This is a genomic window from Pseudomonas sp. G(2018), assembly GCF_005502415.1.
Taxonomy (GTDB): domain Bacteria; phylum Pseudomonadota; class Gammaproteobacteria; order Pseudomonadales; family Pseudomonadaceae; genus Aquipseudomonas.
On record NZ_SCOO01000013.1, the window covers coordinates 1 to 57,671 of the forward strand.

General features: G+C 58.3%; 48 protein-coding genes and 2 pseudogenes (1 of these 50 running past the window's edge). 34 read left to right on the plus strand and 16 right to left on the minus strand.

The window, feature by feature from the left end; translation table 11 throughout:
• Nucleotides 1-175: 175 nt before the first annotated feature.
• The 3 genes from FFS64_RS14780 to FFS64_RS14790 all read left to right on the plus strand — a co-directional run bounded on the left by FFS64_RS14780 (nt 176) and on the right by FFS64_RS14790 (nt 2,247).
• Nucleotides 176-427: a hypothetical protein gene (locus FFS64_RS14780; protein ID WP_137805989.1), complete on the plus strand. Its 252-nt coding sequence runs from the start codon at nt 176-178 to the stop codon at nt 425-427.
• Nucleotides 428-790: 363 nt separating this feature from the next.
• Nucleotides 791-1,360 (plus strand): hypothetical protein, encoded by a 570-nt coding sequence (locus FFS64_RS14785; RefSeq protein WP_137805990.1) that lies wholly within the window; start codon nt 791-793, stop codon nt 1,358-1,360.
• Nucleotides 1,361-1,734: 374 nt separating this feature from the next.
• On the plus strand, nt 1,735-2,247 hold the full coding sequence (locus tag FFS64_RS14790; RefSeq protein WP_171017092.1) for an HNH endonuclease: 513 nt from the start codon (nt 1,735-1,737) through the stop codon (nt 2,245-2,247).
• A 243-nt stretch (nt 2,248-2,490) separates the two neighbouring features.
• On the opposite strand, the gene FFS64_RS14795 is transcribed toward FFS64_RS14790, so the two are convergent.
• Nucleotides 2,491-3,615, minus strand: a complete 1,125-nt coding sequence (locus FFS64_RS14795) for an HNH endonuclease signature motif containing protein (protein WP_137805992.1) — start codon at nt 3,613-3,615, stop codon at nt 2,491-2,493.
• A gap of 212 nt (nt 3,616-3,827) precedes the next feature.
• Between FFS64_RS14795 and FFS64_RS14800 the strand changes: the two genes are divergently transcribed.
• Nucleotides 3,828-4,535 (plus strand): hypothetical protein, encoded by a 708-nt coding sequence (locus FFS64_RS14800; protein WP_137805993.1) that lies wholly within the window; start codon nt 3,828-3,830, stop codon nt 4,533-4,535.
• 464 nt (nt 4,536-4,999) lie between these two features.
• On the opposite strand, the gene FFS64_RS14805 is transcribed toward FFS64_RS14800, so the two are convergent.
• Nucleotides 5,000-5,947 (minus strand): LysR family transcriptional regulator, encoded by a 948-nt coding sequence (locus FFS64_RS14805; RefSeq protein ID WP_137805994.1) that lies wholly within the window; start codon nt 5,945-5,947, stop codon nt 5,000-5,002.
• Nucleotides 5,948-6,108: 161 nt separating this feature from the next.
• On the opposite strand from FFS64_RS14805, the gene FFS64_RS14810 reads away from it, so the two are divergent.
• A complete protein-coding gene (locus tag FFS64_RS14810; protein WP_095194054.1) occupies nt 6,109-7,635 on the plus strand; it encodes a CoA-acylating methylmalonate-semialdehyde dehydrogenase in 1,527 nt (508 codons plus the stop codon).
• Nucleotides 7,636-7,645: 10 nt separating this feature from the next.
• On the plus strand, nt 7,646-8,533 hold the full coding sequence (gene mmsB, locus FFS64_RS14815; RefSeq protein ID WP_137805995.1) for a 3-hydroxyisobutyrate dehydrogenase: 888 nt from the start codon (nt 7,646-7,648) through the stop codon (nt 8,531-8,533).
• A 141-nt stretch (nt 8,534-8,674) separates the two neighbouring features.
• On the opposite strand, the pseudogene FFS64_RS14820 reads toward mmsB, so the two are convergent.
• The 5 genes and pseudogenes from FFS64_RS14820 to FFS64_RS14840 all read right to left on the minus strand — a co-directional run.
• Nucleotides 8,675-9,031: pseudogene (locus FFS64_RS14820) on the minus strand (helix-turn-helix domain-containing protein); the annotation flags it as partial.
• A gap of 178 nt (nt 9,032-9,209) precedes the next feature.
• Nucleotides 9,210-10,610: a GABA permease gene (gene gabP, locus FFS64_RS14825; protein ID WP_137805996.1), complete on the minus strand. Its 1,401-nt coding sequence runs from the start codon at nt 10,608-10,610 to the stop codon at nt 9,210-9,212.
• Between the two features lie 468 nt (nt 10,611-11,078).
• Nucleotides 11,079-11,429 carry a cupin domain-containing protein gene (locus FFS64_RS14830; protein ID WP_077048014.1) on the minus strand — a complete coding sequence of 117 codons (351 nt, stop codon included), beginning with the start codon at nt 11,427-11,429 and terminating at the stop codon, nt 11,079-11,081.
• 167 nt (nt 11,430-11,596) lie between these two features.
• Nucleotides 11,597-13,000 carry an amino acid permease gene (locus FFS64_RS14835; protein ID WP_137805997.1) on the minus strand — a complete coding sequence of 468 codons (1,404 nt, stop codon included), beginning with the start codon at nt 12,998-13,000 and terminating at the stop codon, nt 11,597-11,599.
• 105 nt (nt 13,001-13,105) lie between these two features.
• Nucleotides 13,106-14,008 (minus strand): LysR substrate-binding domain-containing protein, encoded by a 903-nt coding sequence (locus FFS64_RS14840; protein WP_137805998.1) that lies wholly within the window; start codon nt 14,006-14,008, stop codon nt 13,106-13,108.
• 144 nt (nt 14,009-14,152) lie between these two features.
• On the opposite strand from FFS64_RS14840, the gene FFS64_RS14845 reads away from it, so the two are divergent.
• Nucleotides 14,153-14,917: a sulfite exporter TauE/SafE family protein gene (locus FFS64_RS14845; RefSeq protein ID WP_137805999.1), complete on the plus strand. Its 765-nt coding sequence runs from the start codon at nt 14,153-14,155 to the stop codon at nt 14,915-14,917.
• A gap of 3 nt (nt 14,918-14,920) precedes the next feature.
• Here FFS64_RS14845 and FFS64_RS14850 read toward each other — a convergent pair whose 3' ends face one another.
• On the minus strand, nt 14,921-15,235 hold the full coding sequence (locus FFS64_RS14850; RefSeq protein ID WP_137806000.1) for a putative quinol monooxygenase: 315 nt from the start codon (nt 15,233-15,235) through the stop codon (nt 14,921-14,923).
• Between the two features lie 163 nt (nt 15,236-15,398).
• On the opposite strand from FFS64_RS14850, the gene FFS64_RS14855 reads away from it, so the two are divergent.
• From FFS64_RS14855 to FFS64_RS14890, 8 genes are all read left to right on the plus strand, one after another.
• Nucleotides 15,399-15,989, plus strand: a complete 591-nt coding sequence (locus FFS64_RS14855) for an NAD(P)H-dependent oxidoreductase (RefSeq protein ID WP_137806001.1) — start codon at nt 15,399-15,401, stop codon at nt 15,987-15,989.
• 60 nt (nt 15,990-16,049) lie between these two features.
• Complete coding sequence (locus FFS64_RS14860) at nt 16,050-16,961, plus strand: LysR family transcriptional regulator (RefSeq protein ID WP_137806002.1); 912 nt, start codon at nt 16,050-16,052, stop codon at nt 16,959-16,961.
• A 104-nt stretch (nt 16,962-17,065) separates the two neighbouring features.
• Nucleotides 17,066-17,959, plus strand: a complete 894-nt coding sequence (locus FFS64_RS14865; protein WP_137806003.1) for an NAD-dependent epimerase/dehydratase family protein — start codon at nt 17,066-17,068, stop codon at nt 17,957-17,959.
• A 135-nt stretch (nt 17,960-18,094) separates the two neighbouring features.
• Nucleotides 18,095-19,540 carry a SulP family inorganic anion transporter gene (locus FFS64_RS14870; protein ID WP_137806004.1) on the plus strand — a complete coding sequence of 482 codons (1,446 nt, stop codon included), beginning with the start codon at nt 18,095-18,097 and terminating at the stop codon, nt 19,538-19,540.
• 186 nt (nt 19,541-19,726) lie between these two features.
• A complete protein-coding gene (locus FFS64_RS14875; protein WP_137806005.1) occupies nt 19,727-21,076 on the plus strand; it encodes a gluconate:H+ symporter in 1,350 nt (449 codons plus the stop codon).
• A gap of 15 nt (nt 21,077-21,091) precedes the next feature.
• Nucleotides 21,092-21,952 (plus strand): MurR/RpiR family transcriptional regulator, encoded by an 861-nt coding sequence (locus FFS64_RS14880; protein ID WP_137806006.1) that lies wholly within the window; start codon nt 21,092-21,094, stop codon nt 21,950-21,952.
• A gap of 1 nt (nt 21,953) precedes the next feature.
• Entirely contained in the window at nt 21,954-23,435 is a 1,482-nt protein-coding gene (locus FFS64_RS14885; protein WP_137806007.1) for an amidohydrolase family protein, read from the plus strand.
• A gap of 94 nt (nt 23,436-23,529) precedes the next feature.
• The gene (locus tag FFS64_RS14890) at nt 23,530-23,898 is read left to right on the plus strand and encodes a glyoxalase superfamily protein (RefSeq protein WP_137806008.1); all 369 of its coding nucleotides are present in this window, start codon (nt 23,530-23,532) and stop codon (nt 23,896-23,898) included.
• A gap of 119 nt (nt 23,899-24,017) precedes the next feature.
• On the opposite strand, the gene FFS64_RS32195 is transcribed toward FFS64_RS14890, so the two are convergent.
• The gene (locus FFS64_RS32195; protein ID WP_372242174.1) at nt 24,018-24,881 is read right to left on the minus strand and encodes a methyl-accepting chemotaxis protein; all 864 of its coding nucleotides are present in this window, start codon (nt 24,879-24,881) and stop codon (nt 24,018-24,020) included.
• Nucleotides 24,882-24,923: 42 nt separating this feature from the next.
• Nucleotides 24,924-25,937: pseudogene (locus FFS64_RS32200) on the minus strand (methyl-accepting chemotaxis protein); the annotation flags it as partial.
• Nucleotides 25,938-26,198: 261 nt separating this feature from the next.
• Here FFS64_RS32200 and FFS64_RS14900 point away from each other — a divergent pair.
• Together FFS64_RS14900 and FFS64_RS14905 are read left to right on the plus strand one after the other, a co-directional pair.
• On the plus strand, nt 26,199-26,870 hold the full coding sequence (locus tag FFS64_RS14900; protein ID WP_137806010.1) for a histidine phosphatase family protein: 672 nt from the start codon (nt 26,199-26,201) through the stop codon (nt 26,868-26,870).
• A gap of 26 nt (nt 26,871-26,896) precedes the next feature.
• The gene (locus FFS64_RS14905) at nt 26,897-27,730 is read left to right on the plus strand and encodes a phosphatase PAP2 family protein (protein ID WP_137806082.1); all 834 of its coding nucleotides are present in this window, start codon (nt 26,897-26,899) and stop codon (nt 27,728-27,730) included.
• A 67-nt stretch (nt 27,731-27,797) separates the two neighbouring features.
• Here the strand turns inward: FFS64_RS14905 and rimJ are convergent, their stop codons facing one another.
• The 3 genes from rimJ to FFS64_RS14920 form a co-directional block, all read right to left on the minus strand.
• Nucleotides 27,798-28,385: a ribosomal protein S5-alanine N-acetyltransferase gene (rimJ, locus tag FFS64_RS14910; RefSeq protein ID WP_137806011.1), complete on the minus strand. Its 588-nt coding sequence runs from the start codon at nt 28,383-28,385 to the stop codon at nt 27,798-27,800.
• A 229-nt stretch (nt 28,386-28,614) separates the two neighbouring features.
• Nucleotides 28,615-28,818: a hypothetical protein gene (locus tag FFS64_RS14915; RefSeq protein WP_137806012.1), complete on the minus strand. Its 204-nt coding sequence runs from the start codon at nt 28,816-28,818 to the stop codon at nt 28,615-28,617.
• 86 nt (nt 28,819-28,904) lie between these two features.
• A complete protein-coding gene (locus tag FFS64_RS14920) occupies nt 28,905-29,375 on the minus strand; it encodes a cysteine hydrolase family protein (protein WP_137806013.1) in 471 nt (156 codons plus the stop codon).
• 269 nt (nt 29,376-29,644) lie between these two features.
• On the opposite strand from FFS64_RS14920, the gene FFS64_RS14925 reads away from it, so the two are divergent.
• The 10 genes from FFS64_RS14925 (at nt 29,645) to FFS64_RS14970 (ending at nt 44,933) form a co-directional block, all read left to right on the plus strand.
• Nucleotides 29,645-30,577, plus strand: coding sequence for an NAD-dependent epimerase/dehydratase family protein (locus FFS64_RS14925; protein WP_137806014.1), 933 nt, complete (start codon nt 29,645-29,647; stop codon nt 30,575-30,577).
• Nucleotides 30,578-30,637: 60 nt separating this feature from the next.
• A complete protein-coding gene (locus tag FFS64_RS14930; RefSeq protein WP_137806015.1) occupies nt 30,638-33,451 on the plus strand; it encodes a bifunctional glycoside hydrolase 114/ polysaccharide deacetylase family protein in 2,814 nt (937 codons plus the stop codon).
• Nucleotides 33,429-37,088, plus strand: coding sequence for a tetratricopeptide repeat protein (locus FFS64_RS14935; RefSeq protein ID WP_137806016.1), 3,660 nt, complete (start codon nt 33,429-33,431; stop codon nt 37,086-37,088). Before FFS64_RS14930 ends, FFS64_RS14935 begins: the two co-directional genes overlap by 23 nt.
• Before the next feature lie 28 nt (nt 37,089-37,116).
• Complete coding sequence (locus FFS64_RS14940; protein ID WP_137806017.1) at nt 37,117-37,635, plus strand: penicillin-binding protein activator LpoB; 519 nt, start codon at nt 37,117-37,119, stop codon at nt 37,633-37,635.
• Nucleotides 37,636-37,655: 20 nt separating this feature from the next.
• Complete coding sequence (locus FFS64_RS14945) at nt 37,656-39,005, plus strand: PelD GGDEF domain-containing protein (RefSeq protein ID WP_137806018.1); 1,350 nt, start codon at nt 37,656-37,658, stop codon at nt 39,003-39,005.
• On the plus strand, nt 38,983-39,972 hold the full coding sequence (locus FFS64_RS14950) for a HEAT repeat domain-containing protein (protein ID WP_137806019.1): 990 nt from the start codon (nt 38,983-38,985) through the stop codon (nt 39,970-39,972). The genes FFS64_RS14945 and FFS64_RS14950 overlap by 23 nt, the downstream gene beginning before the upstream one ends.
• The gene (pelF, locus tag FFS64_RS14955; protein ID WP_137806020.1) at nt 39,969-41,483 is read left to right on the plus strand and encodes a GT4 family glycosyltransferase PelF; all 1,515 of its coding nucleotides are present in this window, start codon (nt 39,969-39,971) and stop codon (nt 41,481-41,483) included. The genes FFS64_RS14950 and pelF overlap by 4 nt, the downstream gene beginning before the upstream one ends.
• Nucleotides 41,484-42,854 carry an exopolysaccharide Pel transporter PelG gene (gene pelG, locus FFS64_RS14960; protein ID WP_137806021.1) on the plus strand — a complete coding sequence of 457 codons (1,371 nt, stop codon included), beginning with the start codon at nt 41,484-41,486 and terminating at the stop codon, nt 42,852-42,854.
• A gap of 340 nt (nt 42,855-43,194) precedes the next feature.
• Nucleotides 43,195-44,145, plus strand: coding sequence for an enoyl-CoA hydratase/isomerase family protein (locus tag FFS64_RS14965; RefSeq protein WP_137806022.1), 951 nt, complete (start codon nt 43,195-43,197; stop codon nt 44,143-44,145).
• Nucleotides 44,146-44,213: 68 nt separating this feature from the next.
• Nucleotides 44,214-44,933: a hypothetical protein gene (locus FFS64_RS14970; RefSeq protein WP_137806023.1), complete on the plus strand. Its 720-nt coding sequence runs from the start codon at nt 44,214-44,216 to the stop codon at nt 44,931-44,933.
• Between the two features lie 399 nt (nt 44,934-45,332).
• Here the strand turns inward: FFS64_RS14970 and FFS64_RS14975 are convergent, their stop codons facing one another.
• From FFS64_RS14975 to FFS64_RS14990, 3 genes are all read right to left on the minus strand, one after another.
• Entirely contained in the window at nt 45,333-45,887 is a 555-nt protein-coding gene (locus FFS64_RS14975; RefSeq protein ID WP_137806024.1) for a hypothetical protein, read from the minus strand.
• A 343-nt stretch (nt 45,888-46,230) separates the two neighbouring features.
• Nucleotides 46,231-46,998, minus strand: coding sequence for an NYN domain-containing protein (locus FFS64_RS14985; protein WP_137806025.1), 768 nt, complete (start codon nt 46,996-46,998; stop codon nt 46,231-46,233).
• Nucleotides 46,999-47,538: 540 nt separating this feature from the next.
• A complete protein-coding gene (locus FFS64_RS14990; RefSeq protein ID WP_137806026.1) occupies nt 47,539-48,393 on the minus strand; it encodes a hypothetical protein in 855 nt (284 codons plus the stop codon).
• Between the two features lie 350 nt (nt 48,394-48,743).
• Between FFS64_RS14990 and FFS64_RS14995 the strand changes: the two genes are divergently transcribed.
• The 7 genes from FFS64_RS14995 to FFS64_RS15025 all read left to right on the plus strand — a co-directional run.
• Entirely contained in the window at nt 48,744-48,971 is a 228-nt protein-coding gene (locus tag FFS64_RS14995; RefSeq protein ID WP_137806027.1) for an AlpA family transcriptional regulator, read from the plus strand.
• A 505-nt stretch (nt 48,972-49,476) separates the two neighbouring features.
• A complete protein-coding gene (locus tag FFS64_RS15000) occupies nt 49,477-50,145 on the plus strand; it encodes an inovirus Gp2 family protein (RefSeq protein WP_137806028.1) in 669 nt (222 codons plus the stop codon).
• Nucleotides 50,146-50,325: 180 nt separating this feature from the next.
• Nucleotides 50,326-51,228, plus strand: coding sequence for a YafY family protein (locus FFS64_RS15005; RefSeq protein ID WP_137806029.1), 903 nt, complete (start codon nt 50,326-50,328; stop codon nt 51,226-51,228).
• Between the two features lie 4 nt (nt 51,229-51,232).
• Nucleotides 51,233-53,311 (plus strand): RecQ family ATP-dependent DNA helicase, encoded by a 2,079-nt coding sequence (locus tag FFS64_RS15010; protein WP_137806030.1) that lies wholly within the window; start codon nt 51,233-51,235, stop codon nt 53,309-53,311.
• Nucleotides 53,308-54,717: a DNA-processing protein DprA gene (locus FFS64_RS15015; RefSeq protein WP_137806031.1), complete on the plus strand. Its 1,410-nt coding sequence runs from the start codon at nt 53,308-53,310 to the stop codon at nt 54,715-54,717. Before FFS64_RS15010 ends, FFS64_RS15015 begins: the two co-directional genes overlap by 4 nt.
• Nucleotides 54,718-54,782: 65 nt before the next feature.
• Entirely contained in the window at nt 54,783-56,279 is a 1,497-nt protein-coding gene (locus tag FFS64_RS15020) for a class I SAM-dependent DNA methyltransferase (protein WP_137806032.1), read from the plus strand.
• A protein-coding gene (locus tag FFS64_RS15025) for a class I SAM-dependent DNA methyltransferase (RefSeq protein WP_137806033.1) crosses the window boundary here: on the plus strand, nt 56,276-57,671 show its 5' portion. It continues 131 nt past the right edge of the window; the window shows 1,396 of its 1,527 coding nt (coding positions 1-1,396); the start codon lies at nt 56,276-56,278; its stop codon lies off the right edge, out of view. Before FFS64_RS15020 ends, FFS64_RS15025 begins: the two co-directional genes overlap by 4 nt.

Consider the following 57,671-nt stretch of genomic DNA (forward strand, 5'->3'; position numbering starts at 1 on the left):
CGAGCAGCATCCGCACAGCGCTTTGAACTATCGCTCGCCGAGGGAATTCAGGCGTTTGGCAGCAGCATCAATTTAACAGGGAGTTGGTGTCCGGTTTTGTAGGGGCAAGTCCAGGTAGTAGCTAATTGATGCTGTAGTTTTCCGCTTTTCATCAACTCTTAAGTACGAGGTAGCTATGACGCTACGCAAGGCAATGACTTTATCGGTGGGTCTTCTATTTGTAGGCTTGATAGGTAGTTTGACTGTGTTTTTGGCAAAGTGCCTATGGCTGAGTCTCTCAGAAGGTAACTGGATAGTTGCGCGCTACATTGAAAATGATTTCCGGCGTGCTGTTGATTTTGGAGTCATGGCGGTTCTGCCTGGCTTAATCGCAATGACTGTCACTGGATGTTGGTTCTTGATTCACCGTTTCAACGATCCGACTTAATTTCATGGTTGTCGAGCTGGAAGTCCTCGTGAGTCACCCTGAGCACGACCTGCTCCATTTTTATCGCGTTCCTACGTGAAATCTGAGCGACTAACTGGGGCTTGGCATTGCTGCTTGCGCGTAGGAGTGTATCTATCCATTCTTATTCCATGGTTATTTGATTGCTGCTGTAAAAACCGCCTCTCTGTAATCGGCGTGATGACACGCTCGACTTCCTACCCATGTCGTTTGATGGGGTGATGTTCGCGGTGATTGTGGAGCAGTTGGCGGGCTTGGAAAAACCCTCACTGTATGTGGTTGTAGAAAAACCCTCACTGTTGCGACAGGCGCCCGCTTGTCGATCAACCAACATGAGGGCCAGCCATGACCACTTTCACCGCAACCGCTCATTTTCAAGCGTGGGCAGCGCAACGCCGAGCCGACCCGAATTTACCCGCTGACGCCGCAATGGCTGCTGCCGGTGTTCGACGAATCCGGGCAGAGATTCGAGAAAACCATCAAACCGCTAACAGCTTCGTTGTGAAGCCAAATGGGCTGCGTCGAGGACGACCTCCGCTATCTACTGCGAATCCTGTAGCTCATATCATTCAATTGATCAGCTCCAATCGACCGCAGTGGTTGGACGATATTGTGTATGGCTCAGTTGCGACAGCAGTTGGTTCTAATAAAGGTCAACTTCGAGTTCGCTCGGGAGACGTTTTGGCCGCTCTGCACCTTGAAATTATTGTAGTCAAAACAATACAGCAGTCAGGAATGTCGAATCGAACGGCGCAAGAAATCACAAAAGCGGCTCGACATGCCGTTCACGGAATCGAGAGCTATTTAAATCGACACTCGGCCAAGCTGAAGGAATTGGCTGCTGCGGCTGACTTGGTAGCCGAACTGGCGCACCAATCCGATTTAACGCGGGGAGTTATAGGAAAGGCGGAATAGCGGAACTTTCAGAATGTCTGTCTGGGAGTCAAGTAATATTTGCGGTTCAATGATGGTTGCTCTTGATGGGGAGAGCAGTTCGATCAGCTTATCGTTGCCCAGAAGTACGACTTTATATAAGGGAGGGGTGGCATAAGCAATCAATAGCGATAAGTCCATCAAAGACAAATTCATTGTCCGCAGGGTATCGGCAGTGGCCTTTGAGTTAGACCTGAAGACGCTTAAACATTTAGTCAGTTCGCCAATGGGTGTCGAAAATCTATTGAATATGCTCGCGTGGTCGTCAAGACATGTTGGGGCACGAAGGAAGGAATGACACAAGGTATAGACCCTCACTATTGAGAGCAACCCACTTCGATATAGGAGACCCAACCATGACTACCCACATTCCAATGCCTTCCCTGACCGATCTTCAAGCCACCTATGCGATTGATCCAGCGAGCCCCTCGGGCTTGTCCCGTATCACAACTTCCCGAGGCCCTAATGGAAAAGTTGGCCCTGTCGTTAGCATAGGCACGGACGGCTATTACCGTATGCAGTTCAAACACCAGTTCTATAGGACCAATCGAGTAATCTACTTTATGCATTCCGGGAGCGATCCTGCTGAACTTGTTGTCGATCACATCGACGGAAATAAGTTGAACAACAGTGTGGAGAACCTTCGAACGTGTACCGTTCAAGAAAATCTATGGAACGCCAAACGAAGGAGTAATAAGTCTGATGGTCTCCCGAAAGGAATTATGAGGTACGGCATCAGCTATGCAGTAAAAGTAAGTATTGGTGGCGACGGGCCGATTATCAAAATTTTCGATAGCCTTAGCGTTGCCATTCAATATGTCGATCAAATCCGCAAGCAATATCATGGAGAGTTCGCAAGGAATAGCTAAGTTCGCGTATGGGTATTTCTGCGACATCGATAGGAAGTGCAGAAGTCCTTACTATTGCGGCAGGCATACCCGCTCGTCACTCAGCCAGCAATAGAAGGGCCAGACGATGCCCTACGATTTCAAATCGACTCCACACCACCAGCTATGAACTGACTTCCAAGACCCAAGCCGGCGAAGTTCTTGCGATCCGAAAGGTGTCCATAAAGAAACACTCAATCATCACAGACGTAGGTACCTACAGCCTTAGTCGAACAGCGGTTCTATGTCTCGTAGCCGAAGCTGTAGCCTGATATTCCAATTTTGCCCATCCTCACCCGAATGGATGCGGCGATGACAATTAGGGCAAATAGCTCCAACCCATGCTGGATGGTCTGGGCCTTCGTCTGCAAGGCGGTGGGTATGGTGAGGTTCGAGGTAGGGGGTGCCGTCTTTCTTTTTGAAGGGGGCAGGCTTATCGCAGGCTTCACACTTACCGTTCGCCCTGGCTATTACATAGCGCTTCACGGCTTCACTTCGCTTGAACCACGACCGTTTTACTTCTGCCGGGTCGGTTTGGAGTGGCGGCTCATTGGCAGCAGCGTATGCGGCCGCTTTCAGAGTTGTAATGCTCGGAGTAGTAGACGGGGCGGATTGATCAGGGGCCTGATAAGGTGATTCAGAATGAGCTTCTGTGGAGACCGGCATCAAGTTAAACACAATGGCCTGACGGCTTTTGTTTTCCTTGTCTGGGCGTGTTACGAATGTCCAAGAAGCGCACTCGAAAACACCTTCGTAGCGGACTCCTTTGCCTTTCCCCAGGTCTTTGAAAAGCATCAAATCATTGCCATTTGCTCTGTGGTCGCGAATTGCTTTGTTGCCCCCGGTGAATGTCATGGTGCCGCTTTGACCTTCGCCGGTGTACATAAAAACGCCATCAACCCAATCGTCGTGGTATCCATAGACTTTCCCGCTCTCACCAGAGAACAAGAAAACGACCGGGAAATTCTTAGGAGTCCAGATACCAGCCTGGAGTTGACCTCCATACGCGGCTCGAAGGTCCTTTCTAAAGTAGGTGGATCCTCGAGACAAGAATAGAGCGGGGTGTGGAGTTTGAATTACAGAAAATCCGAGTTGAGCAAAGCACTTAACGACTGTTTTTTCTCCTCCGGAAAACTCTGAAGGTTTGAGTGGCGTGCCGTGCTGCTTTCCGTATGCAACGCCTGCGATCGCTTTTGAGTCGTAAATACGGCCCTCAAATTGAAGAATGTAGCTTCTTGAAGGCTTGTAGCCGTAGCTCTTCAGAAAAGACTCTCGACCCTTCGATTCAAATTCCTGAATGGCTGCTAATACGGCGTCACGAGACGTTAGGTCGTTCAACGATTTACTCAAGGAGATTTCCCTCTGAACTTTTGTGGCCGATAGTGTAGTCGTCTACTGCGCGGTCCCGCGATGGGGCATTCACAAAAAAGTCGGTAGGTCGCCCCAACGGGAATCCAACGGAAACATCAGGCACATCGGGTTTTTCTTTGAGTGCTGGTCTGTTTCGGGACGTGGGTTAAGGGCACAATCCTGCGATCTGAGTATTTTTACAGAGGTTGATGATGGCGGCCACTTACGAGCAATGCGCGGTTTTGTTTTTGGATGTCCTTGGATTTAAACGTCTAATAAATGAACGCCGCGAGGATTTGATAGAGGATGCCCTGACTATCACCTCAAGGCAGTACCAGTCCAATTATAAGGTGTCAGCATTCTCAGACAATATGGTCGTTTCTATTGCGTTTCGCCATGGGCATGAGTTGGCGGAGTTGATTCAGTTTGCCAGCTCTCTTACCTTGCACCTCCTTCATGTGGGGATCTTATCGCGCGGTGGTATTGCGGTTGGGGAATTACGTCACCAAGGCAGTATTGTTTATGGCCCTGCGTTAGTTGAGGCGCACCGACTCGAAAGCCAAGTTGCCAACTACCCTCGTATCGTCTTGGCTCACGATGCAGTAGCAAAATCGCTGGTCGAAGGGGGGAACCCGCAAGGGTGCGAAGAGTTCATTCGTGGCTTCCTACGCACAGACTCCGATGGGTTGGAACATGTGAACATAATGGACCACAAGGCATTGATGCCTTTTCACATCATGCTTCCTGTTGAGGCGCAAGGACCCGGAGTGATTTGTTTTAAAGCGCTGATAGCAGCGAAGGTAAAAGCAGTTAGGCATGCACTTGCTAATAATCCTGCAATTGACCACCGCTCTATCTCCAAGCACGAATGGTTGAAGAATTATGCTGATAGTTACGAGGTTTTTTATACCCAGGCGTAATATCAATCCGCGAAACAAGCTATAGATCGTCGGGGGCTTGAGATTTTTGGAAAAGCCTGAGCCTGGCACAAGTTGTTGAGCTAATGATCCGCTCGCGATGGAGCGCAAAGAATCTTGGCGTCAGTACAACTCGCTGGACTACCCAGACAGCCTAAGTGGTCTGGGTGACTGTCCGGTTGGCCTTCTGGCTGTGGGTGCGCAGGTCAAATGCAATGGGTCCAGAATGCGAAAATGCAGAAAATTTCCGAGCCCTCATCCCATCAATCATTCTCGCGCAGATTCCCCCGCTACGCCCTGGCGCAGATTCGCAGTCCGATGCCTGCTTGGGGTCCTTAACGTGCTTGTATGCGCCACTGTAAGAACCCTTTCGACTGTCACAAATTCTGTATCAAACCCTGTCACAACCCGTTGCCAAGCGCCTGCTGACCTCGTTACGATGGACCTACCTTTCTTCCTCCTGACACTCAGTCCGTAAACCGCAGTTCCCGCGTCTGGCCCAACAACAACGGCCCATTTAGCTCCGTCACCTCCCTGATGTAATCCCACAACAGGGTGATCCGCTTGAGCTTGCGCAGGTCTTCGCGGCAGTACATCCAGAACTGTCGCGTGATGTTGATTTCTTCCGGCAACACCGGCAGCAAACGTGGGTCCTGGGCGGCGAGGAAGCAGGGCAGGATCGCCAGGGATCGCCCTTGCTGCGCCGCCACGAACTGGGCAATCACGCTGGTACTGCGCAAATTGGCGCTGGCGCCGGGCAAGACGTTGGCCAGGTACAGCAGCTCCGAGCTGAACGCCAGGTCGTCGACATAACTGATGAATGAATGCTTACCCAGATCGGCCGGGCGGCGGATGGCCGGGTGTTTGTCCAGGTATTCCTGGGTCGCGTACAGCTGCAAGCGGTAATCGCAGAGCTTGCAGCAGACGTACGGTCCGTGCTCCGGGCGTTCCAGGGCGATGACGATGTCCGCTTCGCGCTTGGACAGGCTGATGAAGTGCGGCAGGGGCAGGATGTCCACCGAGATCGCCGGGTAGGCGTCGACGAAGTGGCTCAACTGCGGGGTGATGAAGAAGCTGCCGAACCCTTCGGTGCAGCCCATGCGCACATGACCGGACAGCGCCACGCCGGAGCCCGAGACCTGCTCGCAGGCCATGTGCAGCGTACTTTCGATCGATTCGGCGTAACCCAGCAGCCGTTGGCCTTCGGCGGTCAGGACAAAACCGCTGGTCCGGGATTTCTCGAACAATAACGTGCCCAATGATGCTTCCAGCGAACTGATGCGCCGCGACACGGTGGTGTAGTCGACCGCCAGGCGCTTGGCAGCGGTGCTGGCCTTGCGGGTCCGGGCGACTTCGAGGAAAAACTTGAGGTCATCCCAGTTCAACGAGCCTAACGACGTGATGTTTTTTTGCATGTTGGACCGGCTTTTATGTGCGTTCTTATCAGATGTTTGCACATCTATACTCCAAAAACAGCCCGACAACCAATTCGCGGCATACGCCTCCTCAAGGCGACTTTCTCGCCTTGGCTCCCCTGATAGCTCTCTTCAACAAGAATAACGTCCAGGAGACCCACATGAACGCATCGCTTACGCCTAACGAAACGACCGTACAAAAGGTCAAGCTGTTGATTGACGGTGAGTGGGTCGAATCCAAGACCACCGAATGGCACGACATCATCAACCCGGCGACCCAGCAAGTGCTGGCCAAAGTGCCGTTCGCCACCGCTGAGGAAGTGGACGCAGCGATCAGTGCGGCCCATCGCGCCTTCCAAACCTGGAAGCTGACCCCGATCGGCGCGCGGATGCGCATCATGCTCAAGCTCCAGGCGCTGATTCGCGAGCATTCCAAACGTATCGCCGCGGTCCTGAGCGCAGAGCAGGGCAAAACCATTGCCGACGCAGAAGGCGACATTTTCCGTGGTCTGGAAGTGGTCGAACACGCGTGTTCCATCGGCAGCCTGCAAATGGGCGAGTTCGCTGAAAACGTCGCCGGCGGTGTTGATACTTACACCTTGCGCCAGCCGATCGGTGTGTGCGCCGGCATCACCCCGTTCAACTTCCCGGCGATGATCCCGCTGTGGATGTTCCCGATGGCCATCGCCTGCGGCAACACCTTTGTACTCAAGCCTTCCGAACAGGACCCGATGTCGACCATGCTGCTGGTGGAACTGGCCATCGAAGCCGGCATTCCGGCAGGCGTGCTCAACGTTGTGCATGGCGGCAAGGACGTGGTGGACGGGCTCTGCACCCACAAAGACATCAAGGCTGTTTCCTTCGTCGGTTCGACCGCGGTCGGTACTCACGTCTACGACCTGGCCGGCAAGCACGGCAAGCGCGTGCAATCGATGATGGGCGCCAAGAACCACGCCGTGGTGCTGCCGGATGCCAATCGAGAACAGGCGCTGAATGCGCTGGTGGGTGCCGGCTTCGGCGCGGCCGGGCAGCGCTGCATGGCCACGTCTGTGGTGGTGTTGGTGGGCGCGGCCAAGCAATGGCTGCCGGACCTGAAGGCGCTGGCGCAGAAACTCAAGGTCAATGCCGGCAGCGAGCCGGGTACCGATGTGGGGCCGGTGATCTCGAAAAAAGCCAAGGCGCGGATTCTCGATCTGATCGAAAGCGGCATCAAGGAAGGCGCCAAGCTGGAACTGGATGGTCGCGAGATCTCGGTACCTGGTTACGAAAAGGGTAACTTTGTCGGCCCGACCCTGTTCTCCGGCGTGACCACTGACATGCAGATCTACACCCAGGAAATCTTCGGCCCGGTGCTGGTGGTTCTGGAAGTCGCCACCCTCGACGAGGCCATTGCCCTGGTCAACGCCAACCCGTTCGGCAACGGCACGGGCCTGTTCACCCAGAGTGGTGCAGCGGCGCGCAAATTCCAGACCGAGATCGACGTTGGCCAGGTCGGCATCAACATTCCGATTCCAGTACCGGTCCCGTTCTTCAGCTTCACCGGTTCCCGTGGTTCCAAGCTCGGCGACCTCGGTCCGTATGGCAAGCAAGTGGTGCAGTTCTACACTCAGACCAAGACCGTCACCAGCCGCTGGTTTGACGATGACAGCGTCAACGACGGTGTGAACACCACCATCAACTTGCGTTAAGGAGCCGGACATGAAAATCGCTTTTATCGGTCTCGGCAACATGGGCGCGCCGATGGCGCGCAACCTGATCAAGGCTGGCCATTCATTGCGCCTGGTCGATCTGAACAAAGCCGTGTTGGCAGAGCTGGAACAACTGGGCGGCAGCATCAGTGCGTCGGCCCGGGAAGCGGCACAGGGCGCGGAACTGGTGATCACCATGCTGCCGGCTGCCGTGCATGTGCGCAGTGTCTGGCTCGGTGAGGATGGTGTGCTCGCCGGTATCGGCAAGGGTGTGCCGGCGGTGGATTGCAGCACCATCGACCCACAGACCGCCCGTGACGTGGCCGCTGCTGCGGCCAAGCAGGGTGTGGCCATGGCCGATGCGCCGGTTTCCGGTGGCACCGGTGGTGCGGCGGCCGGGACGCTGACCTTCATGGTCGGCGGGACGGCGGATTTGTTCGCCACTCTGCAACCGGTGCTGGCGCAGATGGGGCGCAACATCGTCCACTGCGGTGAAGTCGGCACCGGGCAGATCGCGAAGATCTGCAACAACCTGCTGTTGGGGATTTCCATGGTCGGCGTCAGCGAGGCCATGGCCTTGGGCGACGCGTTGGGTATCGACACCAAAGTGCTGGCCGGCATCATCAACAGCTCCACCGGGCGTTGCTGGAGTTCGGAGATGTACAACCCGTGGCCTGGCATCGTCGAAACGGCGCCAGCCTCGCGTGGCTATACCGGCGGCTTCGGTGCGGAATTGATGCTCAAGGATCTGGGGCTGGCCACGGAAGCGGCACGTCAGGCGCATCAGCCGGTGGTGCTTGGTGCGGTGGCCCAGCAGTTGTATCAGGCGATGAGCCTGCGTGGGGAAGGCGGGAATGACTTCTCTGCGATCATCAACAGCTATCGCAAACCGCAGTAACGGACGGCTGCGACAAGTTGGGTTTGAGTTAGAAATCTGTGGGAGCAAGCAGGCTCGCTCCCACAGATACAGCATGTGCGCATCGATATTTACCGGGAAATCACGTCGGGTGATTTCCCGGTTTTTTATGCGTGAAAAGGATCATGGCCAGGTTCGATCACGCATTCGCACGCTGGCAAAGGTCGATTCATTTCTTGCCTGGTCCAGCGCTGTCAGCGGCCGAGTCGATGCCTGCTGAGCAATGACAGGGACCGCTGGCTTGCGACTCATTTCCGAGCCGGCACGCTCATCGCTCGGTGGAACGCCGAAGTACTCGCGATAGCATTTGGAAAAGTGCGGCGTGGACACGAAACCGCAGACCGTCGCCAGTTCAATGAGCGACATTGACGTTTGCTTGAGCAATTGCCGAGCCCGGATCAGACGCAATCTGAGGTAGTAACGTGATGGCGTGCAGTTCAGGTATTTCTGGAATAGCCGCTCCAACTGTCGATGTGACAGATCCACAAGGGTGAATTGATCCAGTAGTAGAAAACCGACGCATCGGGTCGGTTTGCCGTCCAGCAGGGGGGACTTTGATCACATCGTGGTCGTGTCCTCACGAAGAGCGATGACGGCCAGAGGCACGGTAGCGTCGAGCGCCGTGCCTCTGGTGTGCGCAACCGGTTTTTCTCTTGCGTTATCCCACGGACGTCGCCCTTGCAGGCTGTGCAGGGTGACGCGACGTGACCAGGCCGATAAAGGAAATCGCCAGTGCCAGGCCAATGGTCGTCGACACTTCGGTACGGTGTTGCGGGGAGATCATCATCACGGCCAGCGCAGCGCAAATGAACGCGATCACCAGCCACGTCAGCCATGGAAATAACCACATGCGAAAGGCCAGCTCGACGTTCTGTCGACGCAGCATCCGGCGCATGCGCAACTGCGATACCGCGATGGCCAGGTACACCAGCAAGGCAATCGCGCCGGAGCTGGCCAGCAGGAACTCAAACAACCCGGCGGGCATGAAGTAGCTCCAGACGGTAATCGCCGCCCCCAACACCGTACTGGCGATGACCGCCGCCCGTGGCACGCCTTCGGAGGAGGTCGCCTTCAGCGCTTTCGGCGCATCGCCACGACGCCCCAGTGAGTACAGCATGCGCGAGGCGATATAGATCGAAGAGTTCATGCAGCTGGCCACGGCGATCAGCACGACCACATCCACCATGAACTTGGCGTGGGGGATGTTCATGATTTCCAGCGCTCGCTGGTAGGAACCTACCTCGGCCAGCAGTGGATCGTTCCAGGGCACCACGGAGATGACCACGAAAATCGACAACAGATAAAACACGCCGATGCGCCAGATCACCGAACGCGTGGCCTTGGCAATGTTCTGCGACGGGTTGTCGGATTCGGCGGCGGCGATGGTCACCGCCTCGGTACCGATGAAGCTGAACATGATGGTGATGAAGGCGCCCACGACCGCCGACAGGCCATTGGGCGCGAACCCGCCGTGTTCGGCCATCAGGCCGCTCAAGCCGCTGACTTCCCGATCGGGAATCCAACCCATCAACACCGCGAAACCCACGCCGATGAAACCAATGATTGCCACGACCTTGGCCATGGCGAACCAGAATTCGAATTCGCCGTACTTGGAGACACTGAACAGATTGGTGATCACCAACGCAATGATCGATAGCAGGGCGAACAGCCACGCATCGAGCTGGGGAAACCACTGGTTCAGCACATGGCCTGCGGCCAGCGCTTCGATAGGGATCACCAGCACCCAGAACCACCAATACAGCCAACCGATAGTGAAGCCCGCCCAGCGGCCGATGGCCTGGTCGGCATAGGTGGAAAACGAACCGGTATCGGGATTGGCCACAGCCATTTCACCGAGCATGCGCATGACCAGAACGACCAGCAGACCCGAGAACAGATAGGCCAGCAATACGGCCGGGCCAGCGGCCGCAATGGCATGCCCCGAACCTACGAACAAACCGGCGCCGATAATCCCGGCGATAGACAACATGGTGACGTGACGAGGCTTGAAGCCCTGCGCCAATTGGCCACTGGAATCCTTGGAGGTCGGGCTAATCATTATTTTTTTTCTCTGGTGAACGACATTTGAGCGTGCTGATGGGGGTCGTGATTGTGACGGTTGCCGGATGCCCTTTCTGAACGCTGCGCCCTCCAGACGCTGTCGTTTTGGTCAAACCCATCATCGCGATGTGGTTATATCGGTGAAAAGCAGCACCACCTTACCCGGCTTGTCCGGCGCTCCCGTTACCTGATCGCGCCACCTCCGTATCTGAAATCGACACGGGCAAGCTTTGCGTTCGTGATGAAAACCAGTGGGTCACGGAGTGGCAGAAAGCAATCACTTGGTTTTCGAGCATTCTGCCGATGTCGCGGCGAAGCGTCTAGCGCGGGTATTTTGAGCGTGGGTTGGGGGTTCGGGAGGGGGGCGAGTGCGTTTATGGAGGGCGTATTGCGCAACGAGTCGTTACTTGGGTAACGACTCGTTGTGGGTGTCGCTTTTGTAATCGGGTGTCGTTTTGCGCAGGGATCAGGCAAACACAAAATACTTGCGAACGGTTTCCACCACTTCCCAGGTGCCTTTCATCCCCGGTTCGATGACGAAAATGTCACCGGCACGCAGGTGGATTGGCTCTTTGCCTTCCGGGGTGATGATGCAGTAGCCCTCGCGGAAATCGCAGTATTCCCACTTCACGTATTCCACGTACCACTTGCCCGGCGTGCAGATCCAGGTGCCCATGATCTTGCTGCCGTCTTCGCTGGTGTAGGCGTTGAGGTTGACGGTGTGCGGGTCGCCTTCGAGTTTTTCCCATTTGCAGGCGTCGAGTACGGGCAGCGGGTGGGTGTCGCGAAGTACGGTAATCGGTGCGTTTGCGGTCATGATGACTCCGGGCGTTGGAGAGAACTGAAGGCGCATCCTGACGGGCTTGGCGCTGTCCGAGTTGTCTGTACTCGACATTGAGGTATCCAGAAGCGCTCGGTGATCTGTGCACCCCATGAAAAACGCCCCGGCATTCATCGAATGCCGGGGCGTTTTATTGGGCAGGGTTACTGAGCCACTGGCAGGTTTCGATGCCTGGCCATGCGCAACCGGTAGCAACCGTAGATCACCAACACCCACACCGGCATCGCGTACACCGAGGCGCGTACTGGCGGAATCATCCAGATGACGAAGATGATCACGGCCATGAACGCCAGGCACAGGTAGTTGGTGTACGGCGACCAGAAGGCCTTGAAGCCTGGCACGATGCCGCGTTGACCCATGGCCTTGCGGAACCTCAGGTGCGTCAGGCTGATCAGCGCCCAGTTGATCATCAGGGACGCGACTACCAGGGCGAACAGCAGCTCAAGCGCTTCCTGCGGCGCGACGTAGTTGACCAGCACGGCCAGCATGGTGATCAGCGCCGATACTCCCAGTGCCAGTAACGGCACGCCCTGCTTGTTCAGTTTCATCAATACCTTGGGCGCATCGCCTTGTTCGGCCAGGCCGTAGAGCATGCGGCTGTTGCAGTAGACGCCGCTGTTGTAGACCGACAGCGCCGCGGTGAGCACTACGAAGTTGAGGATTTGTGCGGCCGTGTCGCTGCCGATCAGGGCGAAAATCTGTACGAACGGGCTGCCGCTGTAGGCATCGCCCGACGCGCCCAGTGTCTGCAGCAGTTGGTCCCACGGATACAGCGACAGCAGCACGGTCAGCGCGCCGACGTAAAAGATCAGCACCCGGTAAACCACTTGGTTGATGGCCTTGGGAATGACCTTGCGCGGCTCGCTGGCTTCAGCAGCGGTGATGCCGACCAGCTCCAGGCCGCCGAAGGAGAACATGATGAACGCCATCGCCATGAGCAGGCCGCTGTAGCCATTGGGGAAGAACCCGCCGTGGTCCCACAGGTTGCTCACCGAGGCTTGCGGGCCGCCGGTGCCGCTGATCAGCAGGTAGCAACCCAGGACGATCATGCCGATGATGGCCACGACCTTGATGATCGCGAACCAGAATTCCATTTCACCGAAGACTTTGACGTTCAGCGTATTGATCAGGTTGACCAGCACGAAGAACACCGCGGCGCTGACCCAGGTCGGCACCTCCGGCCACCAGAACTGCACGTACTTGCCGACGGCGGTCAGCTCGGCCATGCCCACCAGCACATAAAGTACCCAGTAGTTCCAGCCGGACAGGAAACCGGCGAAACCGCCCCAGTAGTTGTGGGCAAAGTGACTGAAGGAGCCGGCCACCGGCTCTTCAACAATCATTTCGCCGAGCTGGCGCATGATCAGAAATGCGATAAACCCGGCAATCGCGTAGCCGAGGATCATCGACGGTCCAGCGGACTTGAGTACCCCGGCGGAGCCCAGGAACAGTCCTGTACCAATGGCTCCACCCAAGGCGATCAGCTGAATATGACGATTTTTCAGCCCCCGCTTGAGCGTCCCCTGTTGCAAGATTTCATCCGCCATCTGGTTCCCTTCTGGTTGTTGTGGCCAGGCCTGATTTCAAAGGGCGAATATTACTCCGGGTCACCTCTTCGTTATACAGCCATGTGTAGGGCCAAACGGTGATTTTCAAGGATTTTCACGGCGGTTTGCGCTACGCAACACTTCGAACAAGGCTCTGGTATAGCCGGGCAAATGCTCGAATGAGCGTGCGCACAGCAACAGTTTTCGCTGCGCCCATGGCTCCTTCAGCGCGAAGCTTTTCAGCGGTTGAGCCACGGTCCAGCGCTGGAGGGCCGCCAGCGGCACAATTCCCAGTCCGGCACCGTGCGCGACCATGCGCATCACCGCGTCGAAGCCTTCGGCACGGATACGGATTTGCATGCGCATCCCTGTGTGCAAAGCCTGCTCTTCCAGGTACACCGCCAAGGCGCTGTTGGCGGTCAGGCCGACGTAGTGGTGCAGCAACGTGTCGCTGAAACTCGGTGGTTCGCTACCCGCCAAGGGATGCCCGGGCGGCATGATCAGCACCAGCGGATCGTCGCGAAAGGGCAGGGTGTCGAGGGTGTGGGTGTCCACCGCATCGGAGACGATTCCCAGGTCCGCAGCGCCTTGGTGCAGAGCGTGGGTGATGCGCGTACTGGGCAGTTCCTGCAAGTCGATGTCGAGGTTGGGGTGATCACGCAGGAAGTCGGCGAGCAACTCCGGCAGGTATTCGGTGATCGCCGTGGTGTTGCACAGCAATCGCACCTGGCCTTTGACGCCGTTGGCGTATTCGGCCAGGTCCTGCTGCATGCGCTCGGCGTGTTGCAGCAGGGTGCGGGCGTGTTGTGCCAGGGCTTTTCCCGCAGGCGTGGGGGTCACTCCGCGGCGGCCGCGCTCCAGAAAATCAATGCCGAGTGACGTTTCCATTGCGCGGATGCGCGCGCTCGCCGCTGCGAGTGACAGATGACTGCGGGCGGCGCCGGCGGTGATGTTGCCGGTGTCGAGGATGTGCAGGAAGAGGCGCAGATCGGTGAGGTCGAAGTGCATCGGTACAACCTTTGAATGTGATGTTGTCTGGGCGGACGCCTTCGCGGGCAAGCCTCAATCCATACTTCAGCCTCTTGTTATGACAGAGGCACCCTCAGTATATGGCAGATTTTCAACCGGCCGATCCGGGCTCACGATAGCCCCATGAATACACTCGCCTCGTTCTACCAAAACCTTGGTCTGACCCTTTCATTGCTGGTCATTGCCACCTTCCTGCTGGCTGGCATGATCAAGGGCGTGATCGGTCTTGGTTTGCCGACCATCGCCATGGGCTTGCTCGGTCTGGCTATGGCGCCGTCGCAGGCAGCCGCATTGCTGATCATCCCGGCGACGCTGACCAACGTCTGGCAACTGGCATTCGGTGGGCATCTGCTCGGGTTGATCAAACGGCTGTGGCCGATGTTGCTGGCGATCTTCATCGGAACGGGGGCGGGCACGCTGTGGATCGGCATGGCCGGAGGGCATTGGGTGGTGCGGGGTTTGGGCGCGGCGTTGTTGCTTTATGCGTTGAGTGGGTTGTTCCTGCCTACCCTGCGCGTCGGCGGACGCAGCGAACCTTGGCTCGGTCCGTTGTGCGGGGTGCTGACGGGCGTGATCACCTCGGCCACCGGCGTGTTCGTGATTCCGGCCGTGCCGTATCTGCAAGCGCTGGGTTTGAGCAAGGATGAGCTGGTGCAGGCGCTGGGGCTGTCATTCACCGTCTCGACCCTGGCCCTGGCTGGCGGACTGTTATGGCGCGGCGCCCTCGGCGGTGGAGAGTTGAGTGCATCGCTGCTGGCGCTGATCCCGGCGGTGCTCGGCATGTGGCTGGGGCAGTGGCTGCGCCAGCGGATCAGCGCCCTGTTGTTCAAGCGTGTGTTCTTCGTTGGCCTGGGATTACTCGGCGGCCATTTGCTGATCAGCGGCTAGCAGCTAGCGGTTATTGGATGGGGGGCTGATCATTTCGATGGCGCGGATCTCGAAGTCCCGTTCCAGGTACTCATCGCGCTGATCAAGAAACTGCTTCATGTGTGGCAGGTTCGAGTGCACGTCCAGGTGGGCCTGGGACTGCCAGATCTCATAGAAGATAAACAGGGTCGGGTCCTGTTTGTCGCGCAGCATGTGGTACTCGATGCAGCCGGGTTCGGCACGGCTCGCTTCCACATGGCGGCTGAAAAACGCTTCGAAGGCATCGGATTTTTCCGGGCGGGTCTTGGCATGCAGGATGAAACCTTGCATTTCACTCATGAAATTGTCTCCTCGGGACAGAACTGGTGCCAAGTCTAAGGCAACAATCGCCTGACGATTCGTGCGTGTAGGTCAAATGAATTTTGCGAAAGGCGCGCTTATTCCGCGCGAAGCCCATCGCTATTCTGCCGCCATCAATTTCTGACCTTCCCGAGACCTACCCATGAAAAAAGTTCTGTTGCTCAATGGCGGCAAAAAATTCGCTCACTCCGACGGTCGCTACAACGCCACCCTGCACGAAGCGGCATTGAGCGTGCTGGATCGTGGCGGCATGGATGTCAAAACCACCTTCATCGACGAGGGCTACGACGTCGCTGAAGAGGTCGCCAAATTCCTCTGGGCCGACGTGATCATTTACCAGATGCCAGGCTGGTGGATGGGCGCGCCGTGGACCGTCAAGAAGTACATCGACGAAGTGTTCACCGAAGGTCACGGCAGTCTCTACGCCAGCGATGGCCGCACCCGTTCCGATGCGTCGCAGAAGTACGGCAGCGGCGGCCTGATTCAGGGCAAGCAGTACATGTTGTCGCTGACTTGGAACGCACCGCAGCAAGCCTTCGATGACCCGACCGACTTCTTCGAAGCCAAGGGCGTGGACGCGGTGTACTTCCCGTTCCACAAGGCCAACGAGTTCCTCGGCATGACTGGCTTGCAGACATTCCTCTGTGTGGATGTGATGAAGCGCCCGAACATCGAGGCCGACGTGGTGCGTTATGAGCAGCATTTGACTGAGGTGTTTGGCCTCAAGGCGTAACGCTCGGCTACTATCGAAAGCCTGAACGTATAGTGATGGGCTATCGATAAGGGGATATACGTGAAAGCCAGATCCGATGAGTTGCAGATCTTCGTCTGCGTAATTGAGTGCGGATCGATTTCCGCGGCGGCCGAGCAGGTCGGGCAAACGCCGTCGGCGGTCAGCCGGACACTGTCGCGGCTGGAGGCCAAGCTCGATACGACGTTGATCAACCGCACCACTCGGCGCATGGACCTCACCGAGGAGGGCAAGTATTTCTTCGAACACGCCAAGTTGATTCTCGATCAGATGGACGAACTCGAAGAGCGCTTGTCCTCCCGCCAGCAGACGCCGTCCGGACGCTTGCGCATCAACGCCGCCTCGCCGTTCATGCTGCACGCCATCGTGCCCTACATCGATGAGTTTCGGCGGCTCTATCCCGATATCCAGCTCGAACTCAACAGCAATGACCTGATCATCGATCTGCTTGAGCAAAGCACCGACATCGCCATCCGTATCGGCACGCTCGCCGATTCGACCCTGCATGCCCGTTCCCTGGGTTGCAGTCCGATTCACATCGTCGCCAGCCCGGCCTACCTGGAAAAACACGGTACGCCGACCGCCGTGGCCGATCTGGCCGAGCATACGCTGCTGGGCTTCACTCAGAACGAAGGGCTCAACCAATGGCCGTTGCGCTACGTGCACGGTGATCGCTGGCCGATCCAGGCGTCGCTTAGCGCCTCCAGCGGCGAGACCATTCGCCACCTGGCGCTGGAAGGCCAGGGCATCGCCAGTCTGTCGCACTACATGACCATCGAAGACATTCGTGCCGGGCGCTTGAAAGTATTGCTGGCAGAGTTCAACAGCGGTTATCGCCAGCCCATCAACGCGGTGTACTACCGTAACTCGCAGTTGGCCCTGCGGATCCAGTGTTTCCTGGATTTCATCCAGGGCAAGTTGGCGCTTTATGCGAGCTCGGATTTCAAGGACTGATTCGTGATCCCTGGGCAAGAGTGAATTGGGTCAGCGGGCATTTTTCACCGGGGATCTCTCCCTGATACTCGTTGCATCAACTTACTCATGCAGGGAGTTACTCCATGAACGTATTCGTTACCGGCGCTGCCGGTTTTATCGGCGGCTCCATCGCCACGGGCCTGATCAAGGCCGGCCACAACGTTACCGGCCTGGTGCGCAACACCGAGCAAGCGGATGAGCTGAAAGCGCTGGGCATCACGCCAGTGATCGGCACGCTGGACGACAGCGCACTACTCACCAAGCAGGCCGGTGCCGCCGACGCCGTGATCAATGCCGCCAGCAGCGACCATCGTGGCGCGGTAGAGGCCCTGCTCAATGCCTTGCGCGGCTCCAACAAAGTATTCCTGCACACCAGCGGTTCGAGCATCGTCGGCGATGCGTCGGGCGGTAAATCCAGTGATGTCATCTACTACGAAGACAACCTGCCGGAGCCGACCGTCGACAAGGCCGCGCGCGTGGCCATCGACAACCTGATCCTCGCCGCGGCGAAGGACGGCGTGAACTCGGCGGTCATCTGCAACGCCCTGATCTACGGCCACAGCCTGGGTGTGAACCGCGACAGCGTGCAATTGCCGCGCTTGCTGAAACAGGCGCGCAAGAGTGGCGTGGTGCGCCATGTCGGTACCGGCCGGAACATCTGGTCCAACGTGCATATCGAAGACGTGGTGTCGCTGTATCTGCTGGCGCTGACCAGGAACATCCCGGGCACGTTTTACTTCGTCGAAAGCGGCGAAGCGTCGTTCATCGACATGACCACGGCCATGGCGCAGGCGCTGAATCTGGGTGAGCCGCAAGACTGGCCGCTGAAAGAGGCCGAAGCCGAGTGGGGCTATGAAATGGCCAACTATGGTTTGGGCTCCAACAGCCGGGTGCGCGGCAAGCATGCGCGGGAATTGTTGGGGTGGGTGCCGAAGCGGACTTCGGTGGTGGAGTGGATTCGCAGCGAGATGATTTGAGTTCGCTTTAGACCGAATCATCGTTCTTCGCGTGGCTTGCCCGCGAAGGCTTTTTCGGAGTAGCAACAACTGGCCGGGCAGTGCTCGATTCCGTACCATCCGCACATTCTTTCTCGCTACTCCCTGCGGTCCTCCATGAAACCAAAAAACCTGCGTGCCGATGCCCTGGCCGGTCTCACCACGTCCTTTGCCCTGCTGCCCGAGTGCATCGCCTTCGCGCTGGTGGCCCATCTCAATCCGCTGATGGGGCTCTATGGCGCGTTCATCATTTGCACCCTCACCGCGCTGTTCGGTGGTCGACCGGGCATGGTGTCCGGGGCCGCCGGGTCGATGGCGGTGGTGATCGTCGCATTGGTGGTGCAGCACGGTGTGCAGTATTTGCTGGCCACTGTGTTGCTGGGCGGGTTGATCATGTTGGCGTTCGGCTTGCTCAAGCTCGGCAAGCTGGTGCGCATGGTCCCGCATCCGGTGATGCTCGGCTTCGTCAACGGTCTGGCGATCGTCATTGCCCTGGCGCAACTGGAGCATTTCAAGAGCGGTGAAACCTGGCTGAGCGGTACGCCGCTGTACATGATGGTCGGGTTGGTGCTGATGACGATGGCCATCGTCTATCTGATGCCGCGGCTGACCCGCGCCGTGCCACCGGCACTGGTGGCGATCCTGGGGGTGGGCCTGGCGGTGTATCTGCTCGGCCTGCCAACCCGCACCTTGGGTGACATGGCGCACATTGCCGGTGGCTTGCCGACGTTTGCCTTGCCGGATATTGCGTGGAACCTGGAAACCCTGCGCATCATCGCGCCGTACGCGATCCTGATGGCCATGGTCGGCCTGCTGGAAACCCTCCTGACCCTGAACCTTACCGACGAAATCACCGAGAGCCGCGGCTACCCGGACCGCGAGTGCGTGGCGCTCGGGGCCGCGAATATGGTGTCTGGTGTATTCGGCGGCATGGGGGGCTGCGCGATGATCGGCCAGACCATGATCAACCTCAGCTCTGGCGGACGTGGCCGCGTCTCCGGCGTTGTGGCCGGGGTGTCGATTCTGCTGTTCATCCTGTTCCTGTCGCCGTTAATCGAGCGCATACCATTGGCGGCGCTGGTCGGGGTGATGTTCGTGGTGTCGCAGCAGACTTTTGCCTGGGCCTCGCTGCGGGTGGTCAACAAGGTGCCGCTCAATGATGTGCTGGTGATCATCGCCGTGACGGTGATCACGGTGTTTACCGACCTGGCCACCGCGGTGCTGTGCGGGATCATCATTGCGGCGTTGAATTTCGCCTGGCAACAGGCCCGTGAACTCTACGCAGACAGCCACCTTGAGGCCGACGGCAGCAAGCTCTACCTTCTGCATGGCACGCTGTTCTTCGCCTCGACGACACCGTTCCTCAATCAGTTCGATCCCGCCAACGACCCGTCGGTAGTGACGATCGATTGCCGCCATTTGAGCTTCGTCGACTACTCAGCCATTGCCGCGCTCAAGACCCTGCGCGAGCGTTATGAAAGAGCCGGCAAGCACTTGCGGGTGCTGCACTTGTCCGAGCGCTGCAAAAAGCTGCTCAAACGTGCAAGCGTGAATCACGACTGACGGAATGATCGTTTCCGGCGATGAAAATTCGCCGGTCCGATTTTCATTAATCGCGACATCGCATATCCGTCAGCGACATCCCTTACCTCTCTACGAAAATTACTTTCACCTCGTTTGATAATCACGATTCGAAATGTTTTAAGAGTTTCACAAAACTTTCGACGTGACCCTCTCGAGGAGTACCGCATGACCCTGTCCTTCGGCTATTGGCTGCTGGTGTATGCCGCCATCGCCATCATTGCCTTGATCGTTCTGATCGCCCGTTACCGGCTCAACCCGTTCATTGTCATCACCCTGATTTCCATCGGTCTGGCGTTGGTCGCGGGGATGCCGCCGTCCGGTGTGGTCGGGGCTTATGAGGCCGGGGTCGGCAAGACCCTGGGGCATATTGCGCTGGTGGTGGCGCTGGGCACGATGCTCGGCAAGATGATGGCCGAGTCCGGCGGTGCCGAGCAGGTGGCGCGGACGTTGATCGACCGTTTCGGTGAAAAGAACGCGCATTGGGCGATGGTTTGTATCGCGTTCCTGGTGGGCCTGCCGCTGTTCTTCGAGGTCGGTTTCGTGTTGCTGGTGCCGATTGCCTTCACCGTGGCGCGACGGGTAGGTGTGTCGATCCTGATGGTCGGCTTGCCGATGGTTGCCGGGCTTTCGGTGGTACATGCGTTAGTGCCGCCACATCCGGCGGCGATGCTTGCGGTGCAGGTCTACCAGGCGTCGGTGGGGCAGACCTTGCTCTATGCGATTGCGATCGGCATTCCTACGGCGATCATCGCCGGTCCCATCTATGCCAAATACATCGTGCCGCGCATTCAGCTGCCGGCGGAAAACCCGCTGGAGCGCCAATTCCTCGAACGTGAACCGCGCGACAGCCTGCCGGGCTTCGGCATCACCATGGCGACCATTCTGTTGCCGGTGGTGCTGATGCTGATCGGCGGCTGGGCCAACCTGATTTCCACGCCGGGCACCGGTTTCAACCAGTTCCTGCTGTTCATCGGCAACTCGGTGATCGCGCTGCTGCTGGCGACTTTGCTGAGCTTCTGGACCCTCGGCCTGGCCCAGGGCTTCAACCGCGAGTCGATCCTCAAGTTCACCAACGAGTGCCTGGCGCCGACTGCCAGCATCACCTTGCTGGTAGGCGCCGGCGGTGGCCTGAACCGGATTTTGGTGGACGCTGGCGTTACCGACCAGATCGTCAGCCTGGCTCACGAATTCCATCTGTCGCCGCTGTTGATGGGCTGGCTGTTCGCCGCGTTGATGCGCATCGCCACCGGCTCGGCCACCGTAGCCATGACTACCGCGTCCGGCGTGGTCGCGCCAGTGGCGATTGGCCTGGGTTATCCGCACCCGGAATTGCTGGTGCTGGCGACCGGTGCCGGCTCGGTGATTTTTTCCCACGTCAACGACGGCGGCTTCTGGTTGATCAAGGAATACTTCAACATGACGGTCACCCAGACCTTCAAGACCTGGACCGTGCTGGAGACCATCATTTCGGTGGTTGCCTTCGCGTTGACCGTTGGCCTTTCTTACCTGATTTAGCCGGAGCCGCTTGCCATGGACATCCTTTACCAGATTCGCGCCCGCCAGGATTCTTTCAGCGCCGGTGAAGGACGCATCGCCCGCCTGATGCTCGACGACGTAGGGTTTGCCGCGTCCGCCAGCCTCGATGAGCTGGCACAGCGGGCGGAAGTGAGTACGGCGACGCTGTCGCGTTTCGCCCGCACGGTCGGCTGCCGCGACTTGCGTGATCTGCGCCTGCAACTGGCCCAGGCCAGCGGTGTCGGCAGCCGCTTTCTCGACCCGGCGGGCACGCCTGAGCAATCAGCGTTCTACGGGCAGATCGTGGGTGATATCGAGTCGACCCTGCGCCAGCATCTGGCGGCCTTCGACGAGTCGCGCTTCAGCGATGCAGTAAAACTGCTGGGCAAGGCGCGGATGATCCACGCCTTTGGCATGGGGGGCTGCTCGACCTTGTGCAGCGATGAGCTGCAGGTGCGCCTGGTGCGACTCGGCTACCCGATTGCGGTTTGCCACGACGCGGTGATGATGCGCATCACGGCCTCCAGTCTTAGCGCCGAACACGTGGTCATCGTCTGCTCGCTGACCGGCATCACGCCCGAGTTACTCGAAACAGTGGAACTGGCCCGCAGCTACGGCGCACGGATTCTGGCCATCACCCGCGGCGACTCGCCGCTGGCGCAATTGGCTGACATCGTGCTGCCGCTGCAAAGCGCCGAAACCTCCTTCATCTACAAACCGACGGCGGCGCGCTACGGCATGTTGCTCGCCATCGATGTGCTTGCCACCGAGCTGGCACTGGCCAATCCTCAAGACAATCAAGAGCGTCTGCGGCGGATCAAACTCGCCCTGGACGATTACCGCGGCGGCGACGATCACTTGCCGCTGGGAGACTGACATGATGTACGACACGCTGATCCGCAACGCTTTGATCATCGATGGCAGCAACAGCCCTGGCTACCCGGGAGACGTGGCGATTCTCAACGGTCGCATCGAGCGCATCGGCGACTTGCACGACGCCCGCGCCGTTGAGGAAATCGACGCGCAGGGCCACGTGCTGGCGCCGGGTTTCATCGACGTGCACACCCACGATGACACGGTGGTGATCCGCCAGCCGCAGATGCTGCCCAAGCTCAGCCAGGGCGTGACCACGGTGATCGTCGGCAACTGCGGGATCAGCGCTTCGCCGGTCAGTTTGCGCGGTGATCCACCGGACCCGATGAACCTGCTCGGCACCTCCGCTGCCTTTGTTTACCCTAAATTCAGCGATTACCGCGCCGCGGTCGAAGCGGCGAACACCACACTGAACGTAGCCGCTCTGGTGGGCCATACCGCGTTGCGCAGCAACCACCTTGATGACCTGTTTCGCACGGCGACCCCCGATGAAATAGCGGCGATGCGCGAGCAACTGCGCGAGAGCCTGGAGGCTGGTGCGCTGGGCTTGTCCACCGGCCTTGCCTACGCCAGCGCGTTCTCGGCATCCACCGACGAAGTCATGCTACTGACCGAAGAGCTGACGGCCTTCGGCGCGGTCTACACCACCCATTTGCGCAGCGAATTCGAACCGGTTCTGGAGGCCATGGACGAGGCGTTCCAGATCGGTCGCCATGCGAAATCCCCGGTGATCATTTCCCACCTCAAATGTGCCGGCGCCGGCAACTGGGGACGCAGTCCGCAACTGCTGGCATCCCTGGAACACGCGGCGAAAACCCACCCGGTGGGCTGCGACTGCTATCCGTATGCCGCGAGCTCGTCGACCCTGGACCTCAAGCAAGTCACCGATGCCCATCGCATCACCATCACCTGGTCCACGCCGCACCCGGAAATGGGCGGCCGCGACCTGATGGACATCGCCGCCGAATGGAACCTGTCGTTGCTCGACGCGGCCCGCCAGCTGCAACCGGCCGGCGCGGTGTATTACGGGATGGACGAAGCTGATGTGCGACGAATCCTCGCGCATCCACTGTCGATGGTCGGTTCCGATGGCTTGCCGGAAGACCCGTTTCCACATCCACGGCTGTGGGGCGCATTCCCAAGGGTACTCGGACATTTCAGCCGAGACGTGGGCCTGTTTGCGCTGCACACCGCCGTGCACAAAATGACCGGGCTGTCGGCGTCGCGATTCGGTTTGAAGGAACGCGGCGAGATCCATGAAGGGCATTGGGCGGACCTGGTGTTGTTCAATCCGGCGACCATTCGCGATGTCGCGGACTTCAATGATCCGCAACGGGCGGCCGAAGGCATTGAAGGGGTGTGGGTCAACGGCGCGCTGAGCTACCGCGACGGTCAGGCGAACGGGCGCAGGGAAGGGCGGTTTCTGGCGCGGGAAGGGGATTTGCGCGACGGGTTTCAGAGCGTTTTGGGTAGTGCGTCACAGTGATGGCACATTGAGATTAAAGAATGCTGCCACCAAGCCGAATTGCTGACGTACAGCCCGGCTACACTGTGGGCTATTTCTGTCTGGGAGCAACTCGATGAGCTTCGGCAAAACCACCCCGATCCTGCGGATCTTCGACGAAAGCAAGGCCGTGGAATTCTACGTCGACTTCCTTGGGTTCAAGATCGACTGGCAGCACCGTTTCGAAGCCAATTTCCCGCTCTACCTGCAAGTCTCCCGTGGCGAATGCGTGTTGCACCTGAGCGAACATCACGGCGACGCGACACCGGGCTCGGCCCTGCGCATCGAGACCGATGAACTGGAAGCCTTCCAACAGCAACTGCTGGCCAAGGACTATCCATTCTCCCGCCCGCATATCCAGGCGATGCCGTGGGGCAGCCAGGACATGACCATCAGCGATCCTTTTGGTAACCGGTTGGTGTTTACCAATGCGATCAGTGTCTGAATTTCTTTGGTGACAGATACATCGCCATCGCGGGCAAGCCCGCTCCCACAGGATGTTCACTGAACCTGTGGGAGTGGGCTTGCCCGCGATTGGATTGGTGATATACCGCTGACTGAACGTCAGACCCGGAAGTGGCTGACCATCATCTGCAACTGGTTCCCCAGCCGCGCCAGTTCAACGCTGGACTTGGCCGTCTCGTCGCTGGCCGCAGCGGTCTGTTCCGACACGTCGCGCACGTTGATGATGCTGCGGCTGATCTCTTCGGCCACGGCGCTTTGCTGCTCGGCGGCAGCGGCGATTTGCTGGTTCATCGACTGGATGTTGGACACCGTGCGGGTGATGCTTTCCAGTGACTCGCCGGCTTTGCGGGTCAGGGCCACGCTGCTGTCGGTGAGTACGCGGCTGTTGTTCATCACCGTCGACACTTGTTGCGTGCCGTTTTGCAGGCCGGCGACCAGGCCTTCGATTTCTTCGGTGGATTTCTGCGTGCGCTGGGCCAGGCCGCGCACCTCGTCGGCCACCACGGCAAAACCGCGACCGGCTTCACCGGCACGGGCCGCTTCGATGGCGGCGTTGAGTGCCAGCAGGTTGGTCTGTTCGGCCACGGCCTTGATCACGTCCATGACGCTGCCGATCTTGTCGCTTTCTTGTTGCAGCACGCTCATGGCTTCGGTGGAGCGCACCACCTCGCTGGCCAGGCGCTCAATCTGCGCGATGGCTTCGTTGACCACTTTGTCGCCTTCACGGGCCTCGCCGTCGGCAGCAGCGGCGGCTTGCGAGGCCTGTTCGGCATTGCGAGCAACTTCCTGCACGGTTGCAGTCATTTCGTGCATGGCCGTGGCGACCTGATCGGTCTCGACCTTCTGGCTGTTCACGCCGGCGCTGGTTTGCTCGGTCACCGCCGACAGTTCTTCGGCGGCGCTGGCGATCTGGGTCACACCGTCGCGGATACCGCTGATCAAGTCACGCAGGGTCACGCCCATGCGCGCGATGCCTTGCTGCAATACGCCGAGTTCATCGCGGCGGGTGACTTTGACGTCCTGGGACAGGTCGCCGCTGGCGATGCGATTGACCACGGCCAGTGTATCGCGCAGTGGGCCAGTGATCTGGCGGGTGATGAGTACGGCGGCAATGATGCCCACCAACAATGCCAGCAGCGTACTGACCAGTTGCAGGGTGCGGGCCTTGGCGCTTTCGGCATCGCGGCGGTCGAGCTGGATCTGATACAGCTGCTCGCTCAGGGAGACGATGGCGGCACCCTGGTCGGTCATTTCCTTGCGCGACTGCACCACATCGTTGCTCGCGGCTTTATAAGCCTGCAGGGCGCTGCGGTAGTTGCCCAGTGCGGTTTCCAACTGCGGCAGGGCATCCGGTTGCACGTCGGCGAAATGCACGTTGAGCAGCTTCACGCTGGCGATGGCCGTGTCCAGTTGGGCAACGGCTTTCTGTTCGGTTTCAGCGTTGGTGGTGGCGGTGTAGCCGCGCACTTCGTAGCGAGCCAGCAAGAAGGCTTCCTTGGCGGCGGTGATGGCCTGGAACTGTTCGAAGCGTTGATCGCTCGGCGGCAGTTGTTGCACGCGGCTGTTCAAGGCGTTGATCAACGTGTTGGCAGTTTCCGCGTTGGCGGTCATGACGTCCCGTGCACTGTTGCCGGCGCGATAGGCTCCCCGCATTTTGTTCAGCGACGTCTTGTAGGCGTCGATGACGGCACCTTGCTCCTTGAGCAGCTTGAGGTTTTCCGGGCTCTTGAATTTCACCAGCAGGGCCTGCTGCTGGGCGGAAAAGGCTTCAAGGCTGGTCTGCACATTCTGGGCGGTGGTTTCGTCGCCATTGGTCAGCATGTATTGCAGACGCACCACGCGCAGCTTGGTCAGGCCGGCGTTGAGCTGGGTGATGTCGCTCATCCAGTTGCTGCGGTCAATCAAACTGCCGAGGCTGGTCCAGCCAGTCAGGGCGAGGACGCAGGTCAGGGCCAGGACCAGGCCAAACCCCAGGCCCAGTTTCAGGTTCACGCTGATGTTGCCGAACCAGCTATTCATCAAAATTCCTCCAGGAACGTTGTGCTTCTCGATCGTCGGTTGGCTGGAAGATTGTTGTTTTTAGGTGCCAGCAGGGTGTGTAGAAGGTCTGTATCGGCCGCAACCGCGAGAGCTGAAAGGATTTTGTCGGTGTGAATCTGTAACAAGGTTTTTGTCCAGCTTTTAAGCTTTTTTTCACAAGCGTTTCACTGCCTGCCCACGCCCGTCTCTCTACCCTCGGTGCATCGAATGAAGTGATGCATGCCGGCGAGGCGGCTAGATGTGGAGTTGAGACTGAGTCTGTTTGGAGTAAGCCGCTCAATCGATCTGAGCGGTTTGACCCGCTATCGCAATACAGCCGTGGTGCTGGCCTCGGCGCTGCTGGTGATCCCCTTGACCCTGTTTTTGCTGCGACCCGTCGCCGTGCCGGACCTGGCCCATGGCAACGTCGCCGGTGCACGGGCATTGCAGGCGGGCTGGGCCAGAGGCGACATGATCGTGCTGGTGCGCCATGTCGAGCGCTGCGACCACTCCCACGCCCCTTGCCTGAGCGGCAACGACGGGATTACCGATCGCTCGCGCAGTGTGGCGGTAGCTGTCGGTGCGCAGTTCGAGCGGTTGGGGCTGGACAAGGCTGACATCTACAACAGCCCGATGATGCGCACGGTGCAAACCGCCGGCTACATGTTCAACAAGGTCGGCAACAGTGATGACTGGTTGATCAACTGCAAGGGCACCATGCTGCGCGACGCCCTGGCGCACAAGGTCGCCGGGCGCAACCTGATCCTGGTGACCCACAGTGAATGCATGGCGCAACTGGAGAAGGACTTGAGGTTATCGAGCTCGACCCTGGGTTATGGCGCTTCGCTGTTTATCACGGTCGACATGCCCCACACGCCGCGGATGCTCGGCTACATCGAAGCCTCGGACTGGCGCTCGGTAACTACCCAATGAATTCATCCTCTGGATCGGAAAACACGATGCCGACTTCCTCACGCGCCCGTTTCTACTGGTTGAACCTGGGTATTCCGCTGGCTTGTGCGGCCTTGGTGTTCCTGTTGTTTGACCTGACCAGAATCGATATCGCCTTCAACGATCTTTTTTATGATCCCGTGACGCAGACCTTTCCGCTCGACCACGTGCACCTGTTCGAAAAAATCACCCATAAATGGGCGCGGATCATCCCGAACTGGACCGGTGAGTTGGCGATCATTGGTACCTTGCTGTCGTTTCTCTGGCCGCTTTCAAAGGCCGGAAATCATTCGAAGCTTCTCGCTTTCCTGGAAAAGATAAAAGTCGCGCCTGTGCTGAGGTTTGCCAGCAAACATCGCCGGGATTTTCTCTACGTGGTTTTTGCGTTTGCCATCAGTACCGGGCTGATCCACTACCTCAAAGGTCACACCAGCGTGTATTGCCCGATTGAAACGACGCAATACGGCGGCAAGATCGAGCATAAGGAGTGGTACGAGAATTTCGATTTACTGAGGGTGGCCGGTGACGGCCGCTGCTGGCCCGGCGGGCATGCTTCCGGGGGCTTTACCATGCTGGCGCTGTATTTTGTCGCGCGACGTTATCGCTGGCGTTATTCCAAAGCGCTGATGTATGGCTCGTTGGGGCTGGGTTTCGTGTATGGCACAACGCGGGTGCTGCAAGGTTGGCACTACATGTCCCATACGTTCTGGGCCGGGATCGTTGTGTGGTTGGCCTGTTTGCTGACGGCGCTGGCGTTTTATGGGCGGGCGCGGCTGGAGAGGCCGGTGCTGCGGAAGGTTGAAGGGCCGGTGTTGGTCGTTGAGACCCAGCCCAGGTTTTAAATTGTTTTGTCCGGGATACAGCTTTCGCGAGCAGGCTCGCGAAGAACGATAACGCGGTGTGGGCGCGTTAACCCAAACGCCGCGACCATTGCCGATCCGGATCCTCCCAAACCCTGCTGACCAACGCCGTCAACACATGATCCTGCCAGCGCCCGGCAATGTTCAGATAGTCCTTGGCATACCCTTCACGCTCGAATCCCAGCCGCTCCAGCAACCGCGCACTGCGTTCGTTGCCAGGAATGTAGTTGGCCATGATCCGGTGCAGGTTCATGGTTTCGAACATGTAGCCGATGCCCGCTTCGAGTGCTTCGCGCATCAAGCCCTGGCCCTGTCGGGACTCGCAAATGTGGTAGCCCAGATAGCACGCCTGAAACGCCCCGCGAACGATGCCGCTGAAATTGCACGCGCCGATCATCTGCCCGTTGTCGCGATCCAGCACCGCGAAATGCACTGCATATCCTTCATCGAAGGCCATGGCCTGTTGCGCCAGGCGCGAACGGATTCTTTCCGGGCTGTGGTAATCGTCCGCTCGAACCGGTGACCAAGGCGCGAGGTGTGCGTGGTTGCGTCGATAGAAATCGCTTTCCAGCGCCGCCTGGCTGGGGCTCAGGATCGCCAGTGTCACGCGTTTGCAGGGCAGGGAGAGGATCGTCATCTGGCGCTCCAGTGGGGGAATGATGACCAATCTACAGACAAAAAAAAGCCCGCGGGAGGGCGGGCAAACCGTAGTTTCTTGAATGAGCGTGGGAAATGTACAGGGTGCGGCATTAAGGTGGGGTGAAGAAAAGTTCATGTGCCGGTCGATGGGGGGCATGTTTCGTATGCGTGACATTGAGCATCGTATGTCACGTATACGAGACATTCCCAAGCATAAAAGGCCGGCATTAGGCATTGATCGGGGCATTCATCAGAATGGGCAGTTGGTTTCGTTTAGCTTCAGTTTCCGTCAGCACAAGGTTCTGCCGTCTGATAGCCTCAGCCAGCACCTCACGGTAGACGCGCTTTTTCTGCTTCGACTTGGCATAGCGAATAAAGTCGGCGAAGGCGCTTTTGGCTCCCTTGCAATGATCTGATTGGATCGGTGTCATTGAGTTCTTCCTGATCCTCAAGCGCGGGATCTACAAATGCATTTTCTTGTGTGCTGCCGCCCGGTGTCCGCACCGCGTATCCGACTCTAAACCCGATGCAGTTCACCGACCCTCACCACCTCCCCAAAATGATGCTCCCAAAGCCGCACCCCCAACCCTCCCGACCGATCCAGTGACGACCCCACCGTCAAATCAGTGATCAGCGTCGGCTGCAACCCCGCATCGAACAGCGCAAACCCGGCCGCGAGGCAGCAGGTTTCGGTTTGCAGGCCGCACACCAGGACTCGATCCACGTTCAGGCTTTTAAGGTATTCGATTGTTTCAGGCGTTGGCGTGTAGCCGTGCTTGATGAAGATGCGGTCGGCTTCAATCAGGCTGTCGTCATCCGCGGCGGGGTGCCAGCCGAGTTGCTTCTGGAACGGCGTTTTTGCTTCGTCGTGGCGTTCGACGGTGGCGACGCTGGGCAGTGTGCCAATGAGCGTGCGGATGCCGTCGATAAGCCATTGCGGCGGGGCGAAACTGGGTTGTACATCGATGATGAGTAATGCCTGGCGCATGATGGGACTCCGATTGGATCCGATTAATACTGTCAAAAAAATGGCTTTATTTTGGGGGTGTATGCCGATTCGCGATGAAATAGACAACCTATTGACAGTATCCGTCCGATCTCCCATTATCGGCCGCGTTTTGATGGCCTACCGCCATAAAACTGCCGGTCATAACCGGGTGGTTTTACACGCCTCACATTCGTATACGATAAAACCGGCACATACCGTTAGCGGACTTCAAACACTAGTATCCGCTTGAATCTTCAGGAAGAAACTTCATGTTCGTTGAGCGAGTACTGGTCACCGGCGGGGCGGGATTCATCGGGTCGCATCTTGTCGAAGCGTTGCTGGCCAAGGGATACAAGGTTCGCGTGCTGGATAACTTGTCCACCGGCAAAGTCAGCAACTTGCCCATGGACAATGCCAATCTGAGCCTGGTCATCGGTGATGTCGCCGACAGTGCCGCCGTTTCACAGGCGATGCGCGATTGCAGTGCTGTCGTACATTTGGCGGCCGTGGCCTCGGTGCAAGCGTCGGTGGATGATCCGGTTGGCACCCATCAAAGCAACTTCGTTGGCACTCTCAACGTCTGTGAAAGCATGTTGAAAGCCGGGATCAAACGCGTGGTGTTCGCCTCCAGTGCCGCCATCTACGGCAACAATGGCGAAGGTTCGGCCATCGACGAAGACACGCCAAAGTCACCGCTCACGCCGTACGCCAGCGACAAACTGGCCAGTGAGCATTACTTGGATTTCTACCGTCGCGAACACGGCCTGGAACCGGTGGTCCTGCGCTTCTTTAATATCTTTGGTCCGCGCCAGGATCCGTGTTCGCCGTATTCCGGTGTGATCAGCATTTTCACCGAACGGGCGCTGAGCAAGCAGCCGGTTTCGATTTTCGGCGACGGCGAGCAGACCCGTGACTTCGTCTATGTCCAGGACCTGGTAAGTATTCTGCTGCAAGCCGTGACGGTGAAAGAGCCGTGTCCCGGAGCCGTGAACATTGGCCTCAGCCGCTCCACCAGTCTCAACGATTTGGTCGCTGAACTGGGAAGCGCCACCGGCGACCCGTTGACGGTGAATTATCAGGCGCCACGTCAGGGCGACATTCGCCACTCGCGCGCTAAGAATGCTCGCCTGCTGGAACGCTTTGATCTTCCAGAACCGACTTCCATCGGCAAGGGTCTGGTGCAACTCATCCGCAGTCTGTAACCCGGTCGGTTTATCGTCCCAGGTTCAGTGGCACTGGTTCAGTCAATTCAAGAGTGAGTTATGGAAATCGTTTTTCGCAGGACGCGTGTCCGCTCGGTCGCCAAGCGACTGTTAGCCGCTCTGGCATTGTGCGTGAGCGGGCCCGCCGTGCAGGCCGCCGCTTTGACGCCACCCTCCAGCGTGACCTTCTGGTATGCCGACGAACCGCCCATTTCCGAGCTGGCCCAGTTCGACTGGTCAGTGGTCGAGCCGGGGCATTTGACGGCGGGCGATGTCAAAACCCTGCGTAAGTTGGGCAGTCTGCCGTTCGCTTATCTGTCGGTTGGCGAGTTCAGCGGCAACAAGGCGGCCATCGATAAGGCGGGATTGGGTAAAGCGGTCAGCCCGGTGCGCAACAGTGCCTGGGACAGCCAGGTCATGGACCTCGCCTCGCCAGCCTGGCGTGAGCATTTGCTCGGCCGCGCCAAGGCGTTCGAAGCTGAAGGTTACGCCGGGTTGTTCCTCGACACCCTCGACAGCTTCCAGCTGATGCCGGAAGGCGAGCGGGAAAAGCAGCGCCTGGCCCTCGCCGGCTTCCTGCGCGAATTGCACAAGAGCCAGCCGAACCTGAAGCTGTTTTTCAACCGTGGTTTCGAGGTGCTGCCGGAACTCGATGGCGTGGCCGCTGCGGTCGCCGTGGAGTCCATCCACGCCGGTTGGGACGCGTCCGCCAAGCGTTATCGTCCGGTGCCGGAAGCGGATCGCCAGTGGCTGGAAACCCAGCTGCAACCCTTGCGCGCCAAAGGCATCCCGCTGGTGGCAATTGACTACTTGCCGCCCGAGCGTCGCGATGAAGCGCGCAAGCTGGCCAAGCGTCTGCGCGAAGAAGGATTCATTCCGTACATCGGCACGCCCGATCTGGATTCGATGGGCATCAGCAGCATCGAAGTCCAGCCGCGTCGAATCGCCCTGGTCTATGACCCGCGTGAAGGCGACCTGATCCGCAACGCCGGGCACACGATGCTCGGCGGTCTACTCGAATATCTGGGCTACCGGGTCGATTACCTGGCCGCTGACGATACCTTGCCGGAGCAACGCTTCAGCGGTTTGTACGCCGGCATCGTCACCTGGATGACCAGCGGCCCGCCGCAGGACGCGCCGGCGTTCAACCGCTGGCTGGGCAAGCACCTGGATGAGCAGGTGCCGCTGGTGTTCTTCGCCGGTCTGCCGGTTGAAGACAAGGTGCTGCTCAAACGCCTGGGCCTCAATCGCGGTGCGCCTCCGGCCACTCAAGCGTTGACCATTACCTATCAGGACAAGGCGCTGCTGGGGGCGTTCGAAGCACCGGTGCAACCCCGATCCCGTGACCTGACCGCGGTTTCCGTTTTACCCGACGGCCCTAAACCTGCGCTGCTGTTGACTGGCGAAGGCGGCCAAACGTTTGCCCCGGTGGCTGTCGCCAGTTGGGGCGGCCTGGCCCTGGCGCCTTATATCCTCGAAACCAACAATGAACGCAGCCGCTGGATTCTCGATCCGTTCGCGTTCCTCCAGGCCAGCCTGCGCCTGCCGGTGCAACCGCGTCCGGACACCACCACGGAAAATGGTCGGCGCATTGCCACGGTGCACATCGATGGCGATGGTTTCCCGTCCCGCGCCGAAGTGCGCGGCACACCCTACGCGGGCAAACAGGTACTCGACGATTTCATTCGGCCCAACCCGTTCCTGACCTCGGTGTCGATCGTCGAGGGTGAGATTTCCCCGCGCGGGATGTTTCCGTTTCTGGCCCGCGAACTGGAACCCATTGCCCGCGAATTGTTCGCCAACCCGAAAGTCGAAGTCGCCACGCACACCTTCAGCCATCCGTTCTTCATGCAGCCGGAAGTGGCGCAAAAGCGTGAAGGTTTTAACCCGGAATATGGCCTGAAAATGGCCATTGCGAATTATGACAAACTGGATTTCCGTCGCGAGGTGTTTGGCTCGCGCGACTACATCAACCAGCAGCTGACCACCCCGGAAAAGCCGGTGAAGCTGATCTTCTGGCCGGGCGATGCCTTGCCGTCGGCGGCCACAATCAAGCTGGCCTATGACGCGGGCCTGAAAAACGTCAACGGCGCCGAAACCATGCTGACCAAGGCCAACCCGTCGCTGACCGGCCTGAGCCCGTTGCTGCGGCCTACCGCTGGCGGCTTGCAGTACTACGCACCGATCATCAACGAGAACCTCTACACCAACCTGTGGAAAGGTCCGTACTACGGTTTTCGCGATGTGATCGACACCTTCGAACTGACCGACAGCCCGCGCCGCTTGCGTGGCCTGCACCTCTATTACCACTTCTATTCGAGTACCAAGCAGGCCTCGATCAAGGCGATGAACGAGATCTACGCCTACATGCGTGAGCAGCAGCCGATGTCGTTGTGGATGAGCGACTACCTCGATCGCTTGCACGGTCTGTATCAGGCCAGCCTGGCGAAGACAGCCGATGGCAACTGGCAGATTCGCGGCATGGATGCGTTGCGCACTGTGCGCCTGGACCCGCAAATGGGCTGGCCGGATCTGCTGCGTTCCCAAGGGATTGCCGGCGTGCGTGATTTGCCCCAGGGGCGCTACGTGCACTTGAGCAGCGACCAGGCGTTGCTGGTGTTGCGCGCCGATCGTGACCCGCGCCCGGCCCTGGAAGAAGCCAATTTGCCGTTGCTGGAGTGGCGCTATCTGGATGACAAACGCGTGAGCTTTTCCTTTGCCGGTCAGATCGACCTGAGCTTCTCGGTGCGCTCGGCGAGCGCTTGCCGGGTCGAAGTGGATGGGCAGCGTTTTGCCGGCAAGGCGTCCGGCGGTCTGTGGACTTTTCAATTACCCATCAAGCAGGTGAGTCATGGTCAGCTCCTCTGCAACTAACTCTTCAGTCATAAAAAACACTCGCCTACTCAATCCATGGGCGTTGGCGGTGGTCGCGGTTGCCGTGGGAGGTTTGCTGTGGGCAACCTTCCAGCGTGAAGAAGTGTTCCTGCCCAATGGCCGCGAGCCGGATGCGGTCTCCGTCAACTACGCCGAATTGCTGCTGAGCGCCCACCCGGAAGACGATCATCTGCGCCTGCAACTCATCGATCTGTTGATCCGCCTGGGTGAGTACACCAAGGCGCGCCAGCACCTGGAAAACTGGCCCGAACCGAACCTGCAATTGCGGGCGTATTACCGGCTGGAACTGGATGCGCTGGAAGCGGCCAAGGGCAACGATCTGATTGCGCAGCAGGCCTTGGTCGAGCGTCTGAAAAGCTTCGATCATCGTATGTTGCCGCTGCCGCAACTGCAGAACCTGGCCAGGCTCGCGCTGACCTTGCAGGCGCCGGCCTTTGCCGCCAACGTCTATGAAGAAATCGCCGCCCGCGATCCGCAGCAGCGCAGCGACGCGCTCGAGTCCGCCGCCAAGTGGTACCTGGCGGGCGAGCAGCCGGCGCGCGCCGCGCAGATCTATCTGGAATTGAAAAAGGACACCGAGCAGGCCGCCGAGCGCCGTGAATACGCACAGCTGGCCTATAACAGCCTGTTGGCCTCCGGGCAGGGTGACCAGGCTGCGCAAGTGCTCGCCGATGAAATCGATCAATTGATCAATCCGCAAACCGACACGGCCTGGGTGCAGCAGGGCGTCGATGTGGCGATCGCGAGCAAGCGCTTCGATCTGGCGCAGCGCTTCCTGCAACAGTGGCGCGTCTTGCAGCCGGACGACCCGCGAATCCTGCAGAAGAATTTCAGCATGCGCCTGGCCCTGGGCGACTTGCCGGGTGCCTGGGAAAGCGGTCAGCAATTGCTGGCTGAATATCCCGAAGATCTGCCCTTGCTGGAACAGATGGCGCAGCTGGGTGAATGGCGCGGTGAAACCGAAGCGGCGCTAGGTTACTGGATTCGTTTGTTGAAGTTGCGTGAAACGGCGGAGACTCGTGAGCACGCCTGGCGCCTGGCCAGTCAGCAGTTCGATTTCGATCGCTCGATTCCATTGCTCGCCGAGATCATGGAGCAGCGCGCACTGACGGACGTCGAGCTTGATGCATTGATCTACGGCCACGAATCCCGAGGCACGCCGGAACAGGCCGAAGCCTGGCTGCACACGTATTTGCGCAAGTACCCTCAGCATCGCCTGGCCTGGACGCGCTTGTTGCAAAACCTGGAAAACACCGGGCATTACGCGGCGAAGGCCGAGGTCTACAAGGACTATTCGAAACGTTTTGCCTTGACCACCACCGAGCGGGTCGATTGGGTCGACACTTACCTCAAACTGTTCGATAACCCGTCGGCATGGCAGGTGTTGCAGGTCGATAACCGCAAGATCGTCGATCCGAACTACTGGCGCTCCCGGGCTGCACTGGCCTGGGACATGGAGCTGGATGATGAGCTGCAGGTGTCGTTGGAGAAAATGCTGGCGCTCAAGGGTTCGCTCAACAGCGGTGACGAGAGTCAGTTGATCACGCTTTATCGCACCAATAACCCGCAGCGCGCTCTGCAGTTGATGATCGGCAGCTGGCAACGCAGTCATGACCGGCAGCGTCTGGTCGAAGCCTTGCAGCAAGCCCAGGAATTGCAGGACTGGTCGCAGGTGCAGGCGTTGCTCAAGGACGCCGAACAGTACCCGGACGCCTACGGGCAAGCACAGGTGCTGGCGGTACGCGGTGCCCTGGCGGTGCAGAACGGCCAGGTCGACGAAGCGCAGCGCCTGTACCAGGAAGGTCTGACGCGCTTTCCCGATGACAACCTGTTCCGCGAGCGCCTGATGTGGCTCTACGTCGATCAGGGCAACACCGCCGAGCTCAAGCCGCTGCTGACGAAATGGAAGGCACGGGCGCGTGAAGACCGGATCCTGTGGCTGCCGTTCGCCAGTGCAAGCCAGATGCTCGGGCGCGATAGTGAAGCGCTGGCCTGGTATCGCATGTACCTCAAGACCAGTCCGAATGACTGGCTGGTGCAAGCGGCCTACGCCGATGCCCTGGACAGCGCCGGTTATCAGGATGCGGCCCAGCGCCTGCGCCTGAAGTTGTTGCGCAGCCCTGAAGGCGAAAACCTGCAACCGTCGTCCCAGCGCTATGGTATCTGGTTGCGTCTGATGGCCAGCAGTTACTCGCCGAAGAAAGCGCAGCAGGAAGTGTTGAAGTGGAAGGACGGCTCGCCAGCGATGCTGCAACTGTGGTTCGAACGTTTGCTGGTGCGTCTGGACGCGACCAACCAGGAATCGCAGAAAGACCAGTGGCTGGAGTGGGCTCGCGGTCAGGGCTTGAAGGTCGAGCGTTATGAGCAGATTCAGCAGGCCCTGCGCAGCCGTAATAAGGCTCAGGTCGAAACGCTGCTGGCCAGTAGCGATCTGAACCCGGCCCAGCGCGCACAAGCCCTCAGTCGTTTGGGGCGCCTGAACGAAGCCCTGGATACCAGCCTGACCGCGCTCGGCGACGATCAGCCGGAAGCGGTGCGCGAGCAATTGCGCCGTCAGGCGGTGGAGATCCACGAGCGCACGCCGCAAGGGGCGCAGTTGTCGTGGCATGAGCAGGACTTCGGCGGCCTTGAGTTCAACGCGCCTCGCCTGGAGATTGCACACAACCTGGGCGATCAGTGGTACACCGACCTCCAACTGGAGCAGGGCGACTACAACGGCGATGACATCAATTCCTCGAAAATCGGCGAAGAGCGTAACGCGGCCCTGACCTTGCAACGTGCGGTGGAAAACGGCAGCTACAAACTGTTCGCCGACACCAGTCAGCGCAAGGACGATGACCGCAATGGCCTGGGCCTGTCCCGGACCTGGCAGTTGGGCGTGAGCGATGAACTTGAAACCGGCGTCGACTGGCATCGCAAGAACGAAGACAGTGGCTTGATGCGCGCTTTCGGTCAGCAGGATCGTGTGTATCTGGGGGGGCGCCATAGCCTGACCGCCCGTGACCAGCTCAGTTGGGAAGTGGCTCAGCGGTCGTTTTCCACCCGTGCCGGTGACGACCTGGGCGATGGCCATGCGCTGAAAATGGAGTACAACCACACGCTGGAATTCGCCGGTCCCAACTGGACCGTGCGTAGCGGTGTGGATTACCAGAAGAACCGGGTCAAGGATCGGACGTTGAATTATTTATCCAGCAATTTTGACGGTCCGGTCATTAATGCACCCCCGCCACCGGACCCAATCCCGGAGATCGATCCAGAGACGGGCCTGGCCGAGCCGGTCATCCCTAACGATCCGCGAGACACCCCGACCGTCTCTGCCAGCGACCTACTGCAAAGCCGCTACGGCCAACTGTATTTCGGCAGTTCCTGGCGTCGAGGTCTGCCCGGCGCGCTGGTGCGTACCAAACCGCAATACACCTGGCTGGTGGACCTGACGGCGGGGTGGCAATGGACGGATTCAACCTTTAACTACGGCATCAATACCGGGATCGGTGTTGAAGTGCTGGGCGATGACGAACTGGCCTTCACCTTCGGCTACCAATCCGCGCCACAAGGCGGGGACGGCAAGGCCGGCGGAACACTGGGTGTGAGCTACGGCGTGCGTTTCGGACGCTGATCATGGAATTTCCAAGGGAGAAAAACGTATGCAAGCAATTCGTAATCTGAGCCTGGCGCTGGCGGTCCTGTTCGTCGCCGGTTGCGCCAGCTTCACCGACGATGCCAGCCCGACCCTGCCGCGCAATGCGCAGTGGGGCATCGTGCCGATGGTCAACTATTCGCAAACGCCGCAGGCCGGTGAGCGCAGCGAGCAAATCCTGCTCAGCGTACTCAGCAGCCACGGTCTGCAGCCACGGGTTTACCCGAGCAGCACCCGGGGTGAACAAGCGTTGATGGACGACAACGAGCGTCTGGCCGGTGCCCTTGATTGGGCCCGTGAGCAGAAGCTCGATTACGTGGTCGCCGGCAGCGTCGAAGAATGGCAGTACAAGAACGGTCTGGACGGCGAGCCGGCGGTGGGCATCAGCCTGCGCGTACTCGATGCCGACAGCGGTCGTGTGCTGTGGAGCAAAAGCGGTGCACGTGCCGGCTGGTCCCGTGAAAGCCTGGCGGGCACTGCGCAAAAAGTGCTCGACACACTTGTTGGCGCCCTTCGGTTCGAGTGATCGCAATGAATTCTCCACACATGGATTACAGTCTGGCGCCTCGGGCCAGCGGCCCGGTGTCTTGGCTGGAAACGTTCCTGGTGACCGGCCTGGCCATTGGCCTGGGCCTGTGGCTGACCCCGGAAGACCCGATGCAGATGCACGGCGGTTTCCCCTGGCCGATTCTGGCGCCGCTGCTGTTGGGTGTGCGTTACGGATTTGTCCGCGGGCTGCTCAGCGCTGCGTTGTTGGTGATGGCGGTGTTCGCCCTGCGCTACAGCGGCCATGCCGGGTACGCCCAGCTTGAACCGTCGTGGATTGTCGGCGTGCTGGTGTGCGGGATGTTGGTGGGCGAGGTTCGCGATCTGTGGGAACGACGCCTGGAGCGTTTGCAGATGGCCAACGATTATCGCCAGTATCGTCTCGATGAATTCACCCGCGCTCATCAGATTCTGCGGGTCTCCCACGACCTGCTGGAGCAACGGGTGGCGGGCAGCGATCAAAGCTTGCGCAGCTCGTTGCTGGGCCTGCGTGAAAAACTGCGGGTGATGCCGGACGAAGGCGATGCGCTGGGCGCATTGGCCGACCCGATCGTGGCAGTGCTGGGGCAGTATGGCGCGCTGCGGGTGGCCGGCCTTTACCGGGTCGACGATCGCGGTGAGCGGGTGTTGCCCACGCCGCTGGCCACCGTCGGTGTCATGGGCTCCCTGGACACCGAGGACGGCCTGGTCAAACTCTGTCTGGAGCGTGGTGAGCTGGTGAGCGTGCGTCAGGAGCTGCTCGAAGCCGGCGCCTCGGCGCAATTCTCGTCGTTGCAGGCGTGCATTCCGTTGATCGATGCCGAGGGGCGTCTGTTGGCGATACTGGCGGTCCGACAGATGCCGTTCTTCGCCTTCCAGGATCGTACCTTGAGCCTGCTCGCGTTGCTGGCCGGGCACATTGCCGACCTGCTGTTGCGCGATACGCAAGTGCTGCAACTGGTTGATGCCGATGCCCAGCACTTCACGCTGCAACTCAAGCGTTCGCTGGTGGACGTCGAGCAGCACAAGTTGTCGGCCGGCCTGTTCGCCTTCGAGATGACCCGTGCCAATGAAGAGCTGACACGCTTGCTGGAGCGCAGTCAGCGCGGTCTGGACTTGCACTTGCCGCTGCGCAACAACCGCGACCATCAGTTGCTGCTGGTGCTGTTGCCGTTGACCAGCCCGCAAGGCACTGAAGGCTATCTGGCGCGGATCAACCTGCTGTTGCACGAACACTTTGGCATTGAAAGTGATATGGACAGCCTCGGCGTGCGGGTCATGCCTTTCAACCTGGAGCCTGGTGAACACAACGGGCTGCGTAATTTCCTGTTCAACGAGTGTGGTCTGAATGATCAGCAAGTGGCTGTTTAGCGGAGCCTTTTTGCTAGAGGTGGGCAGTTGGACCAGCCTGTGGGTCGACGTCCCCGAGGCGCACCAATTGTGGGTGTTCACCCTCAGTCATGGCCTGGCCTGCGCGATGTTGTGCGGCGCGGTATGGCTGCTGTTGCCGGCGCGTTACCGCTCGCCGCTGCCGTGGAGCCCGCTGTTCATATTCAGCCTGGCGTTTTTTGTGCCGGTACTCGGTGCGGTGGGTGTGGTCGCAGCGATCTTCCCGGCCCTGTACCTGCCACGCAAGCGCGACAAGCAGGCTTGGCAAGCGGTCGGCATTCCGAGCCTGCCGTACCGGGCACAAGTGCAATCGCGCACGCCGATTTTTGCCGATGGCGGATTGCAGGATGTGCTGCGCCATGCCTCTGATCCAGACCAGCGCCTGGCGGCGTTGCTGGCCACCAAGCGCATGCCCGGTAAGGAAGCGGTGCCGATCCTCAAGCTGGCGCTGGGCGATCCGAGCGATGACGTGCGGCTGTTGGCGTACTCGATGCTCGATAAGCAGGAAAGCGACATCAACCTGCGCATCCAGATTGCCCTCGGCCAATTGCACGGCGCCACGGCCACGGCCGCCGGTGTGCTGCACGGCACACTGGCGCGCTGGTATTGGGAGCTGGCGTATCTGGGCCTGGCCCAAGGCAGCGTACTCGAACACGTACTCAATCAGGCCAGCGAACATGCCGAGCAGGGTTTGGCGGCAGGCGAGGGCGGTGAACTGTTTCTGCTGGCTGGGCGTATCGCCCTGGAGCGCGGCGATATCAATCGCGCCGAAGTACTGCTGACCAAGGCCCAGGAAAATGGCATGGGCGCGGCGCAGATTCTGCCGTTCCACGCCGAACTGGCGTTCGAGGCGGGTCGTTATCACGAAATTCCCGGATTGCTCGCCAGCCTTCCGGAAAAAACCCGTCAGCGACCACCTTTCGCTGATCTGGTGAGGAGTTGGACATGAGTCGCAAGGAAGAGGCGCCAATGGCCGACATCTGCCTGCTGCTCGAAGGCACCTGGCCTTACGTGCGCGGCGGCGTGTCGAGCTGGATTCACCAGATGATCCTCGGCCTGCCGGAGCTGACGTTTTCGGTGATGTTCATCGGTGGGCAGCGTTCGGCCTATGGGGCGCGTCGCTACCAGGTGCCGCCGAATGTGCTGCATATCGAAGAGGTCTTCCTCGAAGACGCTACCCATCCGACCGACACCCGGGGCACGCCACGGGAAGCCGACTTGCAGCAGTTGCAGGATTTGTATCGCTTCCTGCACCACCCGGACGCACCGGAACCTGCACTGGGCGAAAGCCTGCTCGACAATATCGTCCAGGGTCGTCTGACCCTCGACGACGTGCTGCGCAGCCGCGCCAGTTGGGAGGCGTTGAGCGAAGGTTATCGCCTGCATTGCGCCGACCCGTCGTTCATCAACTATTTTTGGACCCTGCGCTCGATGCAGTCGCCGTTGCTGATGCTCGCCGAGTCGTCGCGCCGCATGCCTCGGGCGCGGGTGCTGCATTCGATCTCCACCGGTTACGCCGGGCTGTTGGGCTGCATCCTCAAGCAACGCTGGAACTGCACCTATCTGCTCAGCGAACACGGGATCTACACCAAGGAACGCAAGATCGACCTGGCCCAGGCCACCTGGATTGCCGAGAGTTCCGGTCAGGCACTGAACCGCAGTCTCGACGCCGGCTCGGGTTACATCCGAACCTTGTGGGTGCGCTTCTTCGAACGCATCGGCCAGCTGACCTACAACAGCGCCGACAGCATCATCTCGCTGTATGACGGCAACCGTCAGCGGCAAATCAAGGACGGCGCCGATCCGGTTCGCACCCGGATCATTCCCAACGGCATCGACCTGCCGCAATGGACCGCGGCATTCGAATCCCGCGCGCCCGGCATTGCGCCGGTGGTGGGGTTGATCGGGCGTGTGGTGCCGATCAAGGATGTGAAGACTTTCCTGCGGGCGATGCGCGGCGTGATCAGCGCCATGCCTCAGGTTGAAGGTTGGATCGTCGGCCCGGAAGAAGAAGACCCCGAATACGTCAGCGAATGCCGCAGCCTGATGGCCAGCCTGGGGCTGGAGGGCAAGGTGCATTTCCTTGGTTTCCAGCGTATCCAGGAGATCTTGCCCAAACTGGGCCTGATGGTGCTGACCTCGATCAGCGAGGCACAGCCGCTGGTGATTCTCGAAGCCTGGGCCGCCGGTACGCCGGTGGTCAGCAGTGACGTGGGATCGTGCCGCGAGTTGATCGAAGGCGGCAGCGCTGAAGATCGCGACCTCGGCCTGGCCGGCAAAGTCGTGGCGATCGCCGATCCACAAGCCACCAGCGTGGCGATCCTCGAACTGCTGCGCAGCCCGCAACGCTGGCAGGACGCTCAGGCCAGCGGCTTGCTGCGGGTCACCCGTTATTACACCGAAGCCTTGATGCTGCAGCGTTATCGCGACTTGTATCAAGCCGCCATGGAGAACAGTTAAATGGCCGGGATTGGCTTCGAACTTCGCAAGATCCTGTCGCGCGATTCCTACACCGCGACCTTGCACGCTTACGTGTATGCCGGGCTGATCAGCTCCGGTCCCTGGGTGTTGTCGATCATCAGCGTGATGCTGGTGGGGATCATCAGCCTGGGCCTTGTGGTGCCGAACAGCCTGGTCGGGCAGTTTCTGGTGACGGTGACGTACCTGATGGCCAGTTCGCTGATCCTCACAGGCGGCTTGCAGCTGTTCTTCACCCGATTCGTTTCCGACCGTTTGTTCGAACACAAATACGAACAGATTTTGCCCAACCTGCTGGGCGTGCTGTTGCTGGTCACCATCGGTGCCGGTGTGTTGGGAATCGTCGTGTTGAGCCTGTTGTTCGATCAGTCGTTGATCTACCGATTACTGGTGCTGTCGAACTTCGTGGTGCTGTGCAACCTGTGGATGGTGATCATCTTCCTCTCGGGGATGAAGGCCTATAACCGTATCCTGCTGGTAATGCTTGTGGGTTACGCGTTGATGGTTGTCAGTGCTTATCTGCTGGCCTTCCTGGGGATTGCGGGCTTGCTGCTGGCGTTGTTGATCGGGCACAGCACGCTGCTGTTCCTGTTTCTCTACGACATCCTGCGCGAATACCGTGCCGAGAAGCTGATCGCCTTCGACTTCCTCCAGCGCCGCCAGGTGTTCCTCAGCCTGCTGGCCACCGGGCTCTTCTACAACCTGGGTATCTGGATCGACAAGTTCCTGTTCTGGTTCAACCCGGGTACCTCGAACATCGTCATCGGTCCGCTGCGTGCGTCGATTCTGTATGACTTGCCGATCTTCCTCGCGTACCTGGCGATCATTCCCGGCATGGCGGTATTTCTGGTACGCATCGAAACCGATTTTGCCGAGTGGTATGACCGTCTGTTCCGGGCCATCCGCGAAGGTGAAACCCTGCAGCACATCAGTTCGCTGAAAGCCGAAATGGTTCTGTCGATCCGTCAGGGCCTGCTGGAAATCTGCAAGGTGCAGGGGCTGACCGTGGTGCTGCTGTTCCTGTTCGCCCCGCGCTTGCTGGACTGGCTGGGGATCTCCAGTTACTACCTGCCGCTGTTTTACATCGACCTGATCGGTGTGAGCATCCAGGTGGTGTTCATGGCACTGCTTAACGTGTTTTTCTACCTCGACAAGCGTGCCGTGGTGCTGGAGCTGTGTGTGATTTTCGCGGTGTTGAACGCCGGGTTGACGCTGCTCAGCATGCACCTGGGGCCGAGCTTTTTCGGCTACGGCTTCACTCTTTCGCTGTTGGTTTGCGTACTGCTGGGACTGCATCGGTTGTCCAAGGCACTGGAAGACCTCGAGTACGACACCTTCATGTTGTCACGCTGAAATACCCGCAAGGCGTCGGCGACCCTCGCCGGTGCCTTTACATGTCGGGTGTGATCTCATCCGATGACAGGTCATGTCAGCCCAATTTGCGCTGCTACGCTTGAACCGTCGGAGCTGGCGTCGAAGACGACGTGTTCCGGGCTTCCCGCTTATGTTGACCCCAGCCGATGCCTCCGACCGTGCCCGACCGCTTTGCGGCGCTGCACACACTCACGATGTGTTGACCCGCAAAGGGACCGAGTACGGCGCGTGAATCTTCACGCTCCGCGCAGCAGGCAGGCAGCAATGACTGCTCAACGGGAATCCACATGCCACCTGGCAATCCTCTGGAGTAGTTCCCATGAGATTTCAGTTGCTCACGGCTGCATTGATTTTCGCCAGCACAGCGATGACGGACACGGCGCTCGCAGGCCAGACAGCCCCTTCAACCGCCGACAAGGCGTCCTCCACCAGCGCGGTCAAACAGGAAATCAAGCTCACGCGGGTCACGCCCGAATACTGGCGGGTGACGTTCCACAATCCGCCGTACAACATCTATGGGCCGGAAACCATGCCGCAGTTGAACGAAGTGGTCACGGCCATTGAGTCCGATCCAAAACTGGTGGTCGTGGTTTTCGACAGCGATGTGCCGGACTTCTTTTTGACCCACTATGACTTCGTGCCGCCGCTGACCGATACCACCAGCCTGCCCAACGGCCCGACCGGCCTGCCGCCGCTGCCCGACATGCTGGTGCGGCTGAGCAAGGCGCCGGTGGTCTCGATCGTGTCGATTCGCGGACGTGCCACCGGCGTCGGCAGCGAACTGGCCCTGGCCAGCGACATGCGTTTTGCCAGCCGCGAGAAAGCCATCCTGTCGCAATGGGAAATCGGCGCCGCGCTGGTGCCAGGGGGCGGCCCCATGGCTCGACTGCCGCGGCTGATGGGGCGTGGGCGGGCGCTGGAAGTGTTGCTGACCGGCAACGACATCAATGGCGAACTCGCCGAGCGTTATGGTTACGTCAATCGCGCGCTGCCTGACGCTGAACTCGACAAATTCGTCGACACCATGGCCCGACGCATCGCCCGCTTCGACAAGCAGTCGATTGCCGACATCAAGCGCCTGGTCGATGCCGCCAGCCTGCCGCCCAACGAAGCCATCGCCAGCGAATGGGAAGGTTTCATCGGCTCGGTGCAACGGCCGGCGGCGCAGGCGCGGATCAAGCAGTTGATGGAGCTTGGCCTGCAGAAGAAAGCGGATGTGGAGAAACGTCTGGCCCACTACACCGGTATGCTGGGCGAGCCGTCGAAGTAAGGTCGGTTTCACGTCGCCGCCTGTAAGAGCGAGCTCCCTCCTACACAAAGCATTGCGGAGTACGAACGATGATCGAATTGCTGCAAAAGGTACTCGATGCCCATGGCGGCCTGGAGCGCTGGAACCGCTTCACCACACTCAACGCCACCATCGTGACGGGTGGCGAGTTGTGGGGGATCAAGAGCGTGTCACAAGACACCGTGCCCCGGGAAATGACCGTCAGCCTGCACCAGCAACGCGCCTCGGTGACACCGTTCGGCAAACCCGACTGGCGCACGATATTCAGGGCCGACTACATCGCCATCGAAACCACCCAGGGTGAAATCGTCCGCGAACGTTCGAACCCGCGCGAGGCATTCGCCGGGCATGTCATGGACACCCCCTGGGACCCGTTGCATCGCGCGTACTTCAGCGGATACGCCATGTGGACGTACCTGACGACACCGTTTTTCATGGCGATGCCGGGCTTCAGCGTCAGTGAAATTACGCCCTGGCAGGAAGGCCAGGAGCGTTGGCGTGGACTGCGAGTGGAGTTTGCGCAAGACATTGCCAGTCACAGTCGCTTCCAGGATTTTTACTTCGGTGACGATTTCCTGTTGCGCCGTCACGACTATCACGTCGACGTGGCGGGTGGGTTTGCTGCTGCCCAATACGTGAGCGATTACGTTGAAGCCCAGGGCTTTCGTTTTCCTACCCGGCGTAGAGCCTACTTGCGAGGCGCGGATTTACAGCCATTGCGCGAGCGCTTGATGGTATCGATTGACTTGAGTGGCTTTCGATTGAGTTGAGGCGCGTAGGCGGGAGAGAGCCAGAGCAAAACGCAGGCAACAAAAAAGCCGTAAAGCGTTGGCTTTACGGCTTTTTTGAGTCTTCCCGGGAAGACGAATTGGTGGAGCCTGGGGGGGTGAATACCCGTCAAATGGCTCTATCTCGCGTGTTTGCGGGTATATGTTGTCATTATGTTGTCATTAAAAAGCTGACTGCTTGATCAATAAAAAATCTAACCGATTGGTCCAGTTAGAGTTCGGTTGTCATTCCCACGTCGGCAACCGTCCGGTCGAGGTCAATTTCTGACCTCGTCGAATCGTGAGTGGTTGTTTTTTTCGGGTATATGGTGAAGCCGGGGGCTTGCTCCCCGTCTAGCTTTTGATTTCGTGGGCTCTACGGTCGAGGCTGGGATAATGCTGTCATTCTCGGACCGTGAAGCCAAGCTGCTTCCCAGCCTTTTCGGCAGCGAGCGAGTGCAGTTGCGAATCGTTCTTTAGAACCTCAGTAAAGCGCTGCAACGAATCCAAGAAACGAATAATTAGCGCAAAGTAGTCTACTAGGACCACTTTTGACTCCGGGATTTTTTCGTCCCTCAAGTAGCCGCCGATTATTTCAATGACTTCCTCCCTGGCCTGATTTGGCTTGGTCGTGTAGTAAATAAGGTTTGCTTTGTCATCTCGGTATAAGTCAGATTCTGCAGCCCCTGTGTGTAATAGCCCACAGCGAGCAGCCCACAAATCTATGGAGGTGTACTCCAGAATTTCTCCAGCCATGAAGTAAGAGTCCACCCAGTTCTTAAACTCCTTACCTCCGCTCTTGTCTTCATGGGTGCAGAGCCACGCCATTTTGTCGATGGCGGAGTACATGGAGGAAAGTGCATGGCTGTGAAGTTTGTTCTGTTGAAGGACTTTTATTGCCTTCATCTCTGAGCAAACTGTTTGCCAGAGCAATTTGTTAAGCTCCACCTGACCCATCGAGTTCTTTCCCTTCACTGCAAAGCATTAACTTCTTTACCTTACTGCCGGCGTCAGCATCAGCAGAGGGCATCCATTTTCCGTAAATCCGCGAGATTATAGCTTGGTTGGCATGGCCCATTTGCGTCGCCACCCACATCGGATGCTCGCTGGCGGATAGCATAATCGAGGCGAATGTGTGTCGGAAATCGGGGGCAGGCCACGCTTAATCTTTCCCGCGGATTGGTTGCACAATAAGGGAAGTGAGATGAGCTGTTACCTTGGTTTGGAATGTGGAAAATCAATTTGTCCACTTTTCCCGCAAGGGGTTGGGTTAGCATTGGAAGCACCCGGCGATAGCGAGTCAGGAGTTTTCCAAGTCCGGGGCAGGAGCTGCTATCGGCCGACGCGCGTCCTTGATGAACATCGATGTACCGCTATGACGCATCTCGATTTCGAAAAGTTCAGAGGCCCGGACCAGATCTCCCAGAGTCTTGTGCCCGTAGTTCACTGCGGAGAACGAGCTGTTGTTACGGATGTATTCGCCGACCTTACTAAGATGCGACCAGCCACCATCATCGGCGGTCTGTTCCGTTGCTGTTCTCAGCAGACGCACGAGGGATGTGTCGCTACGAAGCTCGTTTCTGGCGCGTTTAGGAGGTTTCGAAGATTCACCTGCCGTCGTCTTTTCTTCGTCATCCCGGACCAGATTCTCGGTGTAGATGAACTGGGAACAAGCATCCACAAAGGGCTTTGGTGTCTTTTTCTCGCCGAACCCATAGACAGGAAAGCCGCTTTCAAGAAGTCGGAGCACCAGGGGCGTGAAGTCGCTATCGCTGGTCATCAGCGCAAAGGCATCCACGTTCTTGCTGTAGAGCAGGTCCATGGAGTCAATAATCATTGCAGAGTCTGTAGCATTCTTGCCTTTGGTGAAAGCGAACTGCTGCATGGGGCGAATGGCGAAAGGGTGCAGTTTCTCTGCCCAACCGGCGAGGTGCGGTGAGCTCCAGTTTCCGTGAGCGTGCCTAATATTCACCATCCCGTACTTGGCCAGCTCCTCCAGCACCCCATTGATGGAGGTGTGGCTCACGTTGTCGCAATCGATGAGCAAGGCTATGCGTTTGGTTTCCATAGCTAACTTCCCTTTAGAGCTTCGAACAGGAGGAGGCACAGTGCCATTTCGTGGGGCCACAAGGCAACCGGGTGCGGCAATCAGTATTTGAAAAGCTGGGGGTAGGCCACGATGAATCTTCCCTGCCGATCAACTACACCATAAAGCAGCGCATCCATAGTCTCGCTCCTACGGGGGGGATGGTATTCCAAATCCCAGATGCAACAAAACCCGCACTAGGCGGGCTTTGTCGTTTTGGATTGATGGAGTCGGGGGGGTATCTGACTATTCGATCAAGAAATCCCGACTGCTCGGTCGAGCAATGTTGTCATTATGTTGTTATTACGAGGTCAAAAAGGCTACGAATCAGGTCAATTTAATAGCAGCTAATGACAACCTTGATTCGTAACCTCTTGATTTTGCTACAAAATTTGGTGGAGCCGGGGTAATCTGAACTGATTTGCTATGTTATTGATTTAAAACAAAAAATATCGGTTAATTTTTTCTGTGGAATACTTTTTGGAATACCTTGATTTGTGAGTGCGCCGAAATCGCATCGTTTCAATCGCTGAGTTTTAGCCTCTCGGGAAGGTAGGCTCCTTGCCTCGCTTCCGCCTTGACTAGCATCTCCAAGACTTGCGGTCGTTTCAGGCCGTTAGCTTCCGCCATTGCATCAAGCAGATCGATCATTTTGTTGGAGAGGATGAAGTTGTACTGCTTTTTTCCTTCCAGCCTTTCCAGGTACTTCTGGCGATTCCAGCTTTGGCGGATGCTCTGGACGATGTCCTTCCGCTCACGCTCCCGCAGATCCGTGGTGTCGAAGAATATCAGTAGCTCTTGATGGTTTCCAAATTGATGCGGTCGGCGGAAAAGCAGCTGCTTTTCATTCTTTTGTATCCAATTCCATGCAAATTTGCAGCGGTCAGTGCCCTCCTTCCTCTCCTGGAACCACTTGAACTGTTGATCCAGAGCTTTATGCCGGAGCCAGTCATCGTGTAGCCACTGAAGCTGTCTGATCTTCTTGGTGAGGTCTTCATCCCAGAGATCAATCATTCCTACTAGGAGATCTCTACCGAGCAGATTCGGCAGTGCGCCGAGCTCTGGCAGGTTGGTGATTTTTTCTAGCCTCGGTAGAAGCCACCGAGTCTGCCGGTCCTCGTTGCTGATCCATGCTAAATGCTCATCTTTGACCAGTAGGCGAACCATCTTGGCGGTGATGTCACCGACAACGATATCGGATCTTGTCTCGAGATACCCGCTGGTCGCTCCTCGCATTTCAGGACTGTTACAGCCCTCGGGAGCAAAGTCAGCTCCCTCGTGATACTGCAGGTAAAGCCATAGCCAGATGCTGAAACGGTCATGCTGCGTCTCGTCCCCTAGCATCAGATGCAGTGCGTTTTGATCACCTTTAGACATTCATTTTCTCGGCGTGAATAATTCATGTTCACCAAATTCTAGGCTGAATCTATCACGAATCTATTATAGATCTAGATCGAATCTACTCATGAAATATGTTGAGTATAGTCCGATTCTAGTCATCGTTATGTACCTTAAAATTTGCGTAGCCACCGGCTGGTAAGGCCTCAAGGTAATTTATATCGAAGGTTAGGGGAGTAATAAATATTGGAGCAAAGGTTGATGCGGCCTTAACAAGGCTTCCCCCGTTTTGCCCAGGGCTTCGTTTCGAGGCTGGGCGATGGTGAATCCGATGCGTCGTAAATAAAAAACGGACTTGCAGATTCTCTGAGCCACAGAGGAGCCTGCTCATGAAGATCATTCGTCTAAAAGAAGTCATCGACTCGACCGGTCTGGCACGGTCGACCATCTACAAATTCATTGCCCTGGACACCTTCCCGAAGCCGGTCTCTCTGGGAGATCGATGCGTTGGATGGGTGGAAAGCGAGGTGCACGACTGGATCCTGGCAAGGATTGAAGAGCGCGACCTAGCTGAGAGTGCTTCAGCCCGATCTGGCCGTCTGAGTATGGCCAGCTAGAAACCAATCATGGCGCCATGACCGGCTGCGGCTGGTCATGGCGTTTATGTCGGGTGGTCCATGGGCACCAATGGACCAACAAGGGGGCTCCCGCTAGGTCGAGCGATGCTGTTCCACATTGCTCGGTCTCTCGGGAGGCAAGTTTTCTTGGGGGCAGAGCTTCTGAACGATGATTTGTTTCCGGAGTGGGGCTAAGTCCAAAAATGCCGGTGTGGCTTGAGTATTCGGGATTGGATTCCCGAGCCAGTCGAGAGAGCTATTCTCGGTGCGGGTATTATGCTTTTACTAGTACTTACTACCCGTAGGGTTAGCAGGTATGTGACATGGAGCTATGCATTACCTGATGGGCTATCACCTGTACGGTTCCCACCTAGCCAACTGATACACAGCCAAGCACCGACCTATCTACTCAATAGATATCAGACAGGAAGATCATCGAGAGGTAACGGTTAAAAAGTACGCATCAGACGCAGCTTATGAAACTCAACCCGAGGAGTAGTAACCCATGCGTCGACATCCCGATAACTCCAACCTCCACCTGTACTACGAACCCATCTACGAAGGCCTGCCAACGATGATCGAGGCCGGCCCCTTCATCCTCCAGTACATTTCCTCTCTCAAACGCACCATAGGCCTGGCACTGGCTCAGTACCCGAGAGTGCTGGCCTTCAGAGCTGATCTTCGGCTACCACAGGGTATCCATCTGTCTGAGTGCGCCTACACGAATCAGGTCATCAGCAGGTTCATCGAGTCTTTCAAGGCGAAGATTAAGCACAACCGTGAGAAGGCTCGTGATCGGAACCAGTATGCCCATGACTGCAAGGTCCGATACGTCTGGGCTAGGGAGTTAGGGGAGGGGCGACGACCGCACTACCATCTGCTGATCCTGCTTAACCGTGATTCCTTCTACACGTTGGGTCGGCTACGTTCTGAGAGGGCCAATAATATCAGCCGCCTGGAAGAGGCCTGGGCCAGTGCTCTGAGGCTGTCAGTGGACCAAGTGAGAGGGTTAGTCCATATCCCTGGGAATGCTGAATACCGAATAGACCGGAATGTCTGTCCTGGTGATGCTGACGAGTTACCAGCGCTATTCCATCGTGCCAGCTACCTCTGCAAGGCGGCTACGAAGTCGTACGGTGATCGTCAGCGTGGATTCGATTCCAGTAGGGGCTAGCTGGTATTGCCGTCTGTTAGTGGTCGCCGAGTGGTGAGTTCTCAGGAACTGTCATCGGGACATGGTTATCACGGTGATCAGGATTTGATCATCACAGTGATATTGTCTTCGTATTTTTGTAGGTATTATGCATCTACAAATACCCGGAAGCGCATACGCTAACCCGAACGAGCCCGTCAGATGTCGAACCAGCAGCTTTCAGATCTAACTCAGCCACAACGTGACCGTCTCGCGTTCGTAGAGTTGCGCGTCCGTTTTATTGGCGAGATACGCCGCCAGGACCTGGTGGTGCGGTTTGGTATCCAATCCGCCGCCGCATCAAGGGATCTGGCGCTGTACAAGGAGTTGGCCCCAGGCAACATCGACTACGACGCCAAGGGCAAGTCTTACGTCCTTGGGCCGGACTTTCAGCCGGTCTTCGATTTTCTTCCGGCGCGGGTACTTTCGTGGCTAACCCAGGGCTTTGGCGATGGTGAGCCAATGCGGCTCAAAGCGTGGGTTGCGAGTGAGAGCCCGTTACGGCTCACGCACCCGGATCTGGATGTGCTGGCGAGTGTGACTAGGGCAATCCATCAGGAGCGCCCACTGGGCATCGAGTATCACTCCATCTCCAGTGGTTGCACCGAGCGGGAAATCGTCCCGTTTGCGCTGATCGACAATGGCCTGCGCTGGCATGTCCGCGCCTACGACCGTAAGTCGCAGGAGTTCCGGGACTTCGTCATTACCCGGATCAAACGGCCGACCTTGATGAAGGGGGAATGCGTTCAGTTCCATGAACGCAGCGACCAGGATATTCAATGGACTCGGATCGTCGAACTGGAAATGGTACCGCACCCTGATCAGCCACGCCCCGAAATCACTCAGATGGATTACGGGATGGTTGACGGCTCACTGCGAATGAAGCTGCGCGCTGCCACCGCCGGTTACATCTTACGGCAGTGGAGCGTTGACTGTTCGTCCGACCACAGCTTGCGTGGTCACGAATACAGATTGTGGCTGAAAGACCATCTGGCGCTCTACGGTGTCAAGAACGCGGTGTTGGCCCCGGGCTACCGCTTGCCCGATAAGAATAAAGGAGTGTAATAAAGTGGCCTACGATCCAAAACGCGCGCTGGAACTTCTTCGGGTCGGCTCCGGGCGTGCTGATTCTACTTTCCGTGATGGCCAGGAAGATGCCATTCGCCACATCGTCGAAGGCAAAGGCCGCTTGTTGGTCGTGCAGATGACTGGGTGGGGTAAGAGTTTTGTCTACTTTATCGCGACCAAGTTGCTGCGCGAGGCCGGTGCCGGGCCTGCGTTGTTGATCTCGCCGCTGCTGGCGCTGATGCGAAACCAGGTCACTGCGGCGGAGCGAATGGGTGTTCGCGCCGCCACGATCAACTCCGACAACATGGATGACTGGACGGCAGTCGAGGGCAGACTGGCCAGGGGGGAAATCGACATTCTGTTGATCTCGCCCGAGCGCCTGGCAAACGAGCGCTTCCGCACCCAGGTGTTGGCGGGTATCGCCGCACAGATTTCCATGCTGGTCATCGACGAAGCGCACTGCATTTCCGATTGGGGGCACGACTTCCGTCCTCACTACCGGCTGCTGGAACGTATCGTCAAGACGCTGCCGCCCAATCTTCGACTCCTCGCTACGACGGCGACGGCGAACAACAGGGTGATGGAAGACCTCGCTGCTGTGCTCGGGCCCAAGCTCGATGTGTCCCGGGGCGATCTCAATCGCACCTCACTTTCTTTACAGACCATCCGCCTACCCAGCCAAGCCGAACGCCTTGCATGGCTGGCGGAGCAACTCGCCACGTTGCAAGGCCACGGCATCATCTACACGCTGACGGTGCGTGACGCCAATCAAGTGGCTGAATGGCTGAAGACCCGAGGCTTCAACGTAGAGGCCTACACCGGTGAAACCGGTGATCGCCGAGAGCAGCTTGAACAGGCGCTACTCAACAATCAGGTCAAAGCGCTGGTTGCTACGACGGCTTTGGGCATGGGGTATGACAAGCCCGACCTGGCGTTTGTCATCCACTACCAGATGCCGGGTTCGGTGGTCGCCTACTACCAGCAGGTCGGTCGCGCGGGACGTGCACTGGACTCCGCCTACGGGGTGCTGCTCAGCGGTGAGGAAGAGTCTGACATCACTGACTGGTTTATCCGGAGTGCCTTCCCGACCCGACAGGAAGTTGCCGATGTCCTAGAGGCGCTAGAAGAAGAACCCAACGGCTTGTCCGTTCCTGAGCTGTTAAGCCGAGTCAATCTCAGCAAGGGGCGTGTCGAGAAGACGATTGCACTGCTTTCGCTCGAAGCACCAGCGCCCATCGCCAAGCAAGGCAGCAAGTGGCAGCTTACGGCGGCAACGCTGAGCGAAGGCTTTTGGGATCGAGCGGAACGGCTCACTGCATTGCGGCGTGACGAGCACCAGCAGATGCAGGAATACGTCGGTCTGCCGTTTGGTGATCACATGGGGTTCCTGATAGGCGCACTCGACGGTGATCCAACTGTTGTAACAGAACCTGCCTTACCGCCATTGCCTACAACTGTGGATACCGAACTGGTCAAAGCTGCCGTTACGTTTCTTCGTCGAACCAGCTTGCCCATTGAGCCGCGCAAGAAATGGCCGGACGGCGGAATGCCCCAGTACGGCGTCAAGGGATTCATTGCTTCCGCCAATCAGGCCGAATCCGGCAAGGCGCTCTGCGTCTGGGGTGATGCTGGTTGGGGCGGCCTGGTTCGACAAGGTAAGTACCACGATGGCCGTTTTTCCGACGACCTTGTTATTGCTTGCGTGAAGATGATCCGCGAGTGGAGTCCGCAACCGCCCCCGACCTGGGTGACCTGCGTTCCTTCGCTTCGGCATCCCGGTTTGGTACCTGATTTCGCGCAACGCTTGGCTGCTGCGCTGGGGGTGCCGTTTCACATGGTCATCACGAAAACAGACGCAAGGCCCGAACAGAAATCGATGGCAAACAGTACACAACAGGCGCGCAACATTGATGGCTCGCTCGCACTTAACGGCCAGCCCATCCTTCCTGGCCCGGTCCTCTTGGTTGATGACATGGTCGATTCGCGCTGGACGCTGACGGTGTCTGCGTGGCTACTGCTCAAGAACGGTAGTGGCGCGGTTTGGCCGATGGCCCTTTCACAGACGGGGCACGACGAATGACGCCGGTCCTATCACCCAACACGCAGGCGATCCTGCTACTGACTGCGCCGCTCATTGCCGGACGCGGAACCGCGTCATCCGATCTACTCTCGCCCGGGGAATACAAACGCCTCGCACGTCATTTGCGCGAAATCCAACGGCAACCATCCGATCTCATCTCGTCAGGCGCGGCTGAGATCCTGCGTGCCTGCCAGCCGGTGATTGACGAAAGCCGTTTGCAGCGGTTGTTGGGACGCGGATTCCTGCTGAGCCAAGTGGTTGAGCACTGGCAGGCACGTGCCATTTGGGTGGTTAGCCGTGCCGACGCCGAGTATCCGCGTCGCTTGAAGGCACGCCTTCGCGAAGACTCGCCAGCTGTACTCTACGGCTGTGGCGACATGAGCTTGCTTGAATCTGGTGGGCTTGCTGTCGTCGGGTCGCGTCATGTGGACGATTCTCTGATCAATTACACGATGGCAGTTGGTCGGCTCGCTGCTCAGGCAGGGAGAGCGCTTGTCTCAGGCGGTGCCAAAGGTATCGATCAGGCCGCCATGCGCGGGGCCTTGGAGGCCGGTGGCAAAGTCTGTGGTGTTCTGGCTGATAGCCTGGAAAAGACTGCCATGAACCGCGAGCACCGCAACTTGCTGCTCGATGGTCAGATAGTGCTGATTTCGCCCTACGATCCGAATGCCGGGTTCAACGTTGGTCATGCCATGCAGCGGAACAAGCTGATTTACGCATTGGCTGATACGTCCCTCGTAGTGAGCTCCGACCTTAACAAAGGTGGTACTTGGGCTGGTGCCGTCGAGCAACTGGACAAACTCAAGTTCGTCCCAGTCTTTGTGCGATCGGCGAGTGAGTCTTCCGCCGGGCTGGATGGTTTGCGAAAGAAAGGTGCTCTTCCTTGGCCGAACCCGCAAGACGTGGATTCGTTAGAGGCGGTATTCAACGCAGCGAAGCCGACACCGACGGCCACCCCTCAAGCCGGTTTTGCGCTATCTGCGAACGACGGGCCATCGCCTGTCGATGCTAAGCCAGCGGCACTCGTGCAATCCAACGCCGCTTCAGCACCCGATGTCACGAGCGAGCTTTCGGCTCCTGTCGACGTTGTTTCCGGTGGACGACCACTGGCTACGGGATCGGAAGAACCGCCGTCAGTCATGCCCGAGTGCGTGGAACCGATGGACGAGGTTAATAGATCTTCGCGCCCGGAATCGACCCCTGCTGAAGTGCTTTTCGCAGCAGTGCGCACTACGATCCGGCAGCTTTTGATCGCACCGATGAAAGACACCGAAGTGGCCACCGCTCTGAACGTCTCAAGCGGGCAGGCCAAGGTATGGCTGCAACGTCTCGTCGACGAAGGATTGATCGAGAAGCAGAAGAAGCCAGCGGGTTACATCGTCAAGCAATCCAACCTTTTCGGGTAACCAGTGAAGAACAATCACGAATATAGGCCGCTCTGCGGCGACATTTATGAAAAAGGGCTACGCGTTTGAGCGACCAACAGATCACCCTTAGTCAGCTCGAAAGCCACCTTTGGGAGTCCGCCAACATCCTACGTGGTCCGGTGGATGCGGCTGACTTCAAGACCTACATTTTCCCACTACTGTTCTTCAAGCGCATCTGCGACGTATGGGATGATGAGAGTCGTGAAATTGTTGACGAGAGCGGCGATCCAGAGCTGGCTCTCTACCCTGAATCGCATCGATTCCAGATTCCTGACTACTGTCACTGGGAGCATGTGCGCGAGAAGTCGATCAACGTAGGCTCCGCGCTTCAATGGGCTATGCGCGAGATCGAGAAAGCGAACCCAGAGAGCCTATATGGCGTCTTTGGCGATGCGCAGTGGTCGAATAAGGACCGACTCTCAGATCCACTTCTTAAGGATTTGATCGAGCACTTCTCCAAGCTTCCGCTAGGCAACAGAAATGTAAGTTCAGATCTACTGGGGGACGCCTACGAATACCTGATCAAGAAATTCGCAGACGCCACAAATAAGAAAGCCGGAGAGTTCTATACCCCGCGTAGCGTGGTGCGTCTGATGATCGATATGCTCGACCCGAAAGAAATTGACACTATCTATGACCCAGCCTGTGGTACGGGTGGCATGTTGTTGGCTGCCGTGCAGCACGTGCAGGAGCGGCATGGTGACGTAAAACGTCTCTGGGGAAAGCTCTTTGGTCAGGAAAAAAACCTCACGACCTCTGCCATCGCTCGCATGAACTTGTTCCTACACGGTATTGAAGACTTTCAGGTAGTGCGTGGCGACACACTGCGCAACCCTGCGTTCTTCGAGGGCGACCGTTTGGCGAGTTTCGACTGCGTGATCGCCAATCCGCCCTTCTCCCTAGAAAAGTGGGGTGAAGAACAGTGGGGCAATGACCCGTTCGGGCGCAATTTTGCCGGCCTACCGCCATCTAGTTCTGGTGACTTTGCCTGGGTTCAGCACATGGTTAAGTCGATGGCCGATGCAACGGGACGAATGGCAGTGGTGCTCCCTCAAGGAGCACTATTTCGCAAAGGCGCTGAGGGCAGTATCCGCCAGAAGCTGTTAGAGATGGACTTGGTTGAGGCCGTTGTCGGTCTGGCTCCCAATCTGTTCTACGGCACAGGTCTCGCCGCGTGCATTCTGGTCTTGCGCAAACGCAAACCAGCTGAACACCAAAATAAAGTGTTAATCGTCGACGCATCACGCCTCTTCAAGCGCGGCCGTGCCCAAAACTTCCTTGAACGGGAACACGCTACCGAAATCTTGGCCTGGTACCAAAACTTTACTGAAGTGCAGGATGCAGCAAGGGTCGTCACCCTTGATGAAATCAAGGCGGAAGATTGGACACTGAACATTTCGCGCTATGTCCTGCCGCCGCTGCAAGAAGATATCCCGCCACTGCCTGACGCCATTGCGGCTTTCAAGGATGCACTCACGCGCTGTCGTGAGGCCGAGGAACGGCTCGCGAAGGTCATGACAGAAGGGGACTGGCTGAAATGAGTCATCCAGGCAAACGTATCACCCAACAAGAGCTTGAAAGCTACCTGTGGGGCGCAGCCGTGCTGCTGCGCGGCCTCATCGACGCGGGCGACTACAAGCAGTTCATCTTTCCCCTGCTGTTCTACAAACGTGTAGCCGATGTATGGGAGGAGGAATACCAGGCGGCGCTAGCCAACTATGCCGGCGACCTCTCTTACGCCCAGTTTTCTGAAAACCACAGGTTCCAGATTCCTGAGGGTGCCCATTGGAAGGATGTAAGACAGGCTGCTACGAATGTAGGCGCTGTGATTCAAAGGGCCATGCGCGCCATTGAGTCTGCCAACCCTGACCTCCTCGACGGCATCTTTGGTGACGCGCCCTGGACCAACCGTGAGCGCCTGCCTGATGAAACGCTGAAGAACCTCATCGAGCACTTCTCGACCCAGACACTATCAGTCGCCAACGTGCCCGAGGATGAACTCGGTAATGCCTACGAATACCTGATCAAGAAGTTTGCGGACGACTCTGGCCACACGGCGGCCGAGTTCTACACTAACCGCACCGTCGTCCATCTGATGACGCAGCTGTTAGCCCCTCAGGCCGGGGAATCGATCTACGACCCAACCTGCGGCACTGGCGGCATGCTGATTTCGGCGCTGGACGAGGTGAAGCGCTCCGGTGGCGAATACCGCACGCTCAAACTCTACGGGCAGGAGCGTAATCTCATTACCTCATCTATCGCCCGCATGAACCTGTTTCTGCACGGCGTGGAGGACTTCGAGATCATTCGGGGCGACACACTGGCCGAGCCCAAGCACATTGAATGGGATCGCCTTCGCCAGTTCGATGTGATCCTGGCCAACCCGCCGTATTCCATCAAGCAGTGGAGCCGCGAGGCCTGGAGCGGCGATAAGTGGGGCCGCAACACGCTGGGTACTCCGCCGCAAGGCCGTGCCGATTATGCTTTCCAGCAGCATATTCTAAGCAGCCTGACGGCCAAAGGTCGCTGTGCCGTGCTCTGGCCTCACGGCGTGTTGTTCCGCAACGAAGAGCAAGCCATGCGCGCCAAGATGATCGAGCAAGACTGGGTGGAGGCGGTCATCGGTCTGGGGCCCAACCTGTTCTACAACTCCCCGATGGAGTCGTGCATCCTCATCTGCAACCGCAAGAAGCCTGCTGCGCGCAAGGGTAAGGTGATCTTCATCGACGCGGTGAACGAGGTTACTCGCGAGCGTGCGCAGAGCTTCCTGAAGCCAGAACACCAGCAGCGCATCCTGACCGCCTATAAGGCCTTTGCGAATATACCGGGCTTCGCCAAGGTCTCTACCCTGGCCGAAATCGGTAGCAATGCAGGCAACCTGTCGATCCCGCTGTATGTGAAGCGCATTGCCATCGCCGTCGCCACTGACAGCA

Excerpts from the sequence above, each read along its gene's own strand:
- FFS64_RS14780 (WP_137805989.1), top strand. The coding sequence starts at position 176 with ATGACGCTACGCAAGGCAATGACTTTATCGGTGGGTCTTCTATTTGTA.
- FFS64_RS14785 (WP_137805990.1), top strand. The coding sequence starts at position 791 with ATGACCACTTTCACCGCAACCGCTCATTTTCAAGCGTGGGCAGCGCAA.
- FFS64_RS14790 (WP_171017092.1), top strand. The coding sequence starts at position 1,735 with ATGACTACCCACATTCCAATGCCTTCCCTGACCGATCTTCAAGCCACC.
- FFS64_RS14800 (WP_137805993.1), top strand. The coding sequence starts at position 3,828 with ATGGCGGCCACTTACGAGCAATGCGCGGTTTTGTTTTTGGATGTCCTT.
- FFS64_RS14805 (WP_137805994.1), bottom strand. The coding sequence starts at position 5,947 with ATGCAAAAAAACATCACGTCGTTAGGCTCGTTGAACTGGGATGACCTC.
- FFS64_RS14810 (WP_095194054.1), top strand. The coding sequence starts at position 6,109 with ATGAACGCATCGCTTACGCCTAACGAAACGACCGTACAAAAGGTCAAG.
- mmsB (WP_137805995.1), top strand. The coding sequence starts at position 7,646 with ATGAAAATCGCTTTTATCGGTCTCGGCAACATGGGCGCGCCGATGGCG.
- gabP (WP_137805996.1), bottom strand. The coding sequence starts at position 10,610 with ATGATTAGCCCGACCTCCAAGGATTCCAGTGGCCAATTGGCGCAGGGC.
- FFS64_RS14830 (WP_077048014.1), bottom strand. The coding sequence starts at position 11,429 with ATGACCGCAAACGCACCGATTACCGTACTTCGCGACACCCACCCGCTG.
- FFS64_RS14835 (WP_137805997.1), bottom strand. The coding sequence starts at position 13,000 with ATGGCGGATGAAATCTTGCAACAGGGGACGCTCAAGCGGGGGCTGAAA.
- FFS64_RS14840 (WP_137805998.1), bottom strand. The coding sequence starts at position 14,008 with ATGCACTTCGACCTCACCGATCTGCGCCTCTTCCTGCACATCCTCGAC.
- FFS64_RS14845 (WP_137805999.1), top strand. The coding sequence starts at position 14,153 with ATGAATACACTCGCCTCGTTCTACCAAAACCTTGGTCTGACCCTTTCA.
- FFS64_RS14850 (WP_137806000.1), bottom strand. The coding sequence starts at position 15,235 with ATGAGTGAAATGCAAGGTTTCATCCTGCATGCCAAGACCCGCCCGGAA.
- FFS64_RS14855 (WP_137806001.1), top strand. The coding sequence starts at position 15,399 with ATGAAAAAAGTTCTGTTGCTCAATGGCGGCAAAAAATTCGCTCACTCC.
- FFS64_RS14865 (WP_137806003.1), top strand. The coding sequence starts at position 17,066 with ATGAACGTATTCGTTACCGGCGCTGCCGGTTTTATCGGCGGCTCCATC.
- FFS64_RS14870 (WP_137806004.1), top strand. The coding sequence starts at position 18,095 with ATGAAACCAAAAAACCTGCGTGCCGATGCCCTGGCCGGTCTCACCACG.
- FFS64_RS14875 (WP_137806005.1), top strand. The coding sequence starts at position 19,727 with ATGACCCTGTCCTTCGGCTATTGGCTGCTGGTGTATGCCGCCATCGCC.
- FFS64_RS14880 (WP_137806006.1), top strand. The coding sequence starts at position 21,092 with ATGGACATCCTTTACCAGATTCGCGCCCGCCAGGATTCTTTCAGCGCC.
- FFS64_RS14885 (WP_137806007.1), top strand. The coding sequence starts at position 21,954 with ATGATGTACGACACGCTGATCCGCAACGCTTTGATCATCGATGGCAGC.
- FFS64_RS14890 (WP_137806008.1), top strand. The coding sequence starts at position 23,530 with ATGAGCTTCGGCAAAACCACCCCGATCCTGCGGATCTTCGACGAAAGC.
- FFS64_RS32195 (WP_372242174.1), bottom strand. The coding sequence starts at position 24,881 with ATGGGCGTGACCCTGCGTGACTTGATCAGCGGTATCCGCGACGGTGTG.
- FFS64_RS14905 (WP_137806082.1), top strand. The coding sequence starts at position 26,897 with ATGCCGACTTCCTCACGCGCCCGTTTCTACTGGTTGAACCTGGGTATT.
- rimJ (WP_137806011.1), bottom strand. The coding sequence starts at position 28,385 with ATGACGATCCTCTCCCTGCCCTGCAAACGCGTGACACTGGCGATCCTG.
- FFS64_RS14915 (WP_137806012.1), bottom strand. The coding sequence starts at position 28,818 with ATGACACCGATCCAATCAGATCATTGCAAGGGAGCCAAAAGCGCCTTC.
- FFS64_RS14920 (WP_137806013.1), bottom strand. The coding sequence starts at position 29,375 with ATGCGCCAGGCATTACTCATCATCGATGTACAACCCAGTTTCGCCCCG.
- FFS64_RS14925 (WP_137806014.1), top strand. The coding sequence starts at position 29,645 with ATGTTCGTTGAGCGAGTACTGGTCACCGGCGGGGCGGGATTCATCGGG.
- FFS64_RS14930 (WP_137806015.1), top strand. The coding sequence starts at position 30,638 with ATGGAAATCGTTTTTCGCAGGACGCGTGTCCGCTCGGTCGCCAAGCGA.
- FFS64_RS14935 (WP_137806016.1), top strand. The coding sequence starts at position 33,429 with ATGGTCAGCTCCTCTGCAACTAACTCTTCAGTCATAAAAAACACTCGC.
- FFS64_RS14940 (WP_137806017.1), top strand. The coding sequence starts at position 37,117 with ATGCAAGCAATTCGTAATCTGAGCCTGGCGCTGGCGGTCCTGTTCGTC.
- FFS64_RS14945 (WP_137806018.1), top strand. The coding sequence starts at position 37,656 with ATGGATTACAGTCTGGCGCCTCGGGCCAGCGGCCCGGTGTCTTGGCTG.
- FFS64_RS14950 (WP_137806019.1), top strand. The coding sequence starts at position 38,983 with ATGATCAGCAAGTGGCTGTTTAGCGGAGCCTTTTTGCTAGAGGTGGGC.
- pelF (WP_137806020.1), top strand. The coding sequence starts at position 39,969 with ATGAGTCGCAAGGAAGAGGCGCCAATGGCCGACATCTGCCTGCTGCTC.
- pelG (WP_137806021.1), top strand. The coding sequence starts at position 41,484 with ATGGCCGGGATTGGCTTCGAACTTCGCAAGATCCTGTCGCGCGATTCC.
- FFS64_RS14965 (WP_137806022.1), top strand. The coding sequence starts at position 43,195 with ATGAGATTTCAGTTGCTCACGGCTGCATTGATTTTCGCCAGCACAGCG.
- FFS64_RS14970 (WP_137806023.1), top strand. The coding sequence starts at position 44,214 with ATGATCGAATTGCTGCAAAAGGTACTCGATGCCCATGGCGGCCTGGAG.
- FFS64_RS14975 (WP_137806024.1), bottom strand. The coding sequence starts at position 45,887 with ATGGGTCAGGTGGAGCTTAACAAATTGCTCTGGCAAACAGTTTGCTCA.
- FFS64_RS14985 (WP_137806025.1), bottom strand. The coding sequence starts at position 46,998 with ATGGAAACCAAACGCATAGCCTTGCTCATCGATTGCGACAACGTGAGC.
- FFS64_RS14990 (WP_137806026.1), bottom strand. The coding sequence starts at position 48,393 with ATGTCTAAAGGTGATCAAAACGCACTGCATCTGATGCTAGGGGACGAG.
- FFS64_RS14995 (WP_137806027.1), top strand. The coding sequence starts at position 48,744 with ATGAAGATCATTCGTCTAAAAGAAGTCATCGACTCGACCGGTCTGGCA.
- FFS64_RS15000 (WP_137806028.1), top strand. The coding sequence starts at position 49,477 with ATGCGTCGACATCCCGATAACTCCAACCTCCACCTGTACTACGAACCC.
- FFS64_RS15005 (WP_137806029.1), top strand. The coding sequence starts at position 50,326 with ATGTCGAACCAGCAGCTTTCAGATCTAACTCAGCCACAACGTGACCGT.
- FFS64_RS15015 (WP_137806031.1), top strand. The coding sequence starts at position 53,308 with ATGACGCCGGTCCTATCACCCAACACGCAGGCGATCCTGCTACTGACT.